This is a genomic window from Bartonella koehlerae C-29, from assembly GCF_000706625.1.
GTDB classification, from domain to species: Bacteria; Pseudomonadota; Alphaproteobacteria; order Rhizobiales; family Rhizobiaceae; genus Bartonella; species Bartonella koehlerae.
Map to the genome: position 1 here is coordinate 91,500 of NZ_KL407334.1, position 57,671 is coordinate 149,170.

The window sequence follows — 57,671 nt, forward strand, 5'->3', positions numbered from 1 at the left end:
CTGCCGCATCAGGAGCAGACTCGTTCACCGCATCGGAGGTCTTATCCTTAGCACTAGAATCCGAGTCATGTGTAAAATATTGAGAAACCCACCGTGCCGTACTTTGAGCAAACGAAGCAGAGCAGGCTATAAGGATCGCCATATAAAAGACAATTTTCAATTTTTTTTTACAAAACATCCACATACTTTTCTCCTCTCAAGAACCAATTCAATATTTAAGCAAACCATTGTTTTTTTAATTACCGTTCATATTATTGATCGTAGTAACAGCACGTCTATTTTGGTTCCAACAAGAAATATCGTCACACACTGCTACTGGTCTTTCTTTTCCATAAGAAATTGTTTGCACCCGCTGCGCAGACACGCCAAGAGAAATCAAATAATTGCGTACAGCAACGGCTCGGCGCTGACCAAGAGCCAAATTATATTCACGTGTACCACGTTCATCAGCATGGCCTTCAATGACAATAGAATAGAAGGGATAACGCAACAACCATTCTGCTTGACGCACTAAAATAGCTTCAGCGTCAGGCTCAATAGAAGAAGAATCAAGACTAAAGAAAACACGATCTCCAACATTAATGGTAAAATCCTGCCCTGAACCTAAAGGTGCCCGATTAAAACCCGCATCATTCAAAAAAGCGCCACGCATACCGCTGAGTGCACCGACATTTTTTTTCTCACACCCCACCAGGGACAGTGAGAAAAAAAGGACCACGGCTAAGGGCTGAAGGATAATATTTATGAGAGAGCGCATGTACTGATTCTCCTTAGTTAGTAAACACCACTATTGAAGTGAGATATATTCTTTCAACAGTGCTTCAAGGATAACCGTTAATTCCTAATGAAGAAAAAATATTTTTTATTTTTCCCAACCATTCTTTTTAGTCTCCAACAATCTCCTCCCAATAACTCTCTCATTGGCAGCCTTTAAGCATCAATGTGAAATCGGAGTTTCCTTTATTATGTGTCATTCTGTTGATGTGTCATCCTCACGATTTTTCTGCAATGCATTGAGTTTAGCAAAAACTTTATCAGCATCAAAATTCTTGTTGAAATCTTGTTCATGTTCCTCTTCATGGATAGCAACATTTTCTGTAACCGATGCGGGGAGTAAAGATCTGTCTTCTTCGTTAGAGAGAGGGCGATTTTTTGCAGCACGCTGAAGTTCGATATCCAAATCGATTTGCAAACACAAGCCAAGCCCTACCGGATCGAGAGGGACTAAATTAGCACTATTCCAATGGGTTCTATGGCGAATTTGTTCAATAGTTCCCTTTGTTGTTCCAATCAACCGTGCAATTTGTGCATCTTTTAACTCAGGATGATTGGTCACCAACCATAAGATACCATTTGGGCGATCTTGGCGTCGCGAAAGAGGGATATAACGCGCACCTTTACGTTTTTTTTCTGGAATATGAACTTTTGACTGAGAAATTTTCAAGCGCGCGTTTTTGTCTGCTTCCACACGTGCAATTTCACTGCGTGTTAATTGACCAGAACTAATAGGATCGAGGCCTTTAATACCATAAGCTGCTTCACCATCAGCAATAGCTTTTACTTCCAGTACATGCAGTTTACAAAATTCTGCAATCTGATCAAAAGTAAGCGCTGTATTATCAACCAGCCAAACAGCTGTAGCTTTGGGCATTAAAAGTTGCGTTGCCATTTTTATAATATCCTTTTATTCGCCTTTTGAACAGGCATGTTATTGCCCACTTTCGGAGCTTTGGAGTAGTCTCTCCTATCTAGAGTAATTCTCCTATATTGTCAGCCTCTTCTCACCCACTCCGATAAAGCGAGACATGGAATAAACCACTTTTTCCAAGAAATTACACTCTGTTATAGCGTGATTTTTGATTGACGACAAGACACTAGCTTAATGATATCTTTCAAGAAAACCTCTTTACCTTTAAGAGGATTTTTTTTATGAAAGAGCTTACTCGATCACTTTACCTTATGGTAAGATGAATTTTTTGGCAGATTTTTGATCCATTTATTCCATCGAAATAGGTGGTTAAACACCTAAGGGATCTTTGAGAACTGAAAGGACCCCCCCGAAAAACTGAAAGGGAAACCATGGCAGGCCATTCACAATTTAAGAATATTATGCACCGTAAAGGGCGTCAAGATGCAATGCGCTCGAAAATATTTTCAAAGCTTGCACGTGAAATTACCGTTGCAGCCAAACAAGGCTCTCCTGATCCGGCTATGAATCCGCGTTTAAGGCTTGCAGTGCAGAATGCGAAAGCACAATCAATGCCGAAAGACAATATTGAACGTGCAATTAAGAAAGCTTCAGGGGGTGATGTTGAACATTACGATGAAGTGCGCTACGAAGGATATGGTCCAGGTGGTGTTGCAGTTATTGTCGAAGCTTTAACGGATAATCGTAACCGGACTGCTTCAAACGTGCGCGCTGCCTTCACCAAATCAGGTGGAGCACTAGGAGAAACAGGTTCCGTAAGCTTCATGTTTAATCGGATTGGTGAAATCATCTATAAGCTGGAAACAGAAACAGCTGACAAAATCATGGATGCGGCGATAGAGGCAGGTGCTGAAGATGTGCAATCGGAAGAGACTGGGCATCATATTATCTGTGCATTTGAAGATATTGGTGAAGTTTCTAAAATGCTTGAAACAAAACTTGGCGAAGCAGAATCGATCAAAACTATTTGGAAAGCTACCACCCTTACACCCGTAGATGAAGAAAAAGCTTTGTCAATTTTACGGCTTATTTCGACATTAGAAGAAGATGATGACGTGCAAAATGTTTATGCCAATTTTGATGTCAGCGATGAGATTTTGGCAAAACTATCTGCTTAACCGTGCAGGCAATCCTTAGTATATCAATCCTCCCCTGTGCTGTCTTCTTCTTAACTGCGCTCTCTCCTTCTCCCTGAGAGATTCTTAACCACTTTTGACCAAATAAGTATCTCTCATTTTTTTCCCGACCTATAAAAAACCCTGCCTCACAGCGGGGCCGCATGTATATTAAAAAAAACTTTCAACAAAAATCTCAAATCTGAAAGCCTCAAAAGTTTTTTGTCAAATTTTTTCCTCATGCAATCATTTCTCCATCATCCTCTGCAAGTGTTTACTGCAATAATATATTGATTCACAAAGATAATAAACATTTTACAGCGTGTATGCAAACCTCGAATACAGTAATTTCTTATTTCATCCCCCTGCATTCAAAATTAGAAAAAATCATGTGTCTGCATCTCATAAGAAGGATCAATTTATGGATAAAAACCATTTTAGAAAAGAGTCACTACGCCTCTCATAAACCTTATCAAGGCAAGAGTAGGCTGCACCATCGGGAGTTAGCAAAAAGTATAATGATGCCGGTTCGCATCTCTCTATAGGAACCTGCCTAACCTTTTCCATACAATTTTTGTTGTGCTACTCTCCCTCTTCGAGGTCACCACCCACCACCCTTTTCTGCATAGATTTTATCGGCTGGAGTTTTATCTGACAACACAGAGACAAAAACTTCCTCACAGCGAAGTTTCGCATGCATATTGCATACTCTAAAACACTTTCAACGAAAACCTCAAAAGTAAGTTCCCTAAAAATACACCCTTCTCAAGGTCCAAAATCGATCAACCACTTTCACCTATTACCCCTAGCAACACCTTTTTGTCCTGCACATTGAGAAATAAAATTTCCAATGCCTTTAAGCCCCTCTTTTTAAATGAACTTACATTTATAAAACAATGAACCCTCAATTTTAAAATAAAATGAATATCTTAAATAAAATAATGGGAAAGATGTTCAGTCCTTAACAAGAGCAACCAACGCGGGCGGAGTTATTCCCAAGGAATGGTGACATTTATCATGAAAGCGTAAATGAGGAGGCAATTCACAAGTAATACCCGCATACGCAAAATAAGCTTCTGCTGATTTATCTTTAATGGGTTGGCTTTGTTTGCCAAATTTTTTCTGCTTTATCAACCTTCTCTTTTGCCATCAGAACAGAAATGTTTTGAAAAAGAAAACCTATGACAATAAGCTTTATTCAAAAATGTTTGTTTATTGATGAGACCAATTCTTATGTGAGCTTGTATAAGCTCTCTAAAAAACAACCGGCATAACAATAAAGTAAAAGACGCGCATCACGTGCACGGGAAAGGGATAAGCGGAGAAACCTATCACCATAGGCAGGACAACGAACAATACCAGAATACCCATGCCAAACACCCCGCAAAGTATTTGTATAAAGAGTATATTTTCCTCATCCTATAACATCTCATCACAAGACGGATTTCGTTATTATTCGATTACGATTTTAGAGAATCCTTGTCATGTCCTTACGTGACAAGTTTTTTATGCCGCGTCACTATAACATTGTGTTTTGACTTTTTTAATTACCTAGAAAAGATCTGATTGGAGCCAACGGGATAAAAAACCGAATTTTAAAGGTTTTGAGAGTAAGCCTTTGGTCACATGACGCCAGAATTTTGAAATCTCAACGGACATCACAGAAACTTATCCTCAAAACAATAATAACGCCTTTGCCAATCCTTCGCTGATATTATATTTCTCACCTAGTAACATCCCTATCCTTTATAAAGGCGACCTTTCCACCACGCCACTTTTTCTCTCAAATCTTAACTTAAAGATTCACGGGCGCAAAGGATATTTCTAAAGGAAGTTTTGTCAATAGAAATCCCCTCAAGAAAACCTTCCATATGGAAAATTACAATAAAAGTTTTATAAAATTTGTCACATATTCAGATAAACCGATTATCAGTAGCAATATCCCCTTTTTAAGTTATAGGTACAGTTACGATTTCTGAGCGCATTGCTTATCTGCTGTTTTTTATTGAGCAACGAGTTTATTGTATATTGAGCAATGGCGACCATGCTGGATCAGAAGCATCATTGGGTGTGGACAATTGGCGTTCATTGCGTCCAGTAATATCAATTGTGTAGATTTTGGGACCCATACCCGGATTTTTGCGAAAAAACATCAACACGCGGCCATTAGGAGCCCAAGTTGGTCCTTCATTGTGAAAACCGGTGGTTAAAATTCGTTCTCCTTGTCCATCAGGATGCATAACGCCAATAGAAAATTGTCCATCCAATTGTTTAGTAAAAGCGATATAATCACCACGTGGAGACCAAATGGGTGTAGAATAACTGCCCTCGTTTGAAGAAATACGCTGGAGATTGCTCCCATCGGCATTCATCGTATAAATTTGCGGCTTTCCACTACGATCCGACGAAAAAACGATCTTTGTCCCATCTGGCGAATAAGAAGCTGAAGTATCAATGGCAGACGTTGTGGTAAGACGCGTCATCATACGTGTGCGCAAATCCATAGTGTAAAGATTTGCGCTCCCATCATTTTGTAACAAACTCATGATCACTTTTTGTCCATCAGAAGAAAAACGCGGAGCAATTGTCATATTGTTAAAAGTTCCTATCAACTCCCTTTGTCCCATTTCAATTTGTTGAAGATAAACATGGGGTACTTGATTATGTTCGTAAGCCATATAAGTAATTTCTTGCCGTTTGGGTGAAAAACGCGGTGTAAGCACCAATTCACTACCATCAGAAATGTAGATCAAATTTGCTCCATCTTGATCCATAATTGCTAAACGTTTGATACGTGCATTTTGGGGACCTGTTTCATCGATAAAAACAATCCGTGTATCAAAATAACCACTTTCTCCGGTCATCTCACTATAGATCTCATCTGCAATCATATGCGCGACCCGCCGCCAACGTTCTGTCGCTGTATAAAAGCGCCGTCCTTTGAGTTGTCGCTGTCCAAAAACATCCCATAAACGAAAATCGACCCTCAAACGTCCATCGTTTTCTCTTATCACTTGTCCAGTGACCAAACCTTGAGCTTTTATTTCTTGCCAATGAGGAAAATGGGGTTGACGGTTAGGATTGGAGATTTTTTCCAAAAAAGAATTCTTATTAAGCGGTAAAAAAAGTCCTGACCGTTCAAGATCTGCTGCCACCACCGCTGCAATCTTCAGTCCAATTGAATCGTTGGAAAAAAAATCCGTAACCGCAATGGGAATGGGATTAAAATCAGCAGTTGAAATAGTGCCTTTCAGTTGTGCATGAACAGGAACAGATGAAAAACTTGTAAACCACAAAGCGCAAGTGACAATAAACCAAGAAAAAAATGTGCGTGTCGTCATAATCATCATGGATGTGTATCCTTTTACTGAAGAGCGAAAATAGAGTATATATCATCGAATTATCTCTTGAAGGGGATCAACATTAAAATCAAAACCCTGTCCCCACAAATCATATTGATCGCGTGGAAGGTCTGTATAAGGTTGACATGAAAAAACAGCTGCATAGACCTGTCTTATCATAATAGTTTGCTGACTCTGTTCTCCACTTAAGGGGTCAATGATGGGATCCCCCATAACCATTCCTTCACGATTTAAGTAAAACCGCAAACGAATAACCGGACGGTTTTTTAAATCTCCACCAAGAGCAACAAGTTTAAGCTTTTTTTGAATACACCCTCCAGCAATACTGACCAATGTTTGTGCCATTTTTGTGGTATCGTTGATATTTTTTCTTGCCCCCAAAGCTTCTGGTTCGCTGGAGCGTTTTGCCCCCCCTCCTTGGCTCCGTGCACGATTGAGCAGATTGTTTTCTTCCTTTGTCAAAATATCTTCTATGATCTTTTCTTTCATTTGTTGGTTTTGCTTTTTCGTTGCTTGCGCATTTTGCACAGCAGATTCTTTGATGGGTTTTGGTTTAAACTGTGGGAAAGGAAACTGTTCTGGCAGTGCAATTTTGGGAATCTGTTGATATCTTGTTTCTTGCTCTAAAGGGACTTTTTGTTCCGTTGGAGCCAAGTCTTGTGGCAATATCTCATTTGGATTTTTATGCATTTGCTGGACTGTCTCAGGCGCAACTTTCTCAGAAACCTCTGGACGCACGTCTTCAAGAGATTCTGGCGCAACCTTCTGAGCAATTTCTAAAGGTCCTTCTGAAACTTTTTCTGCTTTTGTTTCTCGTAATTCTTGTTCCTTGATTACTGATAAAGACTTTTCCGACACCTTTGCCTCTCCAGATGGTGAAGGTGTTGTTTCAACGGGGCGTGGTTTTTCTTTTGGTTTAAAAGGCGCGAGACTATCTATCTGTCCCTCTCCAAAATAACGAGCGTCTTCTTTTTCTTGTGGTTTGGTAGTAGGCTTTACTGCGGGAATTGCGTGCACAGGAGCATTCAAAGCACCCTGTTGAGAGGCGAATTCTTCGGTCACAGAAACAAGAGTGATAGGAATTGCTTCCAATTGCTGTGGCAAAGAAACAAAATTGGTAAAATAAGTACCTCCCAAACTGAGAAAAATCACATGAACAGCCAGAGATAAAGCTAAGCCTCGTTTCGTGCTATGATGAGAGTCTTTGTTCATCTCTATGCCTTGCATTTTTCACTTTTAACCACTGTTTGTCGTTTTTACAGACAATAAGCGACAGTCTCTAAGAAATTTTATTGTGCCAAACTTGCTAAAGCAACCTGTGAAAAACCTGCTTTTTGAAGTTCAGCGAGCAATTGTAATACTTTTTGATATTCAATAGTTTTAGCAGCACGCACAAAAATACGTTGGTTTTTCTGTGCAAGATCCGTTTTGAGCGTAGTTTTAAGTTGTGCAATTAAAGCTTCAAATGTTTCATAATAGTCTTGATTGAGAGCCAAGCGCCCTTGTCCATCGAGTGAAACTGTCAATGGCGTGCTCTCCATTCGCACTGGTCCGGCTTGACTACGCGGCAAATCAAGCGGAACACCGTTTACCAAAAGAGGAGCAGAAACCATGAAAATGATCAACAGTACCAACATGACATCAACAAAAGGTGTGACATTGATTTCACTCATCATTTTACTGTGTGAACGACGCCGTCCACGTGTGTTTTTGTAAACAGAAGAAGCAACAGAAATTCCCATAGGCAGCTCCTCTTATAATGGTGAATGAGATGTGAGTGTCTCATCAATACGCCGTGATATAATTGTTGAAAATTCATCGGCGAAGTTTTCTATCTCTGCAATAATCTGTGCACTTTCATTAACAAATTTGTTATAAGCAATAACGGCTGGGATTGCGGCAAACAAGCCAATTGCAGTTGCTAAAAGAGCCTCTGCAATACCTGGTGCGACAATAGCCAGTGAGGTATTTTGAGAGGCTGAGATAGAAAGAAACGACCCCATAATCCCAATAACTGTTCCAAAAAGGCCGATAAAAGGACCAGCTGATCCAAGTGTAGCAAGAAAGCTTAATTTTGCTTCTATTTTTGCGCTTTCACGCCCTAAAATAAGATCCATAGCCTTATCAATCCTGCTCTGCAAACTTATTGATGTATGGATTCCTTTTTCAAGAGATTTTTTCCATTCCACCATTGCTGCCATAAAAACCGCTGATATGCTACTTGTGCGCTGACTTTTACAGGTTGCATAAAGGTCTTCAAGAGGTTTACCTGACCAAAATATACGTTCAAATTGTTTTATTTCACGCCGTATTCTCCGATAAGTCAAGATTTTATCAAAAATAATTGCCCAACTCCATATGGAAGCCAGCAGCAACCCGATCATAACAGCTTTCACAACGAAACCCGCTTGCATAAACAAATGCACTATGCCAATTGTTTCCGGATTTGTTAGTTCTATGTGTGGCATAATTTTTGTCCCTCTAAATAAACCTTTCATTAAAATTTAATAAAACAGATTGTTTTATAGTTTCTAAATTTAACAAAAAAACTGCACTTTAATCTTTAGAGAGAACTACTATCATAGCACTTCTTTAACAAAGGTCACTTTTAAACAACAATTGTTGAAAAAAGTTCCTTAGGTAAACGTCGTGGTTTTCCCTCTTCATTAATGAGGGCAATTTCAACTTTTGCTGTGACCAACATGTGATCGCCACGCAGAATATATTGCTCCATGAAAAAGCGTGCACCTTGAAGACGACTGATGCGTGTTTTAATGGTTAAAAGATTGTCGATATGTGCTGATCTAGAAAAATTGATTTCTATATGACGTACAACAAAAAATAGTTTTTCACCCTCAATACCTGATGCTAAGAGCTTGTTATTAAAACCTGTATCCCGTAAAAACTCTGACCGTCCCCGTTCAAAAAATTCTAGATAGCGCGCATGGTAAACCACACCAGAAAAATCTGTATCAGCAACATAAACCCGAACTTGAAAATCATGAAAAGCATTTGTATGACTACTCTTGAAAGTTTTTTTTTTCCAGCATCAGCTTCATCCCATAAAGTCGTCTATCATAATGAATTATTGCACATCTCGTGCAATTGAACATGTTTTTGTGTTAAAACCGTGGAAGCTGGAGCACAAAACCCTAAATGGCTCCAAGCTTTTTAGTGCAAAATTCCCCCACGAGCAGTGAGCTTAGAATCCATGACATATCGTCCATGCAAAACATTTGCATATCAGCTCTTGAAGAAGGAGTTTTCAATCATCAGCCTCATCCCATGAAATCGTCTGGCGGGATACATCGTCTGGCAGATCAAACAGTTGAGGATGTTTTTGCATTAAAACCGTGGAAGCAGGGGCACAAAGCCCTAAATGACTCCAACCTTTTTGGTGCAAAATTCGCCCACGGGCAGTTCGCTGAATAAAACCTTGTTGGAGAAGATAAGGTTCAATAATATCTTCAATAGCGTCCCGCGGCTCAGAAAGAGCAGCAGCAATGGTTTCAATACCAACTGGACCACCTAAAAAAGTTTGTGCAATCAGCAACAAATAACGACGGTCAAGTGGATCGAGCCCTAGATGATCAACTTCCAGACGAGACAGTGCTTCATCAGCAATTTGTCGGTCAATTTTTTTTGCTCTTTTGACGAGAGCAAAATCACAAACCCGCCGTAAAAGTCGTCCAGCAATCCGTGGAGTACCGCGTGCTCGACGTGCAATTTCATGGGCGCCATCATCACTGATCTGTACCGAAAAAAGCCGAGCATTACGCTGAACAATATATTCCAATTCCTCTATGGTATAAAAATTCAACCGAATTGGGATACCAAAACGGTCTCGTAATGGCGTGGTCAAAAGTCCCAAACGTGTAGTTGCCGCAACCAAAGTAAATTTAGCAAGATCAATTTTAACCGAACGTGCTGCCGGCCCTTCACCAATAATAAGATCAAGCTGATAATCCTCCATGGCTGGATAAAGAATTTCTTCAATAGCAGGACTCAAACGATGAATCTCATCAATAAACAGAACATCGCGCTCTTCTAGATTGGTTAAAAGAGCTGCCAAATCTCCTGCCTTAGCAATAACAGGACCTGAGGTAGAGCGAAAATTAACCCCTAATTCTTTGGCCATAATTTGTGAAAGCGTTGTTTTGCCTAAACCAGGTGGTCCTACAAACAAAACATGATCAAGTGCTTCTTGACGTGCTTTCGCCGCTTCAATAAATATTTTTAAATTTGCACGTGCCGCCTCTTGACCAATAAAGTCATCAAGCACTTGTGGTCTTAAGGAGCGATCTGGATCATCAGGAAGGGGAACGGCACCCAAAAGGCGTTGATCTTCATCTTTATGCATTGTGACCTTGCACTAAGTAGGAGGAGAAAGTAATTTGAGACTATAACGAATAAGCAGTGCAGAAGAAACAGTCTCCCCTTCAAGAGCGTTCATCGCCAAAGCAAGAGCCCTAGCTGCTTGATCACGTTCAAAACCAAGCTTGATCAAAGCGGAAAGTGCATCATTTGTAGGTTGATTGGTCATCTCCAGATGAGGAAGTGGAGCGCTATGGATCATATTTTCGCTAAAAGGTAGAGCTTTGCTTTTCAGTTCGCTCACAATTCTTTCACTGACTTTTTTACCAACACCTGGAGCACGACTTATCATTGCAATATCGTTTAAGGCAATCGCCTGTGCCAGTTCATCCGGCGATAAAGTTCCTAAAATTGCCAAAGCAACTTTTGCCCCTACACCAGGCACATTTTGTAATAAGCAAAACCATTCTTGTTCAACTTTCGCGATAAAACCAAAAAGGCGGATGGCTTCTTCACGCACATGAGTTTCAATAAACAAATTTAAACTCTCACCTAAGGCTGGTAAAGAAGGACGTAGGCGATTTGAAATAAAAACTACATAGCCTACACCCTGAACATTCACAATGATATGATCATCAAAGATGTGTTCAAGGATACCTTTTAATTTGCCAATCATGCCATAATCCTTGCATGATGAGAGGCGCTAATACGGTGAGTACTATGGCAAAGAGCAAGCGCAAGCGCATCAGCGGCATCACTGCTATTAAATTCAGCACGTGGGAGAAGGACTTTCACCATCATATGAATTTGTTTTTTATCACCATGACCAACTCCAATAACTGATTTTTTCACTTTGTTCGGAGCATATTCAAAAACAGGCAAATTTGCCTGCGCTGGTGCAAGTAGTGCAATGGCCCGTGCTTGACCAAGTTTTAAAGTTGCCGTAGCATCTTTGTTGACAAACACATGTTCTACGGCAGCCTCATGAGGCATAAATTGATGCAAAATATCTGCTAGCCCTTTGTACAACTGGCAAAGCCTAGAAGCAAGGTTACAACGTGCATCAGAAGAAAGCGTACCCGCTGCAACAAATTGAAGACGGTTTCCAGAGAAATCGATAACCCCCCATCCTGTTCGCCGTAATCCTGGATCAATGCCTATAATACGAATCGCCTCTGCCATAAAGTGAAGTTTATACACTTTTTCCGTATTTGAATAGATGCACGAAAGAAAGATAGAATTCGATTTGTTTTCCTATCCGATTTTCGTTCTCCAAGACAAGAAAAATACACATTCTCCCCCAATGTTCAAATTATTGCATACGTATTTCTAGACAAAGCACAGGAGACCGTTTTCTCAATGCCAATCGCCTCTTCAACAGCAAATGCCTCTCCCATAAAAAACCTCTACACTTTTCCCGCATTTAAATAAAATGGCTAAACAGTAAAAAAACAAGGAATAAAAGTACAAAGCAATGGTACAGAGGAAAGAGAGAGGTTCTATCGAAATTAGCTCTCACAGAAAAAAGCATCCCAACCAGAATAGAGAAAAAAAAACAACAGATACAAAATTTCTAAACGCGCCGAAAAGCTGTCTTAAGCAATTCGATTTGTTTTCCCACCGGATTTTCGTCCTCCAAGATAGGAGAAGATACGCCTTCTCTGCCTGTGCGCAAATATTGCATGCGTGCTTCTAAACGAAGGGAACGAGCGACGAAGTGGCGGAAGACTTCCGGAAATTCCTGCCAATGAGCGCTTTCTAGTTTCAGCGTCGGTGTATGAAGCGAGACTTTCTCAAGCTCTTTTTGTATTTGTTCTGGTGACATTTCTCCTTCGCGCTCTGCACGAAGAAGGAGAAGTTGAGAAGCTATTTGCATAAGCCGTGTACTTAAATACATCGCTTCTTTGGCATAAAGAGCAGAAACTTCTGCTGAGAGAGAGCGTGTTGCTAATTTGCCCTCCGTATCAATATAAGTTGCTGTTTCTTCAATCAGCGCCATTGTTTCTTCGTAAAGACGGTTAAAAGCATTGTCAAAAGCATTATGCTCAACCATGATAATGAGTTCATCGTAGGGACGTTTATATGCACTCACACTTTTATACTCCAAATATCAGCACAAAGATTATGACACTCAACGAAATGCGGGGTAAAAAGTTTCCTTTCCTATTGAGCAATGCTTTTTTTAATGAGTACCTCCTTTCAAACTTTTGCGCAACATACTTCTTATGCTAAGGTTAACGTGTCATGGAACGCCATTACAAACGGACAGGTTTCCTTATGAAAAACCGGTGAAGAGATGGGCGTTTTTCACAATAATAAGCGACTAAAAATTGCAGAGCAATACCACTTATAATCAAGAGGCTATCGGAGAAAAACGTTCCTGTCATCACTGTTTTTAAAATTTGCCCTACCATAGCAAAAATAGTCCCTGTTACAAAGACGGGAAGACTGTGTTTCCCTAAAATTGCTAAGGGATGCTGTTCTGAAACATGAAACCACATATGAAAGCGAGGCAAACAAAGGATCAACGATGCTAACGCAATAACATGAAGCAGACGCGGTAAACTTAAAAATGTTTTATTAAAATTAATCAACGGAGAAGACCAACCAAGCCACCCCAAAACACCCCACCATTCTAAGCGGACCCATAACAGAGAAAACAAAAGATACGCAGCGGCAAAAACGACAAAAAAAGTCTGAAAGGCGATATTTTTTCCTTGCTGAAGAGATAAACTGCTTGTCAAGCCTATAACAAACAGGAATTGCCAGGACAAAGGATTCAAAAACCACTTTCCCTTTAATGGATAAGAAGGAGGAGCAATTTCATAAAATCCGCTGAGGAGGTAGAGCATAAACGAGCCTAAAAGCAACAGTCCTTTTTTTTTACAACTCAAATAAAGCGCAAAAGGCGCAAAAAGCATGAGCACAATATAAAGAGGAAGAATATTATTATACCCCAATTGATATCCAAAGCTTAAGACGCTAAAAAAAGCAATGAAAGGTTGTGTAAAAAATAAACCTACATTATTCATCGATAAAAGTTTCTCTGTTCGCCATAAGCAAAAGGCTCCTAAAAAAAGGCTTAACGTAACAAAGGTGGTGAAAAGATGTGCCGCATAAAGCTGAAAAGCTCTGCGCCAAAGTTTATGCACAATAAAAGGAAAAGACTCCTGCTGTAAGCGATTATGAAAGCTGAGTCCAAGAGCAACCCCTGAAAGCAAAACAAAGACCTCTGCTGAATCAGAAAAACCAAAGTTTCTATGTGTTATAAACTCATAGAGAGTTCCAGGAATATGGTTGATGAAAATTGTTAACAACGCTAAAGAACGAAAAACATCCATGCGTGTATCACGACGAAAAGGATGTATATTATGCTTTAAAACACTCTGGTATGCCATAATGGCCCCCCAAAAGTTATATAAAGTAGTCGTCTCTTTCAACAAAAACGCGAAGTTAAAATGAGTTTTTAATTTTTAAGTGTCAAATTTCTTTTTTAGAGTCAAGGATTTTGTATGACAAAACAAAAGAATAAACCAGTTGAGTATTATCCTTTTCCGCAATTGGTTTTAACATTAGATGTTCAGCGTTCTTTCACGCTCACCTTTTTGCGACAAATTTTACAAACGAAGTCTTTTGCATGCGTTATCGTCTATGATTCTCAAGAAGAGCAGAATGATGCAGTTTTTTTACAAAAACAAGCGCAAATCTATGCAGAGGATATTCAAAATAACGGTGCGGCTCTTCTCATCGCTAGTGAATGGAGAATTGCTGAACGAATAAAGGCAGATGGTTTGCATATAGAAGGTGATCTTAAGGCTCTCGAACACTTTAATCATCAAAAAAATGAACAAAAAATCATTGGCTTTGGCAATATCCGCAATCGCCATTGTGCGATGGTTGCTGGAGAGGCAGGTGTTGATTATCTGTTATTTGGCAAATTAGGTGCGGATAAAAAACCACATGCTCATCCTCGCAATATCCAGTTAGCACGATGGTGGGCAGAGATTATGGAAATCCCTGCCATCGTTCAAGCAGGAAGCGATTTTGCAACCTTTGATGAAGTGATAAAAACCGCATGTGAATTTATTGCCGTCGAAGAAGTCATTTTTGCCCATGATAACCCCTTAATACTGCTTAAAATGATGCAAGAAAAATGTGAAAATTCACCTTTGTAAAATTTATTCTTATAAAAAAATAAAAACGTTAATTAAAAAGCTCACCACGTCATCCCTCAATACCCAAATAGCGCCTACAATTACAGATAAAGGTGATAAAAATGCATTCTTCTTGCCTCAAAATTCAGTAAAATGAGATGAAAGAGCTAGTATTCCCTTTGATGTAGTACAAGAAGAAAGAATCATAACTAAGGGAAATCATCATTTTTAATATTGATTATTAATACCAACGACTGATGATAGAATGGGGAATATAAAATCGGCACGCAAATCAAATGTAATACAGAGGAACATTTGAAGACCTTAAAGAGATAATTTGCCAGCATGGATATGGCAATCATAGAAGATAAACCTCTACCACATAAATTCCCTGGAGTATATCAAATCAGAGTCTTAAAGGGAGGGATAGTTAGCTGGTTTGCAACCTTCTCCAAAAACTTCTTCCAATACCTCAGATAAAGAATCTTTATCATTCACGGACATGATCATGACTCCTTAAAAAACCTTAAACTTTCTCTTCGCAGGTTTAATTTCGAACAATACATTTTACAAAATACTAGCGGTAATGGTTGAACCCTCATTGAAACTTTGAAAAAAAAATCCATAACAATCCTATAGAACTTGGTATTGTACTATTCAAACATGATGATAGAAGCTATGCTGAATCTGACGGTGAAATAGAAGCTCGACCTCGTGCTTAACAAAATGTTATTTTCAAAATGGGCATGTTAATCTTCGTACTTCCTCTTAATAATATCGCTATTCTACAAACAAAGGCGTTAAAATCCCTTCAGATATTAATGAAGTTTACTACCTTTCTTTTAATGAACACGTAAAAGAAATAATGAGAAAACTTTCCAAATGATTAGGCGAAGCGGGTTCTACTATAGATCCAGAGAAATCTGCTTATGTATTAAATTAAATTTGAATAACACCCTCACCTTTAGTGTGTAAAGCACACTCCGTTTATTGATAATTTGCTCTAGCAAGCAAGAGCCAATAAACTAAACAGTTATGCTTTTCTCATTATTTTGAGTCTGATAAGAAGCTAACAACTCTCACCTTAAAAAATTCGCTTCAAAAACTGTTTCAATTTTTATTGTCAAAATTACTTTATGGTTTAAAAGACGTTTTGATCGTATACGTAACGGTCAATAGGGAAAACAGGCTTCTAAGTTCGATCATAAAAATGAACCCACTAATGTGGAAATTTCGGAAGTTTTTGCTATGTCCAAGTGCTTTTCAGCACTAAAAGCGAAAAACTGACTCGAGCTCAATGCTTAATTACTCGCGGAATACCAATGCAAGGACGCTTGCACCCAGCGGAGAGAAATGCCCCAAAAAAAAACCTCATAACGACATTTTTGTTGGCAAAAAAATTCGTTTTAAGCGAAAAATGCTGAAAATGTCTCAAAAACAATTAGAGCATTGCTTAGGAGTAAGCCCCCAACAAATTCAGAAATACGAAAAGGGATTAAATCGTATAGGAGCGGGGCGTTTAAAGAAAATTGCTGATATCATGAATGTTTCTATTTCCTTTTTTATGTCGATATCTTAATAAAACAAGAGAGCCCATACCATCATGATGAAATAATCTCGAGCAGAGAGGAATACCTGCTTTTAAAAAGATTTCGAGTTCTCACCTCGGTAAAACAAAGAGCAATTTTACAGTTGATCTCTGATTAAAATGAAAATTTTAAAAATCGTGTTATAGAGTGCTATACTTTCTGTTTATCAGCATTTATGCGTATTTTTAAAAGGCAACTCTCTCCTCAATGTAAATGCTTTTTGATTTTAGATGATGAGCCCTTAAAAGAGTATTGCTATAAATGCGTGGTATCTGTTTTAACTTCTTCAATCCCCTAAAGGACAAAAATTCCTCCCATAAAAAACAACAAACGATTTTGTAAATTTTGATGAGATGGTGAAAAGCGCATGTGCATTTATTGCCATCAAAGAGAACATCTTGGTGTATAATAATTCTTTTCCCCTGCTTGAAATGAGAAAAGAAAAATGTGAAACTTCTTCACTGTGATGAGGAGGAAAATATCTATGATGAAGAAAAGCATTAAGCTAGTGACCTTGGGAATGATTGGATTTACAATTTCTATTGCAAATTCTGCTAGCATTGCTGAAGAACCCTCAAGCTTTCAACGCTCTTTCAATACCATCCAAGATCCTGCAAACACTGAAAAACCTTTCCGCCCCTTGCAAGCTGGAGAATATGATCAAGCCTATGATTATTATATCCAAGGCTATTATCTGAAAGCTTTTCGTGAAGCGCTCAGGCGCGCTGAACAAAATGATCCCTTTGCACAAACTCTGGTTGCTCGGATTTATATAGAAGGATGTGCTGTTCCCATAGATGGCGCACGCGCTGCTTTGTGGTTTGGACGTGCAGCAAAACAAGGTGACCCACAAGCGCAATTGCGTTATGGACTTATGTTATTTGATGGTAATTTTATTGCACAAAACCAGGAACTTGGTGAACAATTTATTCGAAAAGCTGTAGATTCTGGCATAAAAGAATCCTATTATTATTATGGGCAATTGCTTCTTTATAAAGCCTCACGCGAGAAGCAGGTTCTTGCAGGTGTTTTTTCCCAAAGCCAAGAAAATGAGGCAATAGATCAAGCACTAAAATGGTTCTTAAAAGGTGCAGCCCTTGGTGATGCTGCAGCTGCTTTCGCTGCAGCAAAAATTCTTTCTTTAGGGACTTTAACAAGGCCAAAGGATGATCGTAATGCACGCAAACTTATGGAAGTTGCTGCACAAAATAAACATCTTGAAGCCCAAATTCTTTTAGCACAATGGCTTGTACAAGGTCGTGGGGGAGAAACTAATTTTCCACGTGCTTTTCATCTTCTTCTAAGTAATGCCACCAAAATGATCGCGCCAGCACAGGTTTCTCTGGCAAGACTTTATCGCGATGGAATAGGAACAAAAGGCGATATAGTAAAAGCAGCGGCATGGTATATGCTTGCAAAGCAAGCAAAAATACAAGCCCCCGATCTTGAAATGATGCTTGAAGGTATGGACCATGCACAGCTGGAAGAAGCACGTAAAGAAATCATAAAGCTTCTGCCTATTTTTTAACACAGGCTTCAGAAAAATGATGTTTTTTGCTTCAAATCTATAAATTCTCACAAAAATCTTTGTGCAAATTTTTAAAATCCTTGCGTCTGAGTGCTTTTTATGGTCTTGCAAAGGTTGACAAAGCGAAAATACACAAAAGTTTTTTGGGAGTACTTTTTTTTAGGCTTTTCTCTCTGCAAAGACGATAAGTGATCTCTCTCAAGGGTAAAAAGAGAGAACTTTTTGCAAGAATGGAATTGGATAAAGACGATGAAAATTAATGGCAATGAAATTCGACCTGGTAATGTGATTGAACATCAGGGAAGCTTATGGGTCGCTGTAAAATGCAATGCTGTAAAACCAGGAAAAGGTGGTGCATTTAATCAAGTTGAAATGAAAAATTTGATAGATGGTACAAAACTCAACGAGCGCTTTCGTGCAGCCGAAACGGTTGAAAGAGTACGTCTTGAACAAAAAGATTTTACTTTCCTTTATCAACAAGGTGATGCTTTGATTTTTATGGATTCGCAATCCTATGAACAACTTGAATTACAAAAGGATTTTGTTGGTGAACGTGCTGCTTTTCTCCAAGACGGGATGACTGTAACTGTTGAACTTTATCAAGAAAAACCGATTGGCATATCGCTCCCCGATCAGGTGAGTGTGACAATTATTGAAGCTGATCCTGCCCTCAAAGGGCAAACGGTCACAGCCTCTTATAAACCTGCCATTCTTGAAAATGGTATTCGTATTCTTGTACCACCTTTTATTAACGCCGGAGAACGTATCATTGTTGATACCAATGAACTGATTTATTTGCGTCGTGCAAATGAAAAGGATAAATAAGGGATAAAAGATGCCGCAATCTGCAGTCATGAATGTCATGGTGCAAGCCGCTATGAAAGCAGGGCGCTCTTTAGTGCGCGATTATGGTGAAGTGCAAAATTTGCAAGTATCTTTGAAAGGGCCGGCAGATTATGTAAGCCAAGCGGATCGTAAAGCGGAAAAAATTATTTTCAATGAATTAAACAAAGCACGACCAAAATTTGGTTTTCTGATGGAAGAATCTGAAGAAATTATTGGAGAAGATTCCCAACATCGTTTTATTGTTGATCCTTTAGATGGCACAACAAATTTTCTTCATGGCATTCCTTTCTTTGCTGTTTCCATTGCCTTAGAAAGTCAAGGAAAAATCGTTGCTGGTGTTATTTATAACCCTATCAATGATGAACTTTTTACCGCTAAACGCGGGAGTGGTGCTTTTTTTAATGACCGACGTTGTCGTGTTTCTGCACGGCGAAGATTAGAAGATTGTGTGATTGCTACAGGCATGCCCCATTTGGGACGTCCAGGTCATGGAACCTATCTTATTGAACTACGCAATGTGATGGTGGAAGTTTCCGGCATTCGCCGATTTGGAACTGCTGCTCTTGATTTGGCCTATGTCGCAGCTGGAAGAATCGATGGTTTTTGGGAAGATAACCTGCAAATTTGGGATATGGCTGCTGGAATACTGATGGTTCGCGAAGCAGGCGGTTTTATCACGGATAAGGAAGGCGGCGATGATATCTTTCGCAAAAAAAATATCATTGCTGGCAATGAGCACATTCGCATCAAGTTAGAAAGAGTCCTCAAAAAAGGCATTTAAACCCTATAGTCTTTTAAAAAACGTACAATTTAGTTTTAAAAAAGCCCTTACAAACTATTTTAGGATTTCATTTTATTATAACAAATTATTATTGCTGTATTTTATCTAAAAATCATAAAACAATCATCTTGAATGAGATTATAGTAGAAAGTATTTTTCCTTACACATCCATGCCATAGTTAATTCACGCGCTTTCTTTAAAGAAACATTTCTTAATGCTAGCAAACCCATTTCACAATGAGTGCGCCCGTGAATAGCATAGTGAAAAAATCATTGAGCTCCATCAGCTTTACACTTATGAAGTGTACAAACAAGCTTTCTCATTCTCTTTGTCAACTCAAAATGTTATGACAGCTCTTGATACTTGAGACGATTCATAAGAGGTATTTTTACTCCTTGTCTTTACTCATTTTTACCCATACACCAGCCCCATACTGATGACAAGCAAACAAGCGACTTTAATTGATTCAATAATAAGAGAACTTGTGATGAAAGAACTTTACTGTATTCGGGGGTCTGATTTAAATTAAAAAAATGAATCATTGGCATCATACATAAGAATGCGAATTCTGCTAAATAGTGAAAGATAATAAAAACGCATAACTTATTGCTTTTATATCCTCATGAAAGAACTCTTCAAAACACTTATAAACCAGTGATGATGCCAATGTTGATAACAGCAGCTTACAACTCTATAATAACAGTTTATTCAAGAGTTTACTCAGGCGAAAATTGTAATTTAGCTAAATACGCATAAACCCCGTTTTGTGCGACAAGTTCTGCATGTGTTCCTTCTTCAACAAGAGTGCCTTTCTCCATCACGAGAATACGATCGGCTTTTAAAATTGTTGCCAAACGGTGAGCAATTACCAGTGTTGTTCGATTTTGCATCAATCCTTCTAAGGCTTCTTGTACTAACTTTTCACTGTTTGCATCTAAGGCTGATGTTGCTTCATCAAGCAGTAACAGGGGAGCATTTCTTAAAATCGCGCGAGCAATACCAATACGTTGTTTTTGTCCACCAGAAAGCATAATACCGCGTTCTCCCACTTCTGTATCCAAACCATTTGGTAAGACTTCAATAAACTCAAGTGCGTTTGCTGCTTTAGCAGCGGCGATGATTTGCTCTTCAGTTACATTTTCGGTTCCAAAAATAATATTATTGCGCAATGTACCATCAAAAATGGCGACATCTTGTGGAACATACGAAATCGAACTGCGTAAATCTTGCAAAGAAAGGCGATTGATTTCCACACCATCAAAGCGAATTTGCCCACTTGTTGGATCATAAAAACGAAGGATCAAAGAAAAAATTGTGCTTTTTCCTGCACCTGAAGCGCCAACAAAGGCAACCGTTTCCCCAGCTTTGACAGAAAAGGAAAGAGAACGCAAAATCTTCTCTTGTGGTCTGGAAGGATAAATAAAATTCACCTGATCAAAAATAAGAGCACCTTGAACAGGTTTTGCTAATGATGCAGGAGCCTTTGGAGCTAAAATAGTAGGCTGTTCTTGCAACAATTCAGCAAGCCGTTCAGCAGCGCCTGCTGCTTGGATTAATTCCGCTCCCAGTTCTGATAATTGTGCAAAGGTAGAAGCTCCAAAAACCGCATAAAGCACGAATTGACCTAATGTTCCACCCGTCATAGTGCCATTCAAAACATCCTGAGATCCAATCCATAATACAGCAATCACACTGCCGAAAACCAGAAAAATTGCAAAGCCAGTAAAAAAGGAACGCAGAATCACGGAAGCACGTGCTGTCTGAAAAGCACGTTCTACCAACTGCGAAAAACGTTTAGAAACAAGTTTTTCAGCGGTAAAGGCTTGCACAGTGCGAATGGCGCTGACCTGTTCGGTTGCTAAAGCGTTGGCATCTGCAATACGATCTTGCGCAGCGCGTGTACGTGTACGAACCTTGCGCCCAAAAACAACTAACGGAATAGCAATAAAGGGGATAGCAAGCAAAACAAGCGAAGACAATTTGGCATTGGTGATAACCATCATGATAATCGCTCCGATCACCACAATCAGATGACGCAAAGCCGTAGAAGCGGTTGAGCCAACAGCCAATTTTATTTGAGTGGTATCTGTTAAAAGCCGTGAAACGAGTTCACCAGAATGGGAACGATCAAAAAAAGCAGAAGAAAGTTTCATAATATGCAAAAAGACATCACGCCGTAAATCAGCAACAATCCGTTCTCCCAAAGTGATGACACAATAATAACGGCAAGCTGAAGCAAGTGCAAGCAACAAGGCTAAAACAAACAAAAGAGCGAAGTAAAAATTAATATGGCCATGACTTGAAGTAGAAAAACCATGATCAAGCATTTGGCGGATAGCAACGGGCAAAGCAAGAGTCACAAAAGCAGCAACAGACAAAGCAAGAAAGGCAAAGACAAATAACCAGCGATAACGCACAAGATAAGGACTAAAAGTTGTAAGCGAAGAGAATGAAGGCTTCGTATGGGAAAATTTTGTAGATTTTTCTGAATGATTGAAAAGATTCATTGGAGTTTCTCTCACTTATAAAATTGTTTATAACTCTTGATGCGATAATGCATTTTGAACACTTGTTTTTTGATGCGTGCTTAGTTATATAAAGGGAACTTCAACCAATTTATCAAAAAGACGAAGCGAGCGCACTTAAAAAGTGAGTAAGTGCCACTTTAGTTTTACCAAAATAGAAAGTTTACCACATGAAAGCCAATATTCATCCCAACTATCATAGGATTACCGTTGTTATGACGGATGGCTCCCGGTATACGACGCGCTCTACCTGGGGGAAAGAAGGGGACATCCTTAATCTGGACATTGATCCAAGAACGCATCCAGCTTGGACAGGTGGATCTCAAACATTAGTAGATCATGGTGGTCGTATTTCTAAATTTAAAAATCGTTTTGGTAATTTGGGCATGTAAAAGCTTATTTCTGATCGTGAAAAACGAAACGATTGCAAACAAAATGATACGCCATTTCTGACGAATGCGTTTCAGAGTGAAACCAGTTGGTCTATTTTCAACCTTCAGAAAATACTGCCCAGAGCTTTTACGATAGAAATCTTACAATTGGAAATTTTAGTAAATAAAGAGTATGAAAATGAGCACCCCACCTTAATTTAAGGCGGTTTTTTTATGTATCACAATAAAAATGCATAACAATTACGCTTGACAGAGATTATAAAGAAAGAACTATCCTTAACCTGGATATTGATCCAAGAATACTTCAGCCCAGACAAATAACAAAGTGAACAGGTGAATTTCAAATATTGGTGGATAAAAGTGATCACATTTCTAAATTTAAAAATCGTTTTGCTAATCTCAGCATGGGAGTTTTTTTTCTGATTGTGACGAGCAAAAAAACTGCGAGCACAGTGATGAGAATTCTGGCAAGAGAATTGCGCGGTGCAAACAGATAATTTATTTTCGACTTTGGAAAAAATGTGTTGAGAAAGAAAGCACTATAAGCTGTAATTTTTCAAGTGATAAAATATAATTTTTTATCAAGAAGTTTTTCTCTGAGATCAAAAACACCTTTTCTGTTCTAGCAATAGCTATCGTGCGAAACTGTTTCAAAAACAATACATAGATAAAATTTACAAATTTATGCTTATAAAACACGAATAAAAGCCTCTTTCTAGTGATGATGAGAACTCTCAAAACTACCCAAATAGACATTTTGAGGATTATCATTGTAAGCTATTTTATAATAAGATTCTGAATAAATTTATAAAGTCCTGCTTTATACATCCGCAAAAGAGGAAAATTTTCTTTTCACCATTGCTATTGTTCACTATCGAACTCCATTTATAACGCACACTGGATTATCGATTTGGATTCCCCTTGGCTATGCGCATTTTACAAAAATCTTTTGATCACATAAAAGTTCTCTCATCGTCTGAACAATTTTTGCTCTTTTTAATTAAATCCAGCCATGCTTATAAAGAACAACAGAGTGATTTTAAGAATATAATGCAATCTTTACCACTCTTACATCAGCCTCTTTGAGGCTGTTATATTTCGTTTTTTCAAACATTCTTACTTATGAAATCAAAAAAACGACTGGCTGATAAACCAACATTGGCGGTTTAGCTATCAGGACATGACGCCTTATCATCAAAAGGAACATCAAAAATGACAGAATAAGAAATAAAAACACAACGTCGAGAATACGACTCCACAAAGCGAATTCTTTCATAATAGATATGTCCATAAAAAAGATTTTAGTCAATAGAAGATTTGGCCTACAACTTGAAAAGCAATTTTAGAACGGATAAAATAGACAAATCATAAACCATTATATGCAAGAGCAGATGCAATAAAAAAGTGATGGTAAATCTCACAAGAGCTCTATTTTATGCCTTTATAAAGATAAGATGCAAACACTCAACCCACACAAAGTGGAAAAAAAGCAACTCACTGCGCTATTCTAGAATTAATTTGCGCTCTCTTCCAGCATTGTATAGCCTGCTGCACAAAACTGTCTACCCTAGTTTAACAGATACTTTGTCCCGCTGTAGTTTGTCATCAGATTTTGTACCAATTTATTTTTCAAAGGGTTTTTAAAGGGGTTCTCAAGGATCTTTAAAGACCTTTCAAAGCCTTTTCACAGTTTTACACTCAAATTCCTGATTTTTACGATTTTTTTGCGATTTTAGGTGTGAAAATCCATTTTATCGAAGTGCACATTTAATGGTAAAAATTAATCATAAAAACAGTAAATTACAACGTATTACTACCTAATCCCATCTCTTCCCATTTAGTACAAAACCTACTGTCAAACGATACCCGTTAAGATCCATTATAAGAACCTCCTCACCGAAGATAAAATCGTCTACCAATTGCCAGTGCCAAAATCAGCACAAGGGTAGAAGTTTTTTTAAGGCATTTTCAGGACATAAAATTCCCCCATGCAAAAAGGTGGAGCAAAGCCATCTTTACGTTTATGAAGGAACAAGCCAACCCCATCATTCTCTTTAGCCAGCTCACGATGTCGCAACCCTTGGCATTGAGACAGTTCATAAAAAACATCTTTACTTCTTTCTCAAAGTGTTTTTATACACAGACAATCCCACTTGTAACATACAAGCGAATAGTTTTGTTTGATTCGCTATAAGAGGGTTTGAAATGAGAGAATCTTACGATATTCTCGCTCTTATTCAAGATGCAAAATGATGAATTATACTTATAAATAAAGGTTTTATGTCCACATACAAAGCAATTCCTACGCATCGGATGAAAACCACATGATCAACAAATTTTCAAAAAAAAATTGAGTAAGGTTTTTCAAGAAGGAATCTCCTTACAGGCTCTCAAATCGCATTTTGCAGCATCAATAATGATGAATGAATGTCGAAAAAAATCCACGAAACAAAACTATCTTCGTGCATATCTAGTGGTAGCCAAGCCCCAGCAAGTTCTCTTACTTTGAGAACCTTCTTCACCGTTTGTATAACTGTCAAAGAATATGAACTATCCTTAGCACACGCACGAGTTCGTAAGGCGGTATACTCAATCTCCTTACCTTTCGAGCTTTTAGTCTCTTCATCAACAGTTTATCGAAGAATGTGGATCGCTTTCTGAAAATGAACCTTTTTTCAGCCCCTGCTCTAACAGAAGCAATGCGAGCATCTTTTCCGCCAATCACCATATCGGGTTTTAAAATCATGCCCTCGAAAAAAATACGCGCTTCAGACGATTCACACTGTGTTCAAGTCTGATTTATTCACCTTGAATCTGCCCATCTTTTAACCTGCGGTTAAACAACTTCTGGCCCCTTCGTGCACAAAACAGAAAAATATTGCACCCTTAAACATTTTGATACAGCATGAGATTTACATCTTTCACTTAAAAACCAAAATTTTAACCGCATTAAAGCGGCGTTTTATCGTTTTTTAAGTACAAGATTTCTCCTGCTCTTTTGTCCATTGTCCTAAAGCAGCAAGATGGTTCATCCGTGCGCGGTGACAAAAAGCCTTTTGTGCAATAACAATATTTTCATCTTTCCCGCCCCACGCTTTCAACGCAGCTGCTTGCAACGCCCGCCCATAAGAAAAGGTCAATTTCCAAGGCAATATCCCCAAAGCATTTATAGCCGATAAATGCGCCGTAGCTTCTTCATCAGTTTGTCCTCCAGAAAGAAAAGCAATTCCTGGAACAGCAGTAGGAACAGTCTGTTTAAGAACATAGACCGTTTTTTCAGCCACTTCTTCAACAGAAGCAATGCGAGCATCTTTTCCATCAATCACCATATTGGGTTTTAAAATCATGCCCTCGAAAAAAATACGCGCATCAAACAATTCTTTAAACACAGTGTGTAAAACAGCTTTTGTTACTTCAAAGCAGCGTGTAATGGAATGCTGGCGTGATGGTCCATCCATCAGCACTTCCGGCTCAACAATCGGCACAAGACCAGCTTCCTGACATAAAGCAGCATAGCGCGCGAGAGCTTGTGCATTTTGGCTGATTGCTCCTCTTGTTGGGAGAGTATGTGCATCAATGGCAATGACCGCACGCCATTTAGCAAAACGAGCTCCCAAAGCATAATAACCCTTTAAACGTTCACGAAGGCCATCCAATCCTTCTGTAATCGTTTCCTGAGGAAAAGCTGCCAACGGTTTGGCACCAATATCGACTTTAATCCCTGGCACAGCACCTGCATCACGAATAAGATCTGTCAACATTTGCCCCGTAGATGCTTTTTGACGCAGTGTTTCATCAAATAAGATGACACCAGAAATAGCGCTTTCCATGGCTTCTTTTGCAGTAAAAAGCATTTCACGATAAGCGCGACGATTGTCTTCGGTGCATTCCACCCCAATGCTTTCAAAACGCTTTCTAATCGTTGCAGTACTTTCATCTGCTGCCAAAATACCTTTCCCCGCACTTACCAAAGTAAGCGCTATATCTTCAAGACGTTCATTCATTTAAAAAATCCTCTTTATCCTGTCTTAATTTCCAAAAGTATGCAATGCACCAGCACACCTTCCATAACCATACAGCTTTTTTAAAACTGTCCGTTCAAACGAATTCCTCTAAGCCTGCGTGAGAGCTAAAATACCAGGCAGCATCTTGCCTTCCATCCATTCCAAAAAGGCTCCACCAGCAGTTGAAAGATAAGTAAAATCATCAGCAACACCAGCATGATTAAGTGCAAATACCGTATCTCCTCCTCCAGCAATTGAAAGCAATTTCCCTGTCAAACTAAGTTCTGCGGCATGGCGTGCCACTGCAATCGTTCCTTGATCAAAAGGAGACATCTCAAAAACACCAAGGGGTCCATTCCACACAAGGGTAGCAGCTTTATCGATGACGGCATTGATATGCGCAATAGAGCGCGTACCAATATCCAAAATCATCCCATCCTCAGGAATATCTCCAATATCATAAAGACGATGCGGCGCATCTTTTTCAAAGCGAAATCCAACTATTGCATCTACGGGGAGTAGAAGCCGACATTGGCACTCCCGTGCTTTTTCAATAATTTTTTTTACCGTTTCCGTCAGCGCATGTTCACATAGTGACTTTCCAACACGAACCCCTTGCGCAGCTAAAAAACTGTTGGCCATGCCACCACCAATGACCAAATAATCGACTTTTTCAACCAAATGATTGAGTACAAAAAGCTTACTGGAAACCTTCGCCCCTCCAACAAGTGCAATCACCGGACGCGCTGGTTTACCAAGCCCTTTTTCCAACGCTTGCAATTCACATTGTAAAGAACGCCCTGCATAGGAAGGCAAAAAATGTGTTATCCCCTCCACCGAAGCATGGGCACGATGAGAGACTGAAAAAGCATCATTGACATAGAGATCTCCATTATGGGCTAGAGCCTCAGCAAAAGAGCCCGCATTCTTTTCTTCACCTGAATGAAAACGAACATTTTCAAGCAGTAAAACGCCACCATTTTGCAACGCTTCAACCGCTGTCTGTGCAGCTACACCAATACAATCTGATGCAAAACTCACCGATTGGTTAATTATTTTTTCCAGCACTTGCACAACAGGGCGTAATGAAAATTCTGGCTCCTCTTGTCCTTTGGGGCGCCCACAATGGGAAAGAAGAATAAGCTTAGCACCACGCTTTTGCAATTCAACAAGTGTTTCTTTATGTCGTTTAAGACGCGTTTCATCGCAAACTTTTCCTTGCGCCATTGGCACATTAAAATCCACCCGCACAAGAACACGTTTCCCTGCGACATCAACATCATCAAGTGTACGAAAACCCATCACTGCTTCTTCTTCACTTTCTATTGTTTCAAATAAAAACGTACCCGCTTAACTTTCTCCCCCTTTGAGCCTCTTTTTGCTTTTACAGAAAAAAATTTACATCTGTATTTTCTGAAAGCTTATCTCATTCAAAAAGGCATTTTTCGAATTTTCTCCTTTCATGCGATTAAAAAAAAACCACAAACATTCTACCAAAAAAGGACAGAACTTCAATGATTTAAGCAGCATCTTTTCTACACACAAATAGAAGTCTTAACTGTTTTTTTCAAAAAGAATACAGCTTCATTTCTTATCATAAACTTGACTTTCTTTATAAAATGAGAGGCTCCAAGATCCTCTCATTTTATATTGTTTTGGCAAAAGCCACAGCTGTATCACCCATACGGTTTGAGAACCCCCACTCATTATCATACCAAACCAAAACACGACAAAGCTGACCATCAATGACTTTGGTTTGATCATTGTGAAAAATAGCGGAATGTGGATTATGGTTAAAATCACAACTCACGAGCTTTTCATCAGTATAGTCCACAATTCCCTTGAGTGAACCTTGTGCAGCAGTGCGAATAGCGGTATTAATTTCTTCAACCGTTGTGGAACGCTTAGCAGTAAACGTCAAATCAACAACGGAAACATTCGACGTTGGAACACGAATCGACACCCCGTCAAGCAATCCTTTTAATTCTGGCAACACCAATTCCACCGCTTTCGCCGCCCCTGTTGAGGTCGGGATCATAGAAAGAGCCGCCGCACGTGCACGATAAAGGTCACGATGCATTGTATCCAACACAGGTTGATCGCCCGTATAAGAATGGATTGTTGTCATAAATCCCCTTTCAATGCCAACTGTGTTATGCAAAACTTGTGCAACAGGCGCCAAACAGTTGGTTGTACAAGAAGCATTCGAAATAACATGGTGCTCTTTTCTCAAAGACTGATGATTCACTCCATAAACCACAGTGAGATCTGCACCTTCAGAAGGAGCAGAAACAAGAACACGTTTTGCCCCCGCATCCAAGTGGGCACTTGCTTTGTCACGGGCAGTAAAAATACCTGTACACTCCAAGGCAATATCAATATCCAAAGCCTTCCAAGGCAATTGCGCTGGATCACACTCTGCGAACACTTTTATCAAACTAGAACCGATATCAATAGCATTACCAACAACCCGAACAGTGCCAGGGAAACGTCCATGGACAGAATCATAGCGCAACAAATGGGCATTAGTTTCCACCGACCCCAAATCATTAACGGCTACAACTTCAATATCTTGTCGTCTACTTTCCATAATGGCGCGCAAAACATTGCGCCCGATACGACCAAACCCATTAATTGCAACGCGAACACTCATTTCACATTTTCCTTATCGATTTTTATAGCATAACACATGGGTATTGGTTTCCAGCACCCAGAAATCATTCACTTCTACAACCTTAAAATCCTGTCATCCACGTTCCACGATAACAAGCAAACTCTCGCGTGCCATAAGTCCAAATTTATGCATTGCAAGAAAACCCATCATTTCACATTTACTTCGTTGATTTTTTTATGGCACAATAAATAGGTATTCATTTCAACCGTTTTCAAATCATGAAGACTCATTGCATATTTTCCTCATGGATTTCTTCAAGCTTTTTTTCAACAACAGCGACCACATTCTCACAAGTGATACCAAAATGCCTATAAAGCGCATCAATGGTCCCACTGGCACCAAATCCTTGCATGCCAATAAACACCCCATCATTGCCGATAAAATGATCCCAACCTTGTCGGAGAGCAGCTTCAATAGCAATTTTAATTGGTGCATCACCAATGAGAGCCCTCTGATAGGAGAGAGATTGCTGTGCAAAAAGTTCAAAACAAGGTACAGAAACTACACGTGTTGGGATCCCCTTTTCTTCTAATACCGCATGTGCTTTTACCGCAATTTGCAATTCTGAACCGGAAGCAAACAAGGTAACTTGCGCATCATCACTCGCCGTAAGTAATTCATATGCACCAAGCATACAAAGATTTTCTTCTCCATACTCCCGACGCAAAAGTGGTAAATTTTGTCTACTCAAAGCCAAAGTAGAAGGTGTTTTGCGTGTTTTCAAAGCCAATTGCCAACACTCGACAGTCTCAACAGCGTCAGCAGGACGGAAAACAAGATGATTAGGAAGTGCACGCAAGGAAGCCAAATGCTCCACAGGCTGATGGGTGGGTCCATCCTCACCAAGACCAATAGAATCATGGGTCATCACATAAATAACCCGTAACCCCATGAGAGAAGACAAACGCATTGCGGGACGCATATAGTCGGAAAAACATAAAAAGGTTCCTCCATAAGGAATAAAACCTCCATAAAGGGCAAGACCATTCATCACAGCTCCCATGGCATGTTCGCGCACTCCATAATGCAGATAGCGCCCTGAAAAATCTTCAGCAGAAATACTCTTCATCTGACTGCTTTTGGTATTATTCGATCCGGTTAAGTCAGCAGAACCACCAATGGTTTCAATAACGACTTTATTAATCACTTCAAGAGCCATTTCCGAAGCTTTACGGGTAGCAACGCACGGACAATCCTCCACCAATTTCTTTTTATAAGCAGCGATAGCGCCATCAAATCCACCCACAAGATCGCCACGCATCAATCTTTCAAACTCTACCCGTTCTGAGAGTGGAAGAGCGGCGAATTTTTCTTTCCATTTTTGTCGTTTTTTAGCGGCATTAAGACCAGCCAAGCGCCAACTATCAAGGATATCGGCTGGAATAAGGAAAGGCTCCGACTCCCATCCCAAAGCGATACGAGTTTCAGCAATTTCGGATGCACCTAAGGGTGCTCCATGAACTTTATTAGTTCCAGCTTTATTGGGAGCTCCAAAACCAATGGTTGTTTTACAAGCAATCAAAGTTGGTTTATCGGAATTTTGTGCAACCTCAATAGCTCGTGCGACTGCCGCTTGATCATGTCCATCAACTTTATGTGTATTCCAACCAGACGCTTTAAAACGGGCTATTTGGTCAGTACTATCAGCAAGAGAAATTTTTCCATCAATGGAAATGTTATTATCATCCCACAATACGATAAGCTTATTGAGTTTCAAATGTCCAGCAAGGGAAAGAGCTTCTTGTGAAATCCCTTCCATGAGGCACCCATCCCCAACCAGCGTGTAAGTGTAATGATTGATGAGATCACCAAAGCGTACATTCAGCAGGCGCTCCCCCAGAGCCATTCCTACGGCATTAGCCAACCCCTGCCCCAGTGGTCCAGTGGTCGTTTCGATTCCGGCAGCATACCCATATTCTGGATGCCCAGCAACCTTAGAGCCTATTTGACGAAAGTTTTTGAGATCTTCAAGGGAAATATCTTCATAACCAGAAAGATACAAGAGAGCATAAAGCAACATAGAGCCATGGCCAGCCGACAACACAAAACGATCACGGTTAGGCCAATGAGGATTTTTGGGATCATGAGCAAAGAATTTTGTATAAAGGACGGTGGCAATATCAGCTGCCCCCATTGGCAACCCCGGATGACCAGAATTTGCTTTTTCAATCGCATCAATAGCAAGAAAACGGATAGCATTAGCCATCTGTTTCTGTTTTTCGGTATTTGTCATAAATGATAGACCACTTTGTTAAACGCGTTTTTTTGTTGTTCTTTCATATTCTCTTAAATTTTTTGAGAAATACTTTTCAGTTCATTTCAATCGTCAGCGTGAGACCTTTTGCGATTACTTCAGTAACATTCCCCTCACACATCCTTTATGCACATATCATTTATGCCAATACTCTCAAAAAATCCAGCTTTTAATTAACAGCTACCTCCCGCTTTGCTTGCTAAAATATCCTACATACTTAAAAATAGACTCTGTACAAAAAAAGAAAATGAGTGATTCGTTTGTGCGTAAAGAATTAATAAAGGATACACTCACTTGGAGGATGTAAATATCATGAACCAAGAGACTACGGTTCTATCACAAACTTTAGAGCAATTGGAAAAAGCACTTAGAACCTTAGAAATCGCCATTATAAACCGCAATGCGGTTATTGATAAAAACAACGAATGGGAAGAAGAAATTCAACGAATGAACGCGGATCGTAGCCGTCTTGCCCAAGCGCTTGATAAGGCTGAAGCGCAAGTTGAGCGGCTAGAATCGGTAAACAAAGAAGTTTCCAAACGTTTAATTAAAGCGATGGAAACGATTCGTGTCGTAATTGATAGATAAAGGTTTTAAGACATGGAAACGGTTTCCGTCACCATTGATGGTAAAGTTTATCGTATGGCTTGCGATAAAGGCCAAGAACGCCATCTCACTGAGCTTGCGGCTCGATTAGACCAATATATCACACATTTGAAGAAAAATTTTGGTGAAATTGGTGATCATCGTTTATCGGTTATGGCTGGGATTATGATTATTGATGAAATGGAAGAAATAAAACGAGAAAATGTAAAACTACAAGAAGACTACGAAGCTCTTTTACGACTCCATAATGAAAGAGATCACGCCATAGGCAGAATTATGCGTGATACAACAAAACGCATTGAAAAGCTTACCAGTCAATTACTCAAAGATGAGAAAAACAGCCTTATTCCTCAAGAACAGGAAGATCTCTAAACGCATATTCGTGTTTAACAAACCAGCACTATAACACTCAAAGATCGGCATAAACAAGCATGATTGCCCACGCATCATTGTAAGAGAATCATCTCAATTGCAACAACTGCAGACAAACGGCATGTGTTCTAAAAGAAAAAAAAGCGCATGCGCTCTACATAAACTGCCGTAATCCCATGCAAAATTTCTTCTAATTAAAAAGTCTAATACAAGAAGTATTGGACATTGCTATCTTTACACTTTGAAGATACGAACCAATACTGAAAGATACGCGTTAGCATCATCATTCATCATGGTATTGCGATAGCCCTTGCCTTTAGACGCTTTTTCTTTTTACTCCTTACTCAAAAGATTTTCATTCACATGTCGTTTCCTCTTAATGAACAAACAAGCATATATTTTTTAGCAATTTTTTTGTTCACGCATGCAAAAATTTTAAGAAAAACTTCTTGGACTCAGGGCATTCCTTCAAATTTCAAAATGATTAATTATCATTATAAATTAGTATATTGACTAGTATAATAGATAAAGCCATCTCTCAATATCTCAAAAGACCATTTGGCATAAATCAAAGAACAGTAGACCATAAACATCATGTTTAAAGGCTCTAGCCCATTATAAGCACAACTTCTTTAAGATAAAAACCAAACGCTGCTTTATCAGACGGCATTACAGCATTGATCCCCGCAAAGTCCCTAGACCAAAACGCCACACTATTTTCACAAAAGGTTATAAAGCAATAATGGGCCTATTCAGATGCTTCTGTGATATACGTAACACCCATTGCACTTGAAGTGGTATAAGCAACAATGGCTGTCAATTGAAGTGTCTCAGCGATCTGACGTGCTGCAAGAGATATCACATCGGGTTCCCGTTGCCTCTGGCGCCGGATGCTATACTCCAACCTGATATAATCTTGTTCGATTTGTTGGGCGATTCAGACCATCACAGCATGGCTTCTTCAGGATAAAGACCAGAGGCAGATTCCGCAGAGACCATGACAGCATCGCTCACTACATAAACCGCTACAGGAAGACCATACATCCCTGCCCATATATAAACAGATGACAAACGAAATGCATTCTTTAAAACATAAAGAACCCATGTCCAAATATTCTTGTTAAACACCCTTTGTTCCGTCTTGAGAAACAGAAGCAATACGCAAGAGGTTAGTAGCACCAGGTGTACCAAGGGGAACACCAGCTGTCACAAGGAAGCGATCTCCCCCTTGGCAAAAGCCTTCTTGAAAAGCAATCGCCGCTGCACGATTAACCATATCCTCTAAATCCCGAGCATCTTCACTGACCACACAATGAAGCCCCCAGACCAAAGCCAAACGCCTTGCTGTTTTCACAATAGGTGATAAGGCAATAATGGGTCTGTTCGGACGCTCCCGTGATGCGCGCACACCCGTTGTACCTGAAGCAGTATAAGCAACAATGGCTGTCAATTGAAGTGTTTCGGCGATCTGACGTGCTGCAAGAGAAATCGCATCGGTCCCCGTTGACTCTGGCGCAGGATGCTGTGCCCCAACCTGAGCCGCGTAAGTATGATCTTGTTCGATTTGTTGGGCGATTCGGTCCATCATCAGCACGGCTTCTTCAGGATAAAGACCAGAGGCAGATTCCGCAGACAACATGACAGCGTCAGTTCCTGCATAAACTGCTGTCGCAACATCAGAAACTTCTGCTCTTGTAGGAACAGATGATGTAATCATTGACTCGAGCATTTGCGTAGCCACCACAACGGGTTTTCCGGCTAAACGACAAGCTTTTATAAGTTCCATCTGAATGGCAGGAATCTTCTCCAAGGGCATTTCCACACCCAAATCTCCCCGTGCAATCATAATACCATCGGCAACATCAATAATCTCTTCTATATGCTCCAAGGCTTGAGGTTTTTCGATCTTAGCCATCAAAGACACCTTGCTTTTGATCAACGCACGCACCGCTATAATATCCTCCGGACACTGGATAAAAGAAAGGGCAACCCAATCAACAGGCTGCCCCAAAACTGCCTGAAGATCAGCCTTATCCTTTAACGTCATCGGGCCAAAAGGCAAAATTGTATCGGGAAGACTAACCCCTTTTCGATCAGAAATACGGGTTCCAGCAACTACACGACACTGTACAGAATAACTATCACACACCTGTGCAAGCAGTTCCAGCTTTCCATCATCAATCAACAACCGATCACCGGGTTTGACAGCTGCCAACACTTCCCCGTGCGGAAAAAAAACACGCTGAGCATCACCAAGAACATCACGATCGTCCAAGGTAAAGCTTTGCCCAATACGCAAATTTTCTTGCCCTTTACCAAAACAGCCAATGCGTAATTTTGGTCCCTGGAGATCCACTAAAATACCGATTGGCCGGCGAACAATTTTTTCGACCTTCCGTATGCGCTTAACCAAATCAACCATTGTTTCACGATCTGTATGGCTCATATTCAGACGAAAAACGTCTGCTCCCGCCATAAAAAGCTTCTCAATCATGGAAATGGAAAAAGAAGAAGGGCCAAGAGTGGCAATAATTTTTACTTTACGTGCACGCTTCACGGTAGAGAATCTCCTGAAAGAGAAGGGGACTGTACAACCGAATTGTTGAACAAAGACTCATCAGTCAACTGTACCATCCAACTGGTTTGATTCCCCGTATCAATTTCTTTAAATTCAGCCTTTTGATAACCACGGGGGAAACAATCATGAACCCCTTGAATAGTAAATTGGCTATCTTGCACACACATAGTCACCGAACCTGGCCAGCTGTTTTTTTTCTCTGCTCCCTCTGCATAAAAGTAATAAAATCGTGAAGAAAGAGGACCCTCAATCAAGGTTTTACACCCTGTCACAGGAACTACCCACCACCCTTCGCTTACCCATCCTGAAAATGTACGATACCCAAGGGCGACGCCAACGGGTTGTTGAGTCGTATTACAAACCCGGAAATCAGCTTTTGCAAAACTAGCAAACGACAACAAGAGTAAAATACTCAAGAGAAAAATCTCTAATCTTCTCTGAAACACCCCTGTCTGTTTTTTGGTAATCACAAAACTACCTTTATGACGTAAACCACTAAAACAAAACATACACCCCTTTATCTTCTCTGTTCTCAAGAATTTTCCAAATGTATATAGATATATTTTTACTCTTTTCTTCTTAGTGCCCTTTTGTCAATACAAAGAGCTTAAACTTTTACAAAATATTTAAAGTCAATTTGTAAAAAAACTGTACAGTTTGATTAACTTCTTGTTCTTCAGGCTTACTTACACAACTTTATCATCGAAAAAACAGCTTAAAACATAAAAGTCCGGAGAAAAAGCAAATGAACACAGTTACCGATGAAACACACACTATATCCGTAAACCAATTACGCGCTTTTATCGAACGCATTGAACGATTAGAAGAAGAGAAAAAAAACATTTCTGATGATATTAAAGAAGTTTACGCCGAATTGAAAGGCTCTGGTTTTGATGGTAAAGCTGTGCGAAGCATTATACGATTACGTAAAAAAGAAGAACATGAACGCATGGAAGAAGAAGCCATCATCCAGCTTTATAAAAATGCACTTGGTATGAGTTAACGCCATTGATGACATTAGACCTTTTCTCAAAATGAAGAGAGAATAGAAAATGCAAAAAAAAATGAATAATGCACATCAATTTTTGCCAGAAATGGACAGCGCATGTCACTTGTGATAAGATAATTAACAGCATAGCGCACATTTGGAAAGAGATTTTTTGAGAAGAAAACTTTGATTTATAAGAATAATTCATTGTTTTACCACGTAAATGAGAGCTCCGAATTTTATAAGATTCTCTCATCTCAAATTCTCTTGAATCAATCAAAATTATTCCCTACCATATCACAGGCAGGATTGGCATATGGGTAACAACTCTTCAAGAAAGGAGTAAAAATGCCTCTTAATGAAACATCTCTATGCAAGGGCTAACGCAACAGTTTAAGCTGAAAAAGAGAATGATAGTGCCGGCTTATACCTTCATAAGTGTAAAGAGAGCGATACGTAATGGCTGTATCATTATACCATTCACGAGTTCTTCACAAATGCCATCGTGAAAAAAGTTTGGGAGCATTAAGAGATAACTCGTTAAAACAAGCGCGTGAACTTGTAACACAATGGCATTCTGTTCTTCGTGAGGGACGTGATCCACTAAAGAACGCAATAAACAAAAGTGTGAGGGACAATGCGTAATCTCCGTTATTTAAAAAACATTGCTTCTAAATGCTTTTAAAAACCTTAAAGCCGAATTTAAAAATGACAGTAAAGATGGGAACTGGTTTTCAACTTTACAACTTTATATTCTTCTCAAATTAGATTTTATACCTGTTTCAGAAATTACTCAAACAGAGATACACAATACCCCTTGCTCCTATTTGGTAATAAAAGTTGCAATAACAGAAAAAGCACTTATCCCTCTCAATTTTTATCTCAAACACGCTGATGTCTTAGGTTTAGATGTTGATTTACAAACAACAGCAAAAGCAAGAGCTTTATTAGGTAAACAACGTCATAAAGTTAAAAACACGCCTGCTATGGATTGGAGAAATATCTCAGCTTTTTATCAAACACTTTGGGAAACAACAAGCATAACACATCTGGCTTTGCATCTTCTTATCCCTACAAGTGCTCATACAAATCTTTTGCGTCATATTTGTGAAGAACAGATTGACGGCGATACATGGACTTTCCCTGCTAACACTATGAAAGGAAGGCGTGATGCTACAGAAGATTTTCACACGCTTTTATTATTATAAACCTAAAGAAAGTGAAGCATAATGATTTTTTCAGTATACCATTCACGGGCTCTTCACAAGCACTATCGTGAAAGAAGCTTGGGAGCGTTAAGAGATGTCTCTTAAAAAAGTGCGTAAATGTGTAACATAATGATATTCTATTTTGCATAGCGTTCTATTTTGCATGAAAGTATAATGTCTCTTAAGCCCGCAGTATTCTTCTACTTCAAGCACTCTTTAAAGAGGTAAGATGAAGAAACAGGTAGATGCAAATGGAGTCAAATAACTGTTGGAGATTAAATCATGAAAAAATTGACGCTAAAACCGGTTAACAAACTTCTTAAGAAATAAGTAGAAACACAAACAAATTTAAGCGTAAATGACACAATCATTTAAGGTAAGAAGAGACTGAACCGTCACAGAGTCACAAATTCAGAGTAGTGATCAAATCACCAAGAGATTGAGCATTGGCAATTCGCGTGCAATGACAATAAAGTGCCCCCTATAATTTGCAAAACAATTTCGTGAATGAATAAATCAAACATCTAAGGAAAGTCTATAAAACAATAAAGATATTGTTGAGAAGCATAAAAAAACTTATCCATTTAAAAATCACACTGTAAAGCGCAATCAAGAACAACCACACATGATTAAAAGAATATCCGATTATTTGTAATCTTTTCCCCTCATTCTATCCTCCCTCACAAAAAATTTATCGTTTCTGATGAAATTCCTAGTTAACTTCCCACATTTTGAGATTAATCTCACCAAAAAGGAAAAAAACATGTTAAAATACAGACTTATACATTCCTATGAGGAGAGGACTATGACTCTATCAAAACAAAACGGACAATTTCCACATTAATCGGTTTAGAAGATGCAGGTGAACTGTCTTCCTATTCCCTGCACAATGCAAACCCTCTCTATCCTTGGGAACCGATCAAATCTGATGATCACAACTCCCTCACAGTTTGGAAAACACAAGCCGACACCTTCGCTTGTGAAAGTGCACAAGAAACAGCATACCGATATGCCGTACGATTAAAAGTGACAAAACCATCATCACCGTGGTAGAATTTTCAAATATAATTCGTGGTTTTTTTCAAGCCTGCCACCTTGGTTTTTCTTTTTATGAAAAACAATAAAACTAAAGTCTCATGTTTGAGATTTTATCTGCTTTGATACTCCATGCCTTTGATGTTTATCACCTGCATAGAGTAGTCGCAAACTATAGGCCCGAAAACATCAGAAGTAGAGTTTTATTGAAACGCCTTGGTTTTGAGAAAGAAGACTACACTAGAGATTGTCTAATAACTTCCGGCACATGGAGAGATCACATTCTTACCTTTCAAATTCATGATTCTTATAGCTTAAAAGATTAGAATAAAGCATGATCAAGGTGTTTTTAGCAGTTGAGTATGATAATATTTAAACCTCACGAAATTATGAAGAGGTTTCTTTTCTATATCTTCGCACAAAAGTTTAAGTTCCAACTATTCTTCTTCTTTTTGCACGCAAGTATTTTTCGCTTCTAGTGCACGCACACATCTCATAAAGAATTGTGCAGAAAACAGATAAGAAATGAAAGAAAAGCAATGATTCAAATCTATAAAAAGCTTCTTGAAAAAGGTTAACGCGAACACGTTTTTTATGACTTCACACACTCTATATCTTCGCGCAATAATTCAAGTTCCAACCATTCTTCTTCTTTTTTCGTGCAAAGTTTTTGCTTTTCTTGAAGCTTTGTAGAAAGATACTCGAAACGCTCTTTATCATTGCAATACAGTACTGGATCAGAAAGTTCTTGTTCAATTTTTTTTATTTCATCCTGTAAAATAGCGATTTGTTCAGGCAATTTCTCCAGCGCATAAACCTGCTTATAAGACAATTTACGCGGTTTTGTTTTTTCCCGCTCCATAAAACAACCATCTGTTGATAAGATGGTTTTTTCATTCTCGCACAAACGAGGATTTGAAGACGCTTTACACTGTGATACCACCCCCTCCTTGCGCCCTAACAATGCAGCTTGCTTGTTTTGTGCCATCATGTCACTATAACCGCCAGCATACAAAATCCAATGCCCTCCCCCCTGCGGTGCCAACATATGAGTCACAGTGCGATCTAAAAAGTCCCTATCATGGCTAACCAACAGCACAGTTCCAGCAAAATCTGCAATAAATTCTTGCAACACATCCAACGTTTCCATATCCAAATCATTGGTTGGTTCATCGAGAATCAAAAAATTTGCTGGGCGCGAAAGAAGTCGAGCAAGCATAAGGCGGGCTCTTTCTCCACCTGAAAATTCTTTAAGCGGTGTACGTGCTTGTTCAGGTAAAAACAAAAAATCTTTCATATAAGACACCACATGGCGCTCTTGCCCATTGATCACAAGAGTATCACCCCTCCCTCCCGTAAGATAATGTGCCAATGTTTCCTCTTCATTTAAAATGCGCTGTTGATCAAGCAATGCCATGGAGATATTATATCCATGCTTCACTATTCCACTATTGGCCTCTTCCTGCCCAATCAAAACAGACAGCAATGTAGTCTTTCCAATACCGTTGGGACCAACCAGACCGATTCGATCACCACGCTGAATGCGCAAAGAAAAATCTTTCACAATAACGCGCGCACCATAAGACTTTGAAATGCACTTTGCTTCCAGCACCAATTGACCAGAATCGTGGCTTTTAGCAGTTGTCAAAAGCGCACTTCCAGATGATTTTTTATAGGTTTGATAAAGCTGTCGCAGTTCTTTTAAAGTACCCAAACGCCGCACATTTCGTTTACGCCGTGCTGTCACCCCATAGCGCAACCATTGTTCTTCACGGGCAATCTGTCGCCCTAATTTGTGTTGTTCGAGAGCTTCCTCTTCAAGAGCCTTATCACGCCAATTTTCAAATTCTGAAAAACGTTTTTCCAGTCTTTTGGTGATCCCCCGATCAAGCCACACCGTTGAATGCGTGACATTTTCTAAAAATCGCCGATCATGCGAAATCACCACAAGCGCTGAACGCAAAGAACATAAAGTACCTTCAAGCCATTCAATGGTTGGTAAATCGAGATGATTGGTTGGTTCATCTAAGAGAAGAATATCGGGTTTTGCAGCTATGACTTGTAATAATGAAACGCGCCGCCTTTCACCACCAGAAAGGCTTGCCAATTTTTCGGTTCCCGAAAAACCAAGATTTGCCAAAAGAGTATTGATCCACTGTGCATCAGGTGCATAATCCAAACCACCTTCTATAAAGGCATGAATATCTTCAAACCCTAAAAAATCAGGATTTTGTGAGAGATAACGGAGTGTTGCCCGAGGGTGGCGAAAAATCTCCCCCTCGTTTGGTTCTATCATTCCAGCAGCAATTTTTAACAGGGTTGATTTTCCACACCCATTACGTCCCACTAGCGCAATACGCGCACCTTGTTCAACCGTTAAGCAAGCTCGGTTGAACAAGGGCGTTTTTCCAAAAGTCAGGAAAATGCGGTCAAGCCGCAAGAGCGGTATCGCCATTAACGAACGCGTTGCGGACAAGGTGCTTGATACATGATACCTCTTCTATCACGGTAAGTACACAATTGTGGTGTCTGCACTTTTTGAGCACAAGGCGCTTGGTAAATTTGGCCTTTACGATTACGATATGTGCACATTTCTGGACGTGAAACAACAATTTGTTTTTTTTGTCTTTGCTGATTGACAGCAGCACCTGTCACAGACCCAGCAAGTGCACCAACTGCTGCACCAGCGAGTGCTGCTTCGGGCGTACCTCCACCAATTGCTGTTCCAGCTAAAGCGCCTATTGCCGCACCTCCTACACCGTAACGTGCAACGCGTTGCTCATTTAAAGTACATGCCACCGTACTTAAACCAATAACGGAAATAACTGCCACTTTCAAAATTGATTTTAACATATAAAAACCTCTCCTTAACAAGATCAAAACATAAGTACATTTTATGTAGGCACTTTATCACTTATCCCCCCCTTCTGCATTATATATACCCGAAGAATCTTATGGAATAGATACAGATGCCAACATTATAGCTTTTCCAGAACATAAATGACAAGAGAAGGTTCCACAAATGCGGTTAGAAAGCGTCAAAGAAGACCCAAATGACACATTTTTATCACAAAGAGACCATTTTGCACCTGATATGGTTAATCCTTTTAAATCAGAAAAACCAATGATACTAAACAAAGAACCATCAGGTAAATCACATGAAAAAGGCTTTGGCAAAAGTGGCCAACCTTCTTCACAACCACTGGTCAATAACACTGAAATGCCTTTTTCTTCCATTACCAGTGCTTGTGTCATATGAGAAAGGCTATGATCGTTTCTTTCACCTCCAAAAGCACCACACAAAATAAGTTTTTCAGCCCCCTTTTGGAGAGCTCTTTCACATGCCAGTGCACTATCAGTCATATCTTTATCAGGGGGAAAAACCTCACGGGGAACGTCTGCATATTTACTTTTTAAAGCCTGTTGAGAGGAATCAAAATCGCCCAACCACAACTCAGGGACCACATTGAGAGCTTCTGCATGACGCATTCCGCCATCAGCCGCAATCACGCGACTGTTGCGAATTTGGTTACGCAAACGATCAGTGATAAAAAGATCTCCATTTAACAATATTACAAACGTTGTCATGACAGATCATGCCTTTCATAATGCTTTCCTTTTATATCATCTTTGTATAAAAATAATTGTGATAGAGTTGAAAGCATCCTTTCTAAATTCCTAGAGAGTTTCTTCACTTTAAAAACAGACCCAAAAGATACGAATGAAATTTGTCAAAATATTATAAAAAGATGGTAGCACACTCGTCGGCACCAAATTTTCAACGAACCCAAATTTTTCAACAAATATTATTGTTTTGCACTAGCATGTATAAAATACTTCTGATAATTTTAATGCTTTTCCTTTCTGCGTGTCACACAGCTTTCTCTCCCAACGAGATGTGTCATTCTTGGAATTCTTCTGCAAGAAGGAAACACACCAGCAAGAACAATATTTATGCCACATTAAGTGCAAAACAACACCCTCGTATTTTACAAATCTATGGAGGCGCTTATCATGATCCAAAACTTGAACGCCTATTAGCAAATATTGTGCATAAACTCACCGTTGGATCACAAAATTCTCACCAAAGCTATTCACTTACAATTTTAAATACGCAAAGTGTCAATGCATTTGCTTTGCCCAATGGTTCTATCTACCTCACCCGCGGTATGTTGGCATTGGCTAACGATTCTTCAGAAGTTGCGGCAATTTTAGCCCATGAAATAGCCCATATTACTGCCAATCACGGCATTTTACGCTTACAAAAAGAAGCAGAATTGAAGACAACAGAGCGTATATCACCAAATCTTCTCTCTCTTAGTGGAAAAAAAATTCACAAAAGCATTAAAGACAAGCGACAACTTGCACAATTTTCGCGCAATCAGGAACTACAAGCCGATTCGATTGCACTGGAAATGCTCAAACAAGCAGGATATGATCCGTTTTCTTTGCCACGTTTTCTCCAGTCGATGGCAGCCTATAACCTTTTTCATAATATCCCAGGTAGCCAAAATGCTTCCTTAGATTTTCTCATAACACATCCAACTACCCCACAACGAATTCGTCTTGCGATAAAAAAAGCATATAAAATCACTCCAGTAAACACTGGAAACACGGATCGTGATGCTTTTCTCAAAAGCATTGATGGCATGATTTTTGGGGGTAGCCTCCATACGGGTTTTGTGCAAAATAACCAATTTATTCACCCGCAATTGGGCATAACTTTTTCCGTTCCACAGAATTTCATCATAGACAATTCAGTGCACACTGTTTGGGCTAGCGGCCCAGATAAAATTGCCATTCGTTTTGATGCCATGCCGCATCCTGCTGAAATGTCTGCGAGTGAATATTTGCAAAGTGGCTGGCTTGCAGGACTAGATAAATCCTCTGTCCACCCACTTATAATTCGAGGTTTACCTGGAGCTCAGGCCCGTGCATACAATGCACAATGGCAATTTGATGTAGTTGTCATTTTGCTCAACAACCACATCTTGCGTTTTCTGACTGCTGCTCCTCGTGATGCTCAAAATTTTGCAGAGATTGCCGAAAAAACAGTACAAAGTTTTCATTTTCTTTCATCATCACAGCTAAAAAAGCTGCAACCTTTGAGAATCCGTATTGTGCGTGTTCAGAAAGGAGAAAGCGTTGCAAACCTTGCGAAAAAGATGCAAAATATAGCTCACAAAGAAAAACTCTTCCGCATTCTTAATGCACTCTCACCAAGCCAAACTTTACAGACAGGAGCAACCGTTAAAATCATCATGCAATAAAAAAACAAAGAGACAGCCTTTTTCATCATTTACTGCACACTGAGGCATATGCCCCACCGCTTCCGTTAACTTCAAAACCGACTTTAATTGTACCCTATCCACGGACTGCTTCCTGAAAAATCTTCACAGCTTACACATCATAAGCATCTGCTGGATTAACAGTAAGCAAAGCGGAACGCAGCTTTTGCAAAGCTCGCGCTTCAATTTGACGCACCCGCTCTTTTGAAATTCCCAATTTTTCACCTAAAACTTCTAAAGTAGCACCTTCTTCATTTAAGCGACGGAAACGAATAATTTCCAGTTCCCGTTCATTGAGAATTTGTAATGCATCATAAAGCCATTGTGTGCGCCTTTGACCATCAATCACTTGTTCAATTAAAGCATCAGGTAGAGGACTATCATCCACAAGAGCATCCATTTTGGCAACAGGATTATCACTATTTTCAGAAACAGAAACGCTCAAAGAATTATCAGAACTCGAAAAACGGAAATCCATTGTTTCAACATCACGCACTGAAACGCCAAGCTTTTCAGCAATAGTACGGAAGATATCTTGTTTTGAAAGATCGCTATCATCTTGCACCAATTTTGCTCGCAAACGACGCAGATTAAAGAAAAGTGCTTTTTGTGAGGAACTAGTTCCTCCTCGAACAATTGACCAATTGCGTAAAATATAATCTTGTATAGAAGCGCGAATCCACCATGTGGCATAAGTTGAAAAACGTACCTCGCGATCAGGTTCGAAACGCGCAGCAGCTTCCAACAGCCCCACATAGCCTTCTTGTACCAAATCCCCTAATGGCATTTTGAAACGTTTAAAACGATTAGCAATCGCAATCACCAAACGCATATGAGCAGCTGCAATTTGATGCATAGCATCATCATCACGTTTGTCTTTCCATCGCAGAGCCAAATCATGCTCTTTTTGCCGTTCAAGATAAGGCGCTTGCATAGCAGAACGCATCATATTGCGTCCTAAACTTTTGTCTGCATCGCTATAATTTTTACTATTTTTGTAAACAGCATTTGGAAGATTACCCATAATAACCCCTTGCGATTAAAAATTATCAAAGTTGATTTGGCAACGACATCATCATTCTCTCTTAAAAAAGAACGTAAAAGTTGTTTATTTTTATGAGAACTACTTTAGCGTGTATTTTTATAATCGCAATTGTTTTTTTATTGTTATCGTAAAACTTCTTGCCATTAGACACAGCTTCAGTCCCAAACAGCGATATGAATACGTCTTTTACCCGAAGAAATGCGCAAGAAAGCTTTTTCTCACATGTTCGTAATAGAACAGCAGAAAAATAAAATACTCCAACAAAAGAGGGAATGTTTTGTTGGATTTTCGACTGACTTGCCTTTTGAGTAAAAAAATTATTTTACGCTTGCAGCCTTACAATACAACTAATACATGTAATGAAGGTGTATAAAACATCCAAACTGAATGAAAACTGAATGAAAAAGAAAATATCTGAAGTCAAAATGGTAAAAAGAAGCATCAAAAAACAACAAGAATGATTGAAGCAAATGTAACAAACGTGTTAAAGGAGCAGCACGATTATTGAGTTGTCGGGAATAAGTTTTTTATCAGCGTAGCACTAAGAGAGAAAATGATCATGGATAGTGAGATTGTTCAAGAGAATGATATTCTTCAGGATGATATTCTTATTGAAAAACATAAACGTGGCAAATTTGAAGGTTTTCGTTTTTATGCTAACAAAAACACCACCGACGATCAAACAACTGCTGCACAAATTTCAGCAGAGAATGAAAATTTAACGCTTGCTTTTTCGAAACGTGCAGCGCGTTTTTGTGCTTCAGCCAATGGAGATTTCACCCTCAGTTCTGATGGCATTGTGCGCTGGATTGGCCAACCAGTTGGCCAACTCGCTGCAACAGAAGATTTTTTAAAACCCAAACTGATTATTTTAGCAGATACACAATTAACGGGAGAAGCGCGAGATAACGTCGTGAAACGATTAGAGCGTTTTATTACCTTTCATTTTGAAATAGCATTAAAACCACTGTTTGATCTACGTGGTGCTGAGGGTTTGACGGATTCAACAAGCAATCTTGCTTCACAACTTGTCAACTCTTTAGGAGTTATCCCTCGTCGAGAAATAGCCACAGTTGTCAAAAATCTTGATCAAGAATCGCGAGCAGTTCTCCGACGATTAGGGGTGCGTTTTGGTGCGTTTCATATTTATATTGCAGGGATGCTTAAACCAGCCCCGGCCCAAGCCGTTACCCTGCTTTGGAATCTTCAAAATGAGGGGCATGATCAAACTGGTTTAGGTGAAATTTTTGCAGCGTTGTCCGCTGGACGAACCTCCTTAGTTGTTGATCCTAGTTATAACCGGCAATTTTATCAATTAGCCGGTTATCGCATTTTAGGTCAGCGTGCTGTCCGGATCGATATTTTAGAGCGTCTTGCAAATCTTATCCGCCCTGCTCTTCATTGGAAACAAGGGAATGAACCCAAACCCGATGGAGCTTATGATGGGAAAAGTTTTTTTGTCACTCCAACAATGATGTCTATTCTTGGAGCCAATGGAACCGATATGGAAGAAATTCTAAAAGGTCTTGGTTATCAATCGCATGCCATAAGCAGTGTTTTTTTTGAACAAAATCTTCTTCAAAACAAAACCTCTTCTCATACATGTACAATAGCACAGGATGTTCCTGCGGCAGAATGCGTTGGCGACCAATGGCAAGTCATGGGCATATCGTCAACACAGGAAAAAAAAGAAGCTTTGCCTACATATGTTACACAATCCGACACGTTAGACTGTTTACCAGCAGCTGAACCTGTTGGCGATTTTGCTAAGCAAAAACGCGTCGTAGCAGAAGAAAAAGTTGTTTTACTATGGCGTTATAACCATCACCACCGTCTCCCAAAAAACAATGAGAGATCTGGATACAGGGGACAAAACAAAAAAAGCAAACCCTTTAAAAAAGAAGCAAATATACAGGAAAACAGCTCTCGAGAAACTACACCACACACCAGACACTCTCACAAGGCGAACAAACAGCATAGCAAACGCAGCAATCATCAATTATCTCAGAGGGAAAAGCGTCCTAATCCTGATTCACCTTTTGCAAAATTAGCTGCACTGCGCGATCAACTGATAAGAGAAAAAGATAAAGATGCACATACATTTTCCTCCAAAGGTCACTAAAATAAAAATGGAGTTTGATTTTGGCCTATGTAGTAACTGACAATTGCATTCATTGCAAATATACTGATTGCGTTGAAGTTTGCCCTGTTGATTGTTTTTATGAAGGTGAAAACATGCTTGTCATTCATCCCGATGAATGTATCGATTGTGGTGTCTGTGAGCCAGAATGCCCTGCAGAAGCCATTAAACCGGATACAGAGCCAGGGCTAGAAAAATGGCTAGAACTCAATCTTCATTATGCAAACAAATGGCCTAATTTAACCACTAGAAAAGATCCTCTTCCTCAAGCAAAAGAAATGGATGGCATCCCAGATAAATTAGAGAAGTATTTTTCAGAAAATCCAGGAAGTGGAGAATAATAGGCATAGGATACACAACATGCGCCTTCAAAAATTGAAATCATTTCTTTGTAAAAATAAAAATTCCCGAGTGAAATGATTGATTCTTTTGACGTTTGATGTTAATATTATTTTAATATGATCATCTTTCTAGGTATTTTTCTTGCTTTCTCCTTGTAAAGGAAGGTATTTTTTGTTTGTTTTAAAAGTACTCAACTTTTATGCACATTAAATTCGTATAATATACTTGGTTAAAGAACATTCAACATTCAGGCTTTTAGCCTGTTTTCCGTTACATTTGCTGGTCACTAAAGGGAGTAAACTAAGATATGGCATCCCAACATGGAACGTCTTCCAATGCTAAAGGATTTTCAACCTCTGAATATATTGTCTACCCTACCCATGGAGTAGGGCAAATTATAGCGATTGAAGATCAAGAAGTTGCAGGGCATAAATTAAAACTTTTTGTCATTCATTTTGCAAAAGATAAGATGGATGTTAAAGTGCCAATTGCAAAAGCTATTTCCGTTGGAATGCGCAAATTATCTGCTGTTGATTCCGTTGAACGTGCATTGAAAATCTTGCATGGAAAAGCGCGGGTTAAACGAACCATGTGGTCACGTCGCGCCCAAGAATATGATGCTAAAATTAATTCAGGAGACCTTATTTGTATCGCCGAAGTAGTACGTGATCTTTTTCGTTCAGATCTACAACCTGAACAATCTTATTCCGAACGTCAACTTTATACCGCTGCACTTGAAAGGATGGCTCGTGAAATTGCTGTTATTAATAGTCTTTCTGAAACAGAAGCCATCAATCTCATAGAAATGCATCTCTCCAAAAAGTTAAAGCGTGAATTTAAAACTAAGAGAGATGAGATAAATGCAAACAGCGAAGCTGTCTATGCCGCATAATAAATTGCAAAATCTTTCGATCATAAAATAAAACCAGCATTCTACTGGTTTTATTTTTTATTAGTGGGCTTTCATCAACAGAAGAATATTTGATAGGAAAATTCACCTATTCTCCTCACGAATTCCCCACACAGCAATATTGGTAGAATTGAACATGATATGAGTGAAATGAGATATTAGAACCTTATATTGTTATGAAATTGATTCTTCCTCCTGCTTTTATCCCCCCCTTTCCAATAGGCTTTTAAGAATGCCATGAAGGAAAAGACTCCTTCACCAAACACCCTCATCAAGAGCCAACAAGAAAGAGAGAACCTTTACAGCCTCTTCATATAAGTACACTCAAGACAAAGCGTATAGGCAAAAGACACCCATTAAAACAATAAAAACGCAGAAGAAAATCCATCAGCTGTGTCTTCTTTCTGAGAAGAAGAAGAAGCGAAAATACAGCGCATGCGCACATTCATTTACCTCCTCTCTCATCTATCTCTGACTCAAATGAATCCATCTATGCTAGAGAGATAAAAATCTCAATTTTTAGCAGGCAAAACTGAACGTCCACGATACATTCCAGTTTTCAAATCGATATGATGAGGACGACGTAGTTCACCAGAGTTTTTATCCTCGATATAAGTCGGCGCCTTAAGGGCATCAGCCGAACGGCGCATACCCCGCTTCGATGGAGAGGTTTTTCGTTTAGGTACAGCCATAAAGAGACACTCCAAATCCATTAAAACAGAAAAAGCAATGCCCATTATGATCGTTTTTTTATCAAAAACATCACAAATTCGACAATGCTCTTATGAAAAACATTACAAAACTTGATAGGTATATACACTGATTAAAGTCTTTTGACTAGACATTCTTTTAATTTTTTGTTTGGCTTTAACACAACACGCACATACAGTGCACGCAAACAGTAAACTTAAGGGACAGGATTTAAAAGCTTACGCAAATTGATAAAACAAAAAAGAGTTACACTTTATGTTATGCACTCAATTTTAAAACTTTTTTTTGCAAAATATAAGGAAACAAGAATGCATGAATTTATAACCCTTCTTGCGAAAAACGCCTACAGTGTTGAAAAACGGCTTACCACACTGTTAAGTGATCAAGTCCAAAATGGTGAAATTGCTCGTCCTGAAATTTTACTCAAAGCCATGCGTTACGGCGTGCTCAATGGTGGGAAACGGCTACGTCCTTTTTTGGTTATTCAAAGTAGTGCACTTTTTGACATCCCAGCTGAACACTCTCTCAACATCGCAAGTGCTTTAGAATGTGTCCATTGTTATTCTCTGATTCATGATGATCTTCCTGCCATGGATAACGATACACTCCGACGCGGACAACCCACCGTCCACATAGCATTTGATGAAGCCACAGCAATTCTAGCAGGTGATGCTCTTTTGACTTTTGCTTTTGAAATCATTGCCCATAAAGCTAGTGAACTCTCCTTTGAAACCAGAATCAAACTGATTACCGCTCTTGCACAAGCATCAGGACTTGGTGGCATGATAGGCGGACAAATGCTTGACCTTAAAACAGAAAAAAAACCACAAGAGAGCGCCAGTATCACGACTCTCCAACACATGAAAACAGCAGCTCTTATAAGCTTTGCTTGCCAAGCAGGAGCAATCATCGGCAATGCTTCCAAAGAATTGACCGAAAAACTTGCTGCTTTTGGAACATATCTTGGCTTAGCCTTTCAATTAACAGATGATCTACTTGATGTCACCGCCAGCACTAAAGTTTTAGGTAAAACCGCGAGAAAAGATGAAACAGCACACAAAGCCACTTTTATTCATCTTTATGGTGTTAAAGAAACACAAAAAAAACGAGACGAACTCATCGCTAAAGCAGAAGCACTTTTAATACCTTTTGGCAACAAAGCAAAACCGCTCCAGCAAGCCGCTCGTTTTAGTGCAACACGCAAAAATTAAAAACCTACCACAGCAAAGCAAAAGCTTTTCTTTGTTTCGGTCCTCTTCATAATTTGTTTCAACCTTTCCCAAAACGTGTATGAATATAATTACTTAAGAGAAATTCAAATTCTTCAGCAATACGGTTTCCACGCAAAGTCTTCACCTTTTGCCCTTCAATAAAAACAGGTGCTGCTGGACTTTCTCCCGTTCCAGGCAATGAAATACCGATATCAGCATGTTTTGATTCTCCCGGTCCATTGACGATACACCCCATCACCGCAACCTTTAAACTTTCAACACCAGGGTATTTTTCACGCCATACAGACATATTTTTGTGTAAGTTTGCTTCAATTTTTTGTGCCAATTGCTGAAACACTGTCGAAGTTGTGCGACCACATCCAGGGCAAGCCGCAACAACAGGCAAAAATTGCCGAAACCCCATCGCCTGCAAAAGCTCCTGAGCAACCTTTACTTCCCGTGTCCGATCTCCACCAGGTTCAGGTGTTAAAGAAATACGAATCGTATCACCAATTCCTTGCTGTAACAAAATTCCCAAAGCCACGGAAGAAGCAACAATGCCCTTTGTTCCCATTCCTGCTTCTGTTAATCCCAAATGGAGCGCATAATCACAACGTTCCGCCAAAGTACTGTAGACAGCGATGAGATCTTGTACATCACTCACTTTCGCAGAAAGAATAATCTGATCACGTCTCAACCCCATCTCTTCAGCCCAAACAGCTGAATGAAGAGCCGACTGAACAACAGCTTCCCGCATAATTTCACCGTCAGATAAGGGATTTTCCTTCCTTGCATTTTCATCCATAAGCCGTGTTAACAACACATGATCAAGCGACCCCCAATTCACCCCAATGCGAATAGGTTTACGATAGCGACAGGCAATCTCGATAATTTCAGCAAACTGACGATCCTTTTTTGCGCCAAAGCCAACATTCCCAGGATTGATTCGATATTTTGCCAGAGCCTCAGCACACGCAGGATGTTCTGATAAAAGCTTGTGCCCAATATAATGGAAATCTCCCACCAATGGCACAACAAATCCTAAGTGTTCCAATCGCTCCCGTATTTTAGGCACAGCAGCAGCAGCTTCATTACGATCAACAGTGATGCGAACCAATTGCGAACCGGCCTGCCAAAGAGCAGCAATTTGTGCAACTGTAGCATCAACATCAGCAGTATCCGTATTGGTCATTGACTGAACAACTATTGAACTATGCCCCCCAACCAGTACATTACCAACAGCAACAGCAACAGACCGGCGACGCTCAAAAGGTGTAGATAAAGAATACGCTGTGTTCATCAAGCCCTCAAATTTCCAAAACCTGCGTTATCGATTATCATTTATGGCAACGCTTGCCAGAGTACAATGTGAAAAAATGAATGAACAGAACGCTCTCATTATACAAAAGCTTTTGGTTTCTTTGCTTCACTGAAAAGCAAACAAGCGCACACAATGCAACCTTTCAATTTTTAAGCCGTTATAGCAAAATTCCAAACACAATTCCAACTGTATGAAACACTATAACACATGAAGGAGGAAACCCATGTGCCTATTTTCAACCCACACCCAAAATGCTAGAATTAAAAAACACATCGCACAATTAAAAAATGAACTCGTTCCCGTGAATCATCTGCGTTCTCATAGTAACAGCTTTGAAGACATCTCTGAGATATTTGAGACATGGAAACAAAAAGGCCAACATGTACTTTACCATCTCAACGAGCATGTTACAGAATTGAAAAAAAAAGCAAAAGAAAACCCTAAAACAACCCTTGCATTGGCCGTAGGATTAGCTTTAGCCAGTTTTATGCTGGTACGTAAAAATTAAAATCATACACCACTGAGACTTTTCTAAACAGCACATTTTTCAACGCCCGCTCTAAAGCGGGCATTTTTCCATATTTCTGTGAAATATATTACTCATTTCAGCTTAGAAAAAAGTATTTTAAAATATGCACTATAACAAACCAAACGAAATCTTCCAAAGTAAAAGCCCATTTACTATAAACAAAAGGAATAAAAATCAAACTCAAAAAGCCCAAAACATTAGCCTCCAGAACCACGTTGTGAAGTATCGACATAGGTAACAACAGACATACCAGGAATAAGCTTCTCCGCTCCTTCCTGTCCAGGATCTAAAGAAATACGCACTGAAATACGTTGCGCAATTTTGATGAAATTACCAATTGCAGTATCTGTTTTTAATAATGAAAATTCCGAACCTGTCGCAGGTGCGAAACGAACCACACGTCCTGTTAATTTCTGATTGTTCAATGCATCAACGGAAAAAATAACAGGTTGCCCAACACGCATCTGAGAAAGTTGCGTTTCTTTATAATTGGCAATAATCCAAATATCATCAGAAATAAGTGACACCAATTGCGTACCAGGCAAAACATATTGTCCTACCCGTGCGCCAACCAATCCAACATGTCCGGTTTTAGGAGATAAAATCTTCGTGTGTTTCAGATTCAGCTTCGCCAATTCAACGCCAACCTTCGCTCCAGCAACCTCTGACTGCAAACTTTGCCGTTCAAGATCCAATTGTTTTTGTAACTGGCGTTTTGTTTCAAGTGCTGCCAATAATTGCGAAAGAGGACGAGAAACAGAACTCGCAGTATCCCCAAAGCCTAACTTCTTGTTTTCAGGAATAACATTGGAGAATGCTCGCGAACGGGTCAATTCGGCTTCTGCTGTATTAATTTCTCCCTGCAAAAGCTGCGCCTGCAAAACAACGCTTGCAAGTTTTGCATTTTTTGAATCTAAAACAGCCTGTGCCCGTGCAAGCTGTTGGCGAAAGAGGGAATCATCGAGTTCAAATAACAGCATTCCCTGTTCAACTCTTTGATAATCTTGCACATAAATCCGTGCAATCACACCAGAGATCTGTGAACTCACCAGTGTCATATTGCCTTTAACGGAAGCATTATCGGTTATTTGAATTGTACTGACAAAAGGAGGAAGTTTCCAAGCCCATAAAATCAGTAAACAACCTGTAATTCCTGAGAAGAATGCAATAATCGTCGCTCTTGATCGTAATGCTTTTATCATTTTTTGCACTCCTCTTTTACGAGACTGCTCTGCTTTTCAAAAGCATTCAAAAAGCATGCCTTTAGAAATATTTTGGCAAGAAAAATAACAAATACAACCGTTGAAATATAAAAATACAGCCGAAAAACATCATCGTAAGCAAAAATATTTGCTGTTAATTTAAACTTCTCAATCAGCCTAGATATGCCTTGCTCGTGCTCCAAACCATAGGGAACTGTTCCCCAGAAAGAAGACGAAAATAAGGTATTCACCTCACCTGAAATAAGACGATCTGTTACAACAATATTTTGCGTTAAAGACTCAAAGTTCTTATAGGCGAAAAAAAGCTGCAGACTGCCAAAAAAAGCTGATCCCATCAATCCGCCCGTCACTTGCGTAAGCAGAAAAACAGTAATAAAACTTAAAACGTAACGTGGTCCTCGTTCGCCGGCTATCACAAATCCCCTAGAAAGAGCAGGAGGCAAAAAAAGTGCATAACTAAAACTAACCAACCCTTGACTCAACATCATATCTTGTGGGCGTGTTAAATGATTTACATGACTATCTAAATAAGCCCCAAGCGCCAAACAGCCCAGAGATAAAAGATAAAAATAATCCTCACGTCCCACCCGTAAAAAAAAGACACAAACCGCTCCCCCTAAAAGGGTACCAAATGTAACTGCAAGATACATGGGCATCATTTCACGATTTAATAAACCAAAAAGATTAAAAAAACTTGCTGCTAAACTTGATCGCTCTAACAAAAAAACGTGAAAAACTAATAAAATAAGAACAGATTGTACGATTTCTTTACTGAAAATCCAGCGTAAATCAATCAATGGTTTTTCTCGATTAAGTTCAATAACCGTAGCAATAACCAAAGATAAAACAGCAAGCGCAAGTCCCCACCCAATCCAGGGTGCTTCATACCACCAATACAAAGTTCCAACAGACATAATCACTGCATTGAGTCCAAGACCAAATGCAATCAAACTATAGCTCACCCAATCTAACTTCTGAATAACCTTATTACGAACAACAGGTGTCAGTGGAAGAGCATAGATACATCCCAAACTGATGAGAACCAATCCCATTTCCAGTGCTGAAAGGCTCAAAAACCCACCATTTTCAAGCAAATCAGGAGAAATCAAACGTGATAAGGGCGCTGCTAAAGCTGCATTCATATAATTCAAACTAAGACCAATAGTGAATTTTTTTGCTGGTGCAAAAGCCTCCATCATATAAAGCAACGCGAGTGAAGCCAATGGCGCTGCAGCAACGCCAGCAAAAAAACGAATGATCAGTGCGGAACGCAAATCCGTCACAAAGAGCTGCAAGACACAAACCAAAACGAAGCCAAGGATTGATAATTCAGCAAAAGCCCGAAGCCCAAACTGGTATCGGATCTTGATCAGCATGATCGCAACACTAACATTTGGAGCCATATAAGCAGCCACCAACCACGTTGTCTCGGTCAAAGTTGCGTGGAAATCGCCCGTAAGATAGATAATATTAGACTGAACAATATTTGCCCCTAAGCCATAAGCCCACTGCAAAACAAAAGAGGCTAAAATATAAACGAAACATTTTGGCAAAGGCCCAGCAAAAACAACACCCGGATGGGGAAAAGGCTTTCCCCCCCTTTTAGCAGATACAACTGCATTTCTTTTGCCGCTCACGTTACCTTTTCCTATATAATCTGTTATGCCTCCGTTAGCCCAGCATCACCAATTTCCAATTGATGAAAAAAGTCTTCTATTTTATGACTTATCCCATCATTTGAATCCCCTTCTAACGTTGCTCGTATCCGCAAAATCTGCTGCTCCAAATCATCAAAAGAAAGATGTTGAACAGCCACAACACGCTCCACCAAAACAGAACACCCCGAAGAGGTAATATTTGCAACGCCCCCGCAAACAGCAAACAGCTTTTTCCCTGAAGAGGTAAGAACATACACACTGCCCAACACAATACTCGCCACCAAAGGCGCATGATGCGCCATCACTGTCAAAGCACCTGAGGCTGAAGGAAGAACAACAGACAGAACCTGCTCTGAAAATACAAGTTTTTCAGGAGACACAAGTTCAAACAAAAAATGGTTTACTCTATTGTTTTCCACAAAAATCTCCACGAGGCTCAATATGAGGATTTACTATTCTCTCTACAACAAATATTTATTACAGATTTTCTTTTATGAAGAAACTTCTGCAATAAGACGCTTTCCTTTTTCAACTGCTTCATCAATCGAACCAACCATGTAAAAAGCCGCTTCTGGCAAATCATCGTATTCACCAGCGCAAAGGCCCTTAAAGCCTTTGATTGTCTCTTCTAAAGGTACCAATTTTCCAGATGAACCGGTAAAGGCTTCAGCAACATGGAAAGGTTGCGAAAGGAAACGTTCAATTTTACGGGCACGCCCCACCAGCAGCTTGTCATCTTCAGAAAGTTCGTCCATTCCAAGAATAGCAATAATATCTTGCAACGACCTATAGCGTTGCAAAATGGTCTGAACTTGACAAGCAACAGTATAATGCTCTTCTCCTACGACCAATGGATCTAACATGCGTGAGAAAGAATCAAGCGGATCAACCGCCGGATAAATACCCTTTTCCGCAATAGAACGGGAAAGAACCGTCGTCGCATCCAAATGGGCAAAAGATGTTGCAGGAGCCGGATCTGTCAAGTCATCCGCAGGAACATAAATAGCCTGAACAGAGGTAATAGAACCTGTTTTTGTACTGGTAATACGCTCTTGCAGAGCACCCATATCAGTTGCCAAAGTTGGCTGATACCCCACAGCAGAAGGGATACGCCCTAAAAGAGCTGACACTTCAGCCCCTGCTTGCGTAAAACGGAAAATATTATCCACGAAGAACAAAACATCCTGCCCCTCATCACGGAAACTTTCTGCAATAGTCAATCCTGAAAGAGCCACACGTGCACGCGCCCCTGGTGGTTCATTCATTTGCCCATAAACGAGTGCACATTTTGATCCTTCTGTTGAACCATTGTTGTTTTTTGGATTCACATTCACACGGCTCTCGATCATTTCATAATAAAGATCATTTCCCTCACGTGTGCGTTCACCAACACCAGCAAACACTGAATAGCCACCATGCGCCTTTGCAATATTGTTGATAAGCTCCATAATGAGAACAGTTTTACCGACACCCGCACCTCCAAACAAGCCAACCTTACCCCCTTTAGAATAAGGAGCTAACAGATCAACGACTTTAATACCAGTCACAAGGATTTCTGATGCGGTTGATTGCTCCACATATTCAGGAGCCTCTTGATGAATGGAACGGGTTTTGCTTGTAATAATTGGGCCAACATTATCAACCGGCTCTCCAATCACATTCATAATACGACCAAGAGTCGCTTCTCCCACGGGAATACGAATCTGTGTTCCTGTATCAAAAACTTTTTGACCACGAACAAGACCATCGGTAGTATCCATGGCAATAGTACGCACAGTATTCTCACCCAAATGCTGAGCAACTTCTAAAACCAGTCGATTGCCCAAATTATCTGTTTCTAATGCATTCAGAATATTTGGCAAAGCACCTTCAAATTGCACATCAACAACAGCACCAATAACTTGTTTGATCACACCAACTGCTGTTTCTGCAAGCGAACTTTTTTGAGGAGACGTATGCACAGGACCCGAGAAATCCTTTACACAAGCTTGAGATTTCGAAGCAGCTTTTTTCACACCTGAACGAGGAGCAGATTTCTTTTTCTCAACTTTTGCTACTTCCTTACTTGACGTCATTGCTTTTACCATCAATTCTTACCTTTTCAATTTAAAGCGCTTCAGCGCCCGCAATAATTTCGATCAATTCGGTCGTAATCTGTGCCTGACGCTGACGATTATACGCCACCGTCAATTTATTAATCATTTCACCTGCATTGCGCGATGCATTGTCCATAGCAGTCATTTTTGCCCCCATTTCACCAGCAACATTTTCAAGCAAAGCCCGAAAGATTTGCACAGAAAGATTGCGTGGCACAAGCTCATCTAAAAGAGAAGCTGCATCAGGCTCATAATCGTAAACACTTGATTTTAGGCTTGCACTGTTGTCTATTTTTTGTTCAACTTTTCCTGTTGCAACAGCACCTTTGGGAGATCTCATAGGGATCAAATCAAAAGCGACGGGGCACTGATTAATCACTGAAACGAATTCAGAATAGAACAGAGTACAAACATCAAAGGCATTCTCATCGAATAAATCAACGATTTTCTGGCTAATCATTGCCGCCTCTGCAAAACCAACTCGCTTGACAGACTGCAAATCGATATGACCAATCATCAAAGTTTTGTAATCACGAGATAAAATATCTGCTCCCTTTTTGCCCACGGTTAAAACTTTAACGATTTTACCGGCAGCAAGCAGCATTTTAATATGTTCACGTGCCCGACGAACAATCTGCACATTAAAAGCACCACACAATCCACGTTCAGCAGTACAAACCACCAGAAGATGAATATCATCTCGTCCAGTTCCACGCATGAGAGGTGGCGCATCGATAGGGTCCACATCAGTCGCAAGATTGGCCAAAATAGCAGCCATCCGTTTGGCATAAGGACGTGCAGAATGAGCTGCCTCTTGCGCACGGTGCAACCTTGCTGCGGCAACCATTTGCATTGCTTTAGTAATTTTCTGTGTTGCCTTAACCGAAGCAATACGGTCTCTAAGATCCTTTAACGACGCCATCGAAGCATTCCATCAACTCATTATGAAAAATTCTTTGCGTAAGTATTAAGAACAACGACCAACTTATCCTTGATGTCATCGGTTATCTGTTTCTGGTCAGAAATTGCCTGCAAAAGATCTGAGTGATCACTGCGCAAAAGCGTCAAAAGCCCCTGCTCGAATCGACCGACATCAGCCACAGCCAAAGCATCAAGATAACCATTGACACCCGCAAAGATAACAATAACCTGTTCTTCTGTCT

General features: G+C 39.7%; 46 protein-coding genes and 5 pseudogenes (1 of these 51 only partly in view). 18 read left to right on the top strand and 33 right to left on the bottom strand.

The annotated features are described in order from the left end of the window. Positions 1-235: 235 nt before the first annotated feature. Together pal and O9A_RS00465 are read right to left on the bottom strand one after the other, a co-directional pair. A complete protein-coding gene (gene pal / locus O9A_RS00460; protein ID WP_034457722.1) occupies positions 236-757 on the bottom strand; it encodes a peptidoglycan-associated lipoprotein Pal in 522 nt (173 codons plus the stop codon). A gap of 213 nt (positions 758-970) precedes the next feature. Next, positions 971-1,669 (bottom strand): DUF1013 domain-containing protein, encoded by a 699-nt coding sequence (locus tag O9A_RS00465; RefSeq protein WP_034457724.1) that lies wholly within the window; start codon positions 1,667-1,669, stop codon positions 971-973. Positions 1,670-2,079: 410 nt separating this feature from the next. Here O9A_RS00465 and O9A_RS00470 point away from each other — a divergent pair, with 410 nt between their 5' ends. After that, a complete protein-coding gene (locus O9A_RS00470; protein ID WP_034457726.1) occupies positions 2,080-2,826 on the top strand; it encodes a YebC/PmpR family DNA-binding transcriptional regulator in 747 nt (248 codons plus the stop codon). A gap of 951 nt (positions 2,827-3,777) precedes the next feature. Here the strand turns inward: O9A_RS00470 and O9A_RS08075 are convergent. The 11 genes and pseudogenes from O9A_RS08075 to O9A_RS00525 all read right to left on the bottom strand — a co-directional run bounded on the left by O9A_RS08075 (position 3,778) and on the right by O9A_RS00525 (position 13,897). Beyond that, positions 3,778-3,957 carry a DUF7146 domain-containing protein gene (locus O9A_RS08075; protein WP_051665517.1) on the bottom strand — a complete coding sequence of 60 codons (180 nt, stop codon included), beginning with the start codon at positions 3,955-3,957 and terminating at the stop codon, positions 3,778-3,780. An 884-nt stretch (positions 3,958-4,841) separates the two neighbouring features. After that, positions 4,842-6,170, bottom strand: coding sequence for a Tol-Pal system beta propeller repeat protein TolB (gene tolB, locus O9A_RS00480; RefSeq protein ID WP_195890924.1), 1,329 nt, complete (start codon positions 6,168-6,170; stop codon positions 4,842-4,844). Positions 6,171-6,215: 45 nt separating this feature from the next. Further along, a complete protein-coding gene (locus O9A_RS00485; RefSeq protein WP_034457731.1) occupies positions 6,216-7,397 on the bottom strand; it encodes a hypothetical protein in 1,182 nt (393 codons plus the stop codon). A gap of 77 nt (positions 7,398-7,474) precedes the next feature. Further along, a complete protein-coding gene (gene tolR, locus O9A_RS00490; protein WP_034457733.1) occupies positions 7,475-7,927 on the bottom strand; it encodes a protein TolR in 453 nt (150 codons plus the stop codon). A 12-nt stretch (positions 7,928-7,939) separates the two neighbouring features. Beyond that, on the bottom strand, positions 7,940-8,653 hold the full coding sequence (tolQ, locus tag O9A_RS00495) for a protein TolQ (RefSeq protein WP_034457735.1): 714 nt from the start codon (positions 8,651-8,653) through the stop codon (positions 7,940-7,942). A gap of 140 nt (positions 8,654-8,793) precedes the next feature. Further along, positions 8,794-9,216 (bottom strand): annotated as a pseudogene (gene ybgC / locus O9A_RS00500) (tol-pal system-associated acyl-CoA thioesterase); the annotation flags it as partial. Between the two features lie 234 nt (positions 9,217-9,450). Continuing rightward, the gene (gene ruvB / locus O9A_RS00505) at positions 9,451-10,545 is read right to left on the bottom strand and encodes a Holliday junction branch migration DNA helicase RuvB (protein ID WP_034457738.1); all 1,095 of its coding nucleotides are present in this window, start codon (positions 10,543-10,545) and stop codon (positions 9,451-9,453) included. Positions 10,546-10,557: 12 nt separating this feature from the next. Next, positions 10,558-11,175 carry a Holliday junction branch migration protein RuvA gene (gene ruvA, locus O9A_RS00510; protein WP_034457740.1) on the bottom strand — a complete coding sequence of 206 codons (618 nt, stop codon included), beginning with the start codon at positions 11,173-11,175 and terminating at the stop codon, positions 10,558-10,560. Continuing rightward, positions 11,172-11,681: a crossover junction endodeoxyribonuclease RuvC gene (ruvC, locus tag O9A_RS00515; RefSeq protein WP_034457742.1), complete on the bottom strand. Its 510-nt coding sequence runs from the start codon at positions 11,679-11,681 to the stop codon at positions 11,172-11,174. Before ruvC ends, ruvA begins: the two co-directional genes overlap by 4 nt. 391 nt (positions 11,682-12,072) lie before the next feature. Continuing rightward, a complete protein-coding gene (locus tag O9A_RS00520) occupies positions 12,073-12,591 on the bottom strand; it encodes a DUF1465 family protein (RefSeq protein ID WP_034457744.1) in 519 nt (172 codons plus the stop codon). Positions 12,592-12,754: 163 nt separating this feature from the next. After that, positions 12,755-13,897: an OpgC family protein gene (locus O9A_RS00525; protein ID WP_034457746.1), complete on the bottom strand. Its 1,143-nt coding sequence runs from the start codon at positions 13,895-13,897 to the stop codon at positions 12,755-12,757. A gap of 114 nt (positions 13,898-14,011) precedes the next feature. On the opposite strand from O9A_RS00525, the gene O9A_RS00530 reads away from it, so the two are divergent. The 5 genes and pseudogenes from O9A_RS00530 to O9A_RS00550 all read left to right on the top strand — a co-directional run bounded on the left by O9A_RS00530 (position 14,012) and on the right by O9A_RS00550 (position 19,397). After that, positions 14,012-14,674: a thiamine phosphate synthase gene (locus O9A_RS00530; protein WP_034457748.1), complete on the top strand. Its 663-nt coding sequence runs from the start codon at positions 14,012-14,014 to the stop codon at positions 14,672-14,674. A 1,396-nt stretch (positions 14,675-16,070) separates the two neighbouring features. Further along, positions 16,071-16,360: pseudogene (locus O9A_RS00535) on the top strand (helix-turn-helix domain-containing protein). A gap of 366 nt (positions 16,361-16,726) precedes the next feature. Beyond that, positions 16,727-17,770 carry a tetratricopeptide repeat protein gene (locus tag O9A_RS00540; protein ID WP_034457750.1) on the top strand — a complete coding sequence of 348 codons (1,044 nt, stop codon included), beginning with the start codon at positions 16,727-16,729 and terminating at the stop codon, positions 17,768-17,770. A gap of 249 nt (positions 17,771-18,019) precedes the next feature. Further along, a complete protein-coding gene (efp, locus tag O9A_RS00545; protein WP_034457753.1) occupies positions 18,020-18,595 on the top strand; it encodes an elongation factor P in 576 nt (191 codons plus the stop codon). Positions 18,596-18,605: 10 nt separating this feature from the next. Then, positions 18,606-19,397, top strand: coding sequence for an inositol monophosphatase family protein (locus tag O9A_RS00550; RefSeq protein WP_034457755.1), 792 nt, complete (start codon positions 18,606-18,608; stop codon positions 19,395-19,397). 717 nt (positions 19,398-20,114) lie between these two features. On the opposite strand, the gene O9A_RS00555 is transcribed toward O9A_RS00550, so the two are convergent. Then, positions 20,115-21,905, bottom strand: coding sequence for an ABC transporter transmembrane domain-containing protein (locus O9A_RS00555; RefSeq protein ID WP_034457757.1), 1,791 nt, complete (start codon positions 21,903-21,905; stop codon positions 20,115-20,117). 188 nt (positions 21,906-22,093) lie between these two features. On the opposite strand from O9A_RS00555, the gene rpmE reads away from it, so the two are divergent. Further along, positions 22,094-22,315, top strand: a complete 222-nt coding sequence (gene rpmE / locus O9A_RS00560; protein ID WP_034457759.1) for a 50S ribosomal protein L31 — start codon at positions 22,094-22,096, stop codon at positions 22,313-22,315. A 2,972-nt stretch (positions 22,316-25,287) separates the two neighbouring features. Here the strand turns inward: rpmE and O9A_RS00575 are convergent. From O9A_RS00575 to tkt, 4 genes are all read right to left on the bottom strand, one after another. Continuing rightward, a complete protein-coding gene (locus tag O9A_RS00575; RefSeq protein ID WP_034457765.1) occupies positions 25,288-26,319 on the bottom strand; it encodes a class I fructose-bisphosphate aldolase in 1,032 nt (343 codons plus the stop codon). A 108-nt stretch (positions 26,320-26,427) separates the two neighbouring features. Beyond that, positions 26,428-27,621, bottom strand: a complete 1,194-nt coding sequence (locus O9A_RS00580; RefSeq protein WP_034457767.1) for a phosphoglycerate kinase — start codon at positions 27,619-27,621, stop codon at positions 26,428-26,430. 343 nt (positions 27,622-27,964) lie between these two features. Next, a complete protein-coding gene (gene gap / locus O9A_RS00585) occupies positions 27,965-28,972 on the bottom strand; it encodes a type I glyceraldehyde-3-phosphate dehydrogenase (RefSeq protein ID WP_034457769.1) in 1,008 nt (335 codons plus the stop codon). Between the two features lie 247 nt (positions 28,973-29,219). Continuing rightward, positions 29,220-31,226, bottom strand: a complete 2,007-nt coding sequence (gene tkt, locus O9A_RS00590) for a transketolase (RefSeq protein ID WP_034457771.1) — start codon at positions 31,224-31,226, stop codon at positions 29,220-29,222. A gap of 333 nt (positions 31,227-31,559) precedes the next feature. Here tkt and O9A_RS00595 point away from each other — a divergent pair, with 333 nt between their 5' ends. Both O9A_RS00595 and O9A_RS00600 read left to right on the top strand, forming a co-directional pair. Next, complete coding sequence (locus tag O9A_RS00595; RefSeq protein WP_034457773.1) at positions 31,560-31,835, top strand: DUF4164 domain-containing protein; 276 nt, start codon at positions 31,560-31,562, stop codon at positions 31,833-31,835. A 12-nt stretch (positions 31,836-31,847) separates the two neighbouring features. Continuing rightward, positions 31,848-32,225 (top strand): cell division protein ZapA, encoded by a 378-nt coding sequence (locus O9A_RS00600; RefSeq protein ID WP_034457775.1) that lies wholly within the window; start codon positions 31,848-31,850, stop codon positions 32,223-32,225. A gap of 732 nt (positions 32,226-32,957) precedes the next feature. Here O9A_RS00600 and O9A_RS07535 read toward each other — a convergent pair. The 3 genes and pseudogenes from O9A_RS07535 to O9A_RS00615 form a co-directional block, all read right to left on the bottom strand. Next, a pseudogene (locus O9A_RS07535) lies at positions 32,958-33,251 on the bottom strand (pyruvate kinase); the annotation flags it as partial. 94 nt (positions 33,252-33,345) lie between these two features. Then, the gene (gene pyk, locus O9A_RS00610) at positions 33,346-34,782 is read right to left on the bottom strand and encodes a pyruvate kinase (RefSeq protein WP_034457778.1); all 1,437 of its coding nucleotides are present in this window, start codon (positions 34,780-34,782) and stop codon (positions 33,346-33,348) included. After that, on the bottom strand, positions 34,779-35,312 hold the full coding sequence (locus O9A_RS00615) for a DUF1036 domain-containing protein (RefSeq protein ID WP_034457780.1): 534 nt from the start codon (positions 35,310-35,312) through the stop codon (positions 34,779-34,781). The genes pyk and O9A_RS00615 overlap by 4 nt, the downstream gene beginning before the upstream one ends. Before the next feature lie 236 nt (positions 35,313-35,548). Between O9A_RS00615 and O9A_RS00620 the strand changes: the two genes are divergently transcribed. The 3 genes and pseudogenes from O9A_RS00620 to O9A_RS07540 all read left to right on the top strand — a co-directional run bounded on the left by O9A_RS00620 (position 35,549) and on the right by O9A_RS07540 (position 38,360). Continuing rightward, positions 35,549-35,806 (top strand): DUF2312 domain-containing protein, encoded by a 258-nt coding sequence (locus tag O9A_RS00620; protein ID WP_034457782.1) that lies wholly within the window; start codon positions 35,549-35,551, stop codon positions 35,804-35,806. Positions 35,807-36,269: 463 nt separating this feature from the next. Then, positions 36,270-36,990 (top strand): annotated as a pseudogene (locus O9A_RS08170) (integrase); the annotation flags it as partial. A gap of 822 nt (positions 36,991-37,812) precedes the next feature. Then, a pseudogene (locus tag O9A_RS07540) lies at positions 37,813-38,360 on the top strand (GNAT family N-acetyltransferase). 266 nt (positions 38,361-38,626) lie between these two features. Here the strand turns inward: O9A_RS07540 and O9A_RS00630 are convergent. From O9A_RS00630 to O9A_RS00640, 3 genes are all read right to left on the bottom strand, one after another. Then, the gene (locus O9A_RS00630) at positions 38,627-40,489 is read right to left on the bottom strand and encodes an ABC-F family ATP-binding cassette domain-containing protein (protein WP_034457784.1); all 1,863 of its coding nucleotides are present in this window, start codon (positions 40,487-40,489) and stop codon (positions 38,627-38,629) included. Beyond that, complete coding sequence (locus O9A_RS00635) at positions 40,489-40,887, bottom strand: YMGG-like glycine zipper-containing protein (RefSeq protein WP_034457786.1); 399 nt, start codon at positions 40,885-40,887, stop codon at positions 40,489-40,491. The genes O9A_RS00630 and O9A_RS00635 overlap by 1 nt, the downstream gene beginning before the upstream one ends. 99 nt (positions 40,888-40,986) lie before the next feature. Next, complete coding sequence (locus O9A_RS00640; protein WP_034457788.1) at positions 40,987-41,622, bottom strand: thiamine diphosphokinase; 636 nt, start codon at positions 41,620-41,622, stop codon at positions 40,987-40,989. A 236-nt stretch (positions 41,623-41,858) separates the two neighbouring features. Here O9A_RS00640 and O9A_RS00645 point away from each other — a divergent pair, with 236 nt between their 5' ends. Continuing rightward, entirely contained in the window at positions 41,859-43,304 is a 1,446-nt protein-coding gene (locus tag O9A_RS00645) for a M48 family metalloprotease (RefSeq protein WP_195890907.1), read from the top strand. Positions 43,305-43,434: 130 nt separating this feature from the next. On the opposite strand, the gene O9A_RS00650 is transcribed toward O9A_RS00645, so the two are convergent. Beyond that, positions 43,435-44,346, bottom strand: a complete 912-nt coding sequence (locus tag O9A_RS00650; protein ID WP_034457793.1) for an RNA polymerase factor sigma-32 — start codon at positions 44,344-44,346, stop codon at positions 43,435-43,437. 580 nt (positions 44,347-44,926) lie between these two features. On the opposite strand from O9A_RS00650, the gene O9A_RS00655 reads away from it, so the two are divergent. The 3 genes from O9A_RS00655 to O9A_RS00665 all read left to right on the top strand — a co-directional run bounded on the left by O9A_RS00655 (position 44,927) and on the right by O9A_RS00665 (position 47,741). Then, positions 44,927-46,489, top strand: coding sequence for a hypothetical protein (locus O9A_RS00655; RefSeq protein ID WP_034460142.1), 1,563 nt, complete (start codon positions 44,927-44,929; stop codon positions 46,487-46,489). A gap of 20 nt (positions 46,490-46,509) precedes the next feature. Continuing rightward, positions 46,510-46,848 (top strand): ferredoxin FdxA, encoded by a 339-nt coding sequence (fdxA, locus tag O9A_RS00660; protein WP_034457795.1) that lies wholly within the window; start codon positions 46,510-46,512, stop codon positions 46,846-46,848. A gap of 308 nt (positions 46,849-47,156) precedes the next feature. Continuing rightward, on the top strand, positions 47,157-47,741 hold the full coding sequence (locus O9A_RS00665; protein WP_034457797.1) for a CarD family transcriptional regulator: 585 nt from the start codon (positions 47,157-47,159) through the stop codon (positions 47,739-47,741). A 530-nt stretch (positions 47,742-48,271) separates the two neighbouring features. Here the strand turns inward: O9A_RS00665 and rpmF are convergent. Beyond that, positions 48,272-48,451, bottom strand: a complete 180-nt coding sequence (gene rpmF / locus O9A_RS00670; protein WP_034460144.1) for a 50S ribosomal protein L32 — start codon at positions 48,449-48,451, stop codon at positions 48,272-48,274. A 327-nt stretch (positions 48,452-48,778) separates the two neighbouring features. On the opposite strand from rpmF, the gene O9A_RS00675 reads away from it, so the two are divergent. Then, the gene (locus O9A_RS00675; RefSeq protein ID WP_034460145.1) at positions 48,779-49,681 is read left to right on the top strand and encodes a polyprenyl synthetase family protein; all 903 of its coding nucleotides are present in this window, start codon (positions 48,779-48,781) and stop codon (positions 49,679-49,681) included. 58 nt (positions 49,682-49,739) lie between these two features. On the opposite strand, the gene ispG is transcribed toward O9A_RS00675, so the two are convergent. After that, positions 49,740-50,981: a flavodoxin-dependent (E)-4-hydroxy-3-methylbut-2-enyl-diphosphate synthase gene (ispG, locus tag O9A_RS00680; protein ID WP_034457799.1), complete on the bottom strand. Its 1,242-nt coding sequence runs from the start codon at positions 50,979-50,981 to the stop codon at positions 49,740-49,742. A gap of 244 nt (positions 50,982-51,225) precedes the next feature. Here ispG and O9A_RS00685 point away from each other — a divergent pair, with 244 nt between their 5' ends. After that, positions 51,226-51,510, top strand: coding sequence for a hypothetical protein (locus O9A_RS00685; RefSeq protein ID WP_034457801.1), 285 nt, complete (start codon positions 51,226-51,228; stop codon positions 51,508-51,510). Positions 51,511-51,728: 218 nt separating this feature from the next. Here O9A_RS00685 and O9A_RS00690 read toward each other — a convergent pair whose 3' ends face one another. The 6 genes from O9A_RS00690 to atpA form a co-directional block, all read right to left on the bottom strand. Continuing rightward, positions 51,729-52,733 carry an HlyD family secretion protein gene (locus tag O9A_RS00690; protein ID WP_034457803.1) on the bottom strand — a complete coding sequence of 335 codons (1,005 nt, stop codon included), beginning with the start codon at positions 52,731-52,733 and terminating at the stop codon, positions 51,729-51,731. Continuing rightward, positions 52,730-54,391, bottom strand: coding sequence for an MFS transporter (locus tag O9A_RS00695; RefSeq protein WP_034457804.1), 1,662 nt, complete (start codon positions 54,389-54,391; stop codon positions 52,730-52,732). The genes O9A_RS00690 and O9A_RS00695 overlap by 4 nt, the downstream gene beginning before the upstream one ends. Positions 54,392-54,414: 23 nt before the next feature. Next, positions 54,415-54,831 (bottom strand): ATP synthase F1 subunit epsilon, encoded by a 417-nt coding sequence (gene atpC, locus O9A_RS00700; protein ID WP_195890908.1) that lies wholly within the window; start codon positions 54,829-54,831, stop codon positions 54,415-54,417. 72 nt (positions 54,832-54,903) lie between these two features. Further along, positions 54,904-56,499: a F0F1 ATP synthase subunit beta gene (gene atpD / locus O9A_RS00705; RefSeq protein WP_034457808.1), complete on the bottom strand. Its 1,596-nt coding sequence runs from the start codon at positions 56,497-56,499 to the stop codon at positions 54,904-54,906. A gap of 19 nt (positions 56,500-56,518) precedes the next feature. Next, the gene (locus tag O9A_RS00710) at positions 56,519-57,430 is read right to left on the bottom strand and encodes a F0F1 ATP synthase subunit gamma (RefSeq protein WP_034457810.1); all 912 of its coding nucleotides are present in this window, start codon (positions 57,428-57,430) and stop codon (positions 56,519-56,521) included. 20 nt (positions 57,431-57,450) lie between these two features. Next, a protein-coding gene (gene atpA / locus O9A_RS00715) for a F0F1 ATP synthase subunit alpha (RefSeq protein ID WP_034457811.1) crosses the window boundary here: on the bottom strand, positions 57,451-57,671 show its 3' portion. Its footprint extends 1,315 nt past the window's final position; the window shows 221 of its 1,536 coding nt (coding positions 1,316-1,536); the start codon falls outside the window, past its right edge; it ends in the stop codon at positions 57,451-57,453.

Bases quoted from the DNA above. Each gene is read 5' to 3' on its own strand.
- tolR (WP_034457733.1), bottom strand. From the start codon at position 7,927: ATGGGAATTTCTGTTGCTTCTTCTGTTTACAAAAACACACGTGGACGG.
- O9A_RS00690 (WP_034457803.1), bottom strand. From the start codon at position 52,733: ATGATAAAAGCATTACGATCAAGAGCGACGATTATTGCATTCTTCTCA.
- O9A_RS00630 (WP_034457784.1), bottom strand. From the start codon at position 40,489: ATGGCGATACCGCTCTTGCGGCTTGACCGCATTTTCCTGACTTTTGGA.
- O9A_RS00640 (WP_034457788.1), bottom strand. From the start codon at position 41,622: ATGACAACGTTTGTAATATTGTTAAATGGAGATCTTTTTATCACTGAT.
- O9A_RS00650 (WP_034457793.1), bottom strand. From the start codon at position 44,346: ATGGGTAATCTTCCAAATGCTGTTTACAAAAATAGTAAAAATTATAGC.
- O9A_RS00465 (WP_034457724.1), bottom strand. From the start codon at position 1,669: ATGGCAACGCAACTTTTAATGCCCAAAGCTACAGCTGTTTGGCTGGTT.
- O9A_RS00665 (WP_034457797.1), top strand. From the start codon at position 47,157: ATGGCATCCCAACATGGAACGTCTTCCAATGCTAAAGGATTTTCAACC.
- O9A_RS00485 (WP_034457731.1), bottom strand. From the start codon at position 7,397: ATGAACAAAGACTCTCATCATAGCACGAAACGAGGCTTAGCTTTATCT.
- O9A_RS00540 (WP_034457750.1), top strand. From the start codon at position 16,727: ATGATGAAGAAAAGCATTAAGCTAGTGACCTTGGGAATGATTGGATTT.
- O9A_RS00710 (WP_034457810.1), bottom strand. From the start codon at position 57,430: ATGGCGTCGTTAAAGGATCTTAGAGACCGTATTGCTTCGGTTAAGGCA.
- ruvA (WP_034457740.1), bottom strand. From the start codon at position 11,175: ATGATTGGCAAATTAAAAGGTATCCTTGAACACATCTTTGATGATCAT.
- O9A_RS00655 (WP_034460142.1), top strand. From the start codon at position 44,927: ATGGATAGTGAGATTGTTCAAGAGAATGATATTCTTCAGGATGATATT.
- tkt (WP_034457771.1), bottom strand. From the start codon at position 31,226: ATGACAAATACCGAAAAACAGAAACAGATGGCTAATGCTATCCGTTTT.
- atpD (WP_034457808.1), bottom strand. From the start codon at position 56,499: ATGGTAAAAGCAATGACGTCAAGTAAGGAAGTAGCAAAAGTTGAGAAA.
- gap (WP_034457769.1), bottom strand. From the start codon at position 28,972: ATGAGTGTTCGCGTTGCAATTAATGGGTTTGGTCGTATCGGGCGCAAT.
- O9A_RS00555 (WP_034457757.1), bottom strand. From the start codon at position 21,905: ATGAATCTTTTCAATCATTCAGAAAAATCTACAAAATTTTCCCATACG.
- ruvC (WP_034457742.1), bottom strand. From the start codon at position 11,681: ATGGCAGAGGCGATTCGTATTATAGGCATTGATCCAGGATTACGGCGA.
- O9A_RS00550 (WP_034457755.1), top strand. From the start codon at position 18,606: ATGCCGCAATCTGCAGTCATGAATGTCATGGTGCAAGCCGCTATGAAA.
- O9A_RS00470 (WP_034457726.1), top strand. From the start codon at position 2,080: ATGGCAGGCCATTCACAATTTAAGAATATTATGCACCGTAAAGGGCGT.
- O9A_RS00635 (WP_034457786.1), bottom strand. From the start codon at position 40,887: ATGTTAAAATCAATTTTGAAAGTGGCAGTTATTTCCGTTATTGGTTTA.
- O9A_RS00675 (WP_034460145.1), top strand. From the start codon at position 48,779: ATGCATGAATTTATAACCCTTCTTGCGAAAAACGCCTACAGTGTTGAA.
- O9A_RS00525 (WP_034457746.1), bottom strand. From the start codon at position 13,897: ATGGCATACCAGAGTGTTTTAAAGCATAATATACATCCTTTTCGTCGT.
- O9A_RS00685 (WP_034457801.1), top strand. From the start codon at position 51,226: ATGTGCCTATTTTCAACCCACACCCAAAATGCTAGAATTAAAAAACAC.
- O9A_RS00600 (WP_034457775.1), top strand. From the start codon at position 31,848: ATGGAAACGGTTTCCGTCACCATTGATGGTAAAGTTTATCGTATGGCT.
- O9A_RS00530 (WP_034457748.1), top strand. From the start codon at position 14,012: ATGACAAAACAAAAGAATAAACCAGTTGAGTATTATCCTTTTCCGCAA.
- O9A_RS00575 (WP_034457765.1), bottom strand. From the start codon at position 26,319: ATGAATGAACGTCTTGAAGATATAGCGCTTACTTTGGTAAGTGCGGGG.
- O9A_RS00620 (WP_034457782.1), top strand. From the start codon at position 35,549: ATGAACACAGTTACCGATGAAACACACACTATATCCGTAAACCAATTA.
- pal (WP_034457722.1), bottom strand. From the start codon at position 757: ATGCGCTCTCTCATAAATATTATCCTTCAGCCCTTAGCCGTGGTCCTT.
- tolQ (WP_034457735.1), bottom strand. From the start codon at position 8,653: ATGCCACACATAGAACTAACAAATCCGGAAACAATTGGCATAGTGCAT.
- O9A_RS00580 (WP_034457767.1), bottom strand. From the start codon at position 27,621: ATGGGTTTTCGTACACTTGATGATGTTGATGTCGCAGGGAAACGTGTT.
- rpmE (WP_034457759.1), top strand. From the start codon at position 22,094: ATGAAAGCCAATATTCATCCCAACTATCATAGGATTACCGTTGTTATG.
- ruvB (WP_034457738.1), bottom strand. From the start codon at position 10,545: ATGCATAAAGATGAAGATCAACGCCTTTTGGGTGCCGTTCCCCTTCCT.
- rpmF (WP_034460144.1), bottom strand. From the start codon at position 48,451: ATGGCTGTACCTAAACGAAAAACCTCTCCATCGAAGCGGGGTATGCGC.
- tolB (WP_195890924.1), bottom strand. From the start codon at position 6,170: ATGATTATGACGACACGCACATTTTTTTCTTGGTTTATTGTCACTTGC.
- O9A_RS00615 (WP_034457780.1), bottom strand. From the start codon at position 35,312: ATGTTTTGTTTTAGTGGTTTACGTCATAAAGGTAGTTTTGTGATTACC.
- ispG (WP_034457799.1), bottom strand. From the start codon at position 50,981: ATGAACACAGCGTATTCTTTATCTACACCTTTTGAGCGTCGCCGGTCT.
- O9A_RS00645 (WP_195890907.1), top strand. From the start codon at position 41,859: ATGTATAAAATACTTCTGATAATTTTAATGCTTTTCCTTTCTGCGTGT.
- O9A_RS00595 (WP_034457773.1), top strand. From the start codon at position 31,560: ATGAACCAAGAGACTACGGTTCTATCACAAACTTTAGAGCAATTGGAA.
- efp (WP_034457753.1), top strand. From the start codon at position 18,020: ATGAAAATTAATGGCAATGAAATTCGACCTGGTAATGTGATTGAACAT.